This is a genomic window from Tatumella sp. JGM118, assembly GCF_018257515.1.
Classification (GTDB): domain Bacteria; phylum Pseudomonadota; class Gammaproteobacteria; order Enterobacterales; family Enterobacteriaceae; genus Tatumella; species Tatumella terrea.
Map to the genome: position 1 here is coordinate 57672 of NZ_JAERJR010000002.1, position 57671 is coordinate 115342.

49 protein-coding genes, 2 tRNA genes and 4 pseudogenes (2 of these 55 cut by a window edge) are annotated in these 57671 nt (G+C 51.8%); 30 read left to right on the top strand and 25 right to left on the bottom strand.

From position 1 onward, the window contains the following. From JK223_RS02735 to JK223_RS02745, 3 genes are all read right to left on the bottom strand, one after another. On the bottom strand, nt 1-1123 hold the 5' portion of the coding sequence (locus tag JK223_RS02735; RefSeq protein ID WP_212712691.1) for an APC family permease. 203 nt of this gene lie to the left of the window's left edge; only the first 1123 of its 1326 coding nucleotides appear in the window; the start codon lies at nt 1121-1123; the stop codon falls past the left edge of the window. A gap of 103 nt (nt 1124-1226) precedes the next feature. After that, the gene (locus JK223_RS02740; protein WP_212712692.1) at nt 1227-2687 is read right to left on the bottom strand and encodes an APC family permease; all 1461 of its coding nucleotides are present in this window, start codon (nt 2685-2687) and stop codon (nt 1227-1229) included. A gap of 390 nt (nt 2688-3077) precedes the next feature. Next, nucleotides 3078-3554: a LysE family translocator gene (locus tag JK223_RS02745; protein ID WP_212712693.1), complete on the bottom strand. Its 477-nt coding sequence runs from the start codon at nt 3552-3554 to the stop codon at nt 3078-3080. A 569-nt stretch (nt 3555-4123) separates the two neighbouring features. Between JK223_RS02745 and JK223_RS02750 the strand changes: the two genes are divergently transcribed. After that, nucleotides 4124-4411, top strand: coding sequence for a YciI family protein (locus JK223_RS02750; RefSeq protein WP_212712694.1), 288 nt, complete (start codon nt 4124-4126; stop codon nt 4409-4411). Nucleotides 4412-4606: 195 nt separating this feature from the next. On the opposite strand, the gene JK223_RS02755 is transcribed toward JK223_RS02750, so the two are convergent. Next, the gene (locus JK223_RS02755) at nt 4607-5851 is read right to left on the bottom strand and encodes an MFS transporter (RefSeq protein WP_212712695.1); all 1245 of its coding nucleotides are present in this window, start codon (nt 5849-5851) and stop codon (nt 4607-4609) included. A 167-nt stretch (nt 5852-6018) separates the two neighbouring features. Further along, the gene (locus JK223_RS02760; RefSeq protein ID WP_212712696.1) at nt 6019-6549 is read right to left on the bottom strand and encodes a DMT family transporter; all 531 of its coding nucleotides are present in this window, start codon (nt 6547-6549) and stop codon (nt 6019-6021) included. 244 nt (nt 6550-6793) lie between these two features. Between JK223_RS02760 and JK223_RS02765 the strand changes: the two genes are divergently transcribed. Continuing rightward, complete coding sequence (locus JK223_RS02765) at nt 6794-7684, top strand: LysR family transcriptional regulator (RefSeq protein WP_212712956.1); 891 nt, start codon at nt 6794-6796, stop codon at nt 7682-7684. Between the two features lie 462 nt (nt 7685-8146). On the opposite strand, the pseudogene JK223_RS16855 reads toward JK223_RS02765, so the two are convergent. The 3 genes and pseudogenes from JK223_RS16855 to JK223_RS02775 form a co-directional block, all read right to left on the bottom strand. Continuing rightward, nucleotides 8147-8329, bottom strand: a pseudogene (locus tag JK223_RS16855) (Arm DNA-binding domain-containing protein); the annotation flags it as partial. A 194-nt stretch (nt 8330-8523) separates the two neighbouring features. Further along, nucleotides 8524-8599: transfer RNA gene (locus JK223_RS02770), tRNA-Asn, on the bottom strand. A gap of 429 nt (nt 8600-9028) precedes the next feature. Beyond that, nucleotides 9029-9568 (bottom strand): DUF2058 domain-containing protein, encoded by a 540-nt coding sequence (locus JK223_RS02775; protein WP_212712697.1) that lies wholly within the window; start codon nt 9566-9568, stop codon nt 9029-9031. Nucleotides 9569-10521: 953 nt separating this feature from the next. Here JK223_RS02775 and nac point away from each other — a divergent pair. The 4 genes from nac (at nt 10522) to JK223_RS02795 (ending at nt 17160) form a co-directional block, all read left to right on the top strand. After that, complete coding sequence (nac, locus tag JK223_RS02780) at nt 10522-11439, top strand: nitrogen assimilation transcriptional regulator NAC (protein ID WP_212712698.1); 918 nt, start codon at nt 10522-10524, stop codon at nt 11437-11439. A gap of 339 nt (nt 11440-11778) precedes the next feature. Beyond that, complete coding sequence (locus JK223_RS02785) at nt 11779-13074, top strand: NCS2 family permease (RefSeq protein ID WP_212712699.1); 1296 nt, start codon at nt 11779-11781, stop codon at nt 13072-13074. 380 nt (nt 13075-13454) lie between these two features. Then, entirely contained in the window at nt 13455-14882 is a 1428-nt protein-coding gene (locus JK223_RS02790; protein WP_371813039.1) for an EmmdR/YeeO family multidrug/toxin efflux MATE transporter, read from the top strand. 178 nt (nt 14883-15060) lie between these two features. After that, nucleotides 15061-17160 carry a bifunctional diguanylate cyclase/phosphodiesterase gene (locus JK223_RS02795; protein ID WP_212712701.1) on the top strand — a complete coding sequence of 700 codons (2100 nt, stop codon included), beginning with the start codon at nt 15061-15063 and terminating at the stop codon, nt 17158-17160. Between the two features lie 148 nt (nt 17161-17308). On the opposite strand, the gene yghU is transcribed toward JK223_RS02795, so the two are convergent. Beyond that, nucleotides 17309-18097: a glutathione-dependent disulfide-bond oxidoreductase gene (gene yghU, locus JK223_RS02800; RefSeq protein WP_212712702.1), complete on the bottom strand. Its 789-nt coding sequence runs from the start codon at nt 18095-18097 to the stop codon at nt 17309-17311. A gap of 352 nt (nt 18098-18449) precedes the next feature. Here yghU and JK223_RS02805 point away from each other — a divergent pair, with 352 nt between their 5' ends. Continuing rightward, nucleotides 18450-19238 carry a formate/nitrite transporter family protein gene (locus tag JK223_RS02805; RefSeq protein ID WP_212712703.1) on the top strand — a complete coding sequence of 263 codons (789 nt, stop codon included), beginning with the start codon at nt 18450-18452 and terminating at the stop codon, nt 19236-19238. 56 nt (nt 19239-19294) lie between these two features. Here JK223_RS02805 and JK223_RS02810 read toward each other — a convergent pair whose 3' ends face one another. Next, the gene (locus tag JK223_RS02810) at nt 19295-20197 is read right to left on the bottom strand and encodes a LysR family transcriptional regulator (protein WP_212712704.1); all 903 of its coding nucleotides are present in this window, start codon (nt 20195-20197) and stop codon (nt 19295-19297) included. Between the two features lie 160 nt (nt 20198-20357). On the opposite strand from JK223_RS02810, the gene JK223_RS02815 reads away from it, so the two are divergent. Both JK223_RS02815 and JK223_RS02820 read left to right on the top strand, forming a co-directional pair. Then, nucleotides 20358-21215, top strand: coding sequence for an MBL fold metallo-hydrolase (locus JK223_RS02815; protein ID WP_212712705.1), 858 nt, complete (start codon nt 20358-20360; stop codon nt 21213-21215). 623 nt (nt 21216-21838) lie between these two features. Further along, a complete protein-coding gene (locus tag JK223_RS02820) occupies nt 21839-22993 on the top strand; it encodes a hypothetical protein (RefSeq protein ID WP_212712706.1) in 1155 nt (384 codons plus the stop codon). Nucleotides 22994-23163: 170 nt separating this feature from the next. Here JK223_RS02820 and rcnR read toward each other — a convergent pair whose 3' ends face one another. Then, nucleotides 23164-23436: a Ni(II)/Co(II)-binding transcriptional repressor RcnR gene (rcnR, locus tag JK223_RS02825; RefSeq protein ID WP_212712707.1), complete on the bottom strand. Its 273-nt coding sequence runs from the start codon at nt 23434-23436 to the stop codon at nt 23164-23166. A gap of 120 nt (nt 23437-23556) precedes the next feature. Here rcnR and JK223_RS02830 point away from each other — a divergent pair, with 120 nt between their 5' ends. Further along, nucleotides 23557-24681: a nickel/cobalt efflux protein RcnA gene (locus JK223_RS02830; protein WP_212712708.1), complete on the top strand. Its 1125-nt coding sequence runs from the start codon at nt 23557-23559 to the stop codon at nt 24679-24681. 51 nt (nt 24682-24732) lie between these two features. Beyond that, a complete protein-coding gene (locus tag JK223_RS17015) occupies nt 24733-24864 on the top strand; it encodes a hypothetical protein (RefSeq protein WP_256437050.1) in 132 nt (43 codons plus the stop codon). A gap of 288 nt (nt 24865-25152) precedes the next feature. On the opposite strand, the gene JK223_RS02835 is transcribed toward JK223_RS17015, so the two are convergent. From JK223_RS02835 to JK223_RS02845, 3 genes are read right to left on the bottom strand one after another with little or no spacing between them, the layout of a single operon-like run. Then, complete coding sequence (locus JK223_RS02835; protein ID WP_212712709.1) at nt 25153-25923, bottom strand: amino acid ABC transporter substrate-binding protein; 771 nt, start codon at nt 25921-25923, stop codon at nt 25153-25155. Between the two features lie 19 nt (nt 25924-25942). Then, complete coding sequence (locus JK223_RS02840; protein WP_212712710.1) at nt 25943-26707, bottom strand: amino acid ABC transporter ATP-binding protein; 765 nt, start codon at nt 26705-26707, stop codon at nt 25943-25945. Nucleotides 26708-26711: 4 nt separating this feature from the next. Further along, entirely contained in the window at nt 26712-27383 is a 672-nt protein-coding gene (locus JK223_RS02845) for an amino acid ABC transporter permease (RefSeq protein ID WP_025903521.1), read from the bottom strand. A 269-nt stretch (nt 27384-27652) separates the two neighbouring features. Between JK223_RS02845 and JK223_RS02850 the strand changes: the two genes are divergently transcribed. From JK223_RS02850 to JK223_RS02860, 3 genes are all read left to right on the top strand, one after another. Next, on the top strand, nt 27653-28036 hold the full coding sequence (locus JK223_RS02850; RefSeq protein WP_212712711.1) for a DUF488 domain-containing protein: 384 nt from the start codon (nt 27653-27655) through the stop codon (nt 28034-28036). Between the two features lie 474 nt (nt 28037-28510). Further along, a complete protein-coding gene (gene katG / locus JK223_RS02855) occupies nt 28511-30682 on the top strand; it encodes a catalase/peroxidase HPI (protein ID WP_371813042.1) in 2172 nt (723 codons plus the stop codon). Between the two features lie 253 nt (nt 30683-30935). Next, the gene (locus JK223_RS02860) at nt 30936-31553 is read left to right on the top strand and encodes a TetR/AcrR family transcriptional regulator (protein WP_212712713.1); all 618 of its coding nucleotides are present in this window, start codon (nt 30936-30938) and stop codon (nt 31551-31553) included. 489 nt (nt 31554-32042) lie between these two features. Here the strand turns inward: JK223_RS02860 and JK223_RS02865 are convergent, their stop codons facing one another. The 5 genes from JK223_RS02865 to JK223_RS02885 form a co-directional block, all read right to left on the bottom strand. Continuing rightward, complete coding sequence (locus JK223_RS02865) at nt 32043-32690, bottom strand: membrane integrity-associated transporter subunit PqiC (protein WP_212712714.1); 648 nt, start codon at nt 32688-32690, stop codon at nt 32043-32045. After that, entirely contained in the window at nt 32687-34336 is a 1650-nt protein-coding gene (locus tag JK223_RS02870) for an intermembrane transport protein PqiB (protein WP_212712715.1), read from the bottom strand. Before JK223_RS02870 ends, JK223_RS02865 begins: the two co-directional genes overlap by 4 nt. Beyond that, complete coding sequence (locus JK223_RS02875; protein ID WP_212712716.1) at nt 34333-34950, bottom strand: paraquat-inducible protein A; 618 nt, start codon at nt 34948-34950, stop codon at nt 34333-34335. The genes JK223_RS02870 and JK223_RS02875 overlap by 4 nt, the downstream gene beginning before the upstream one ends. Beyond that, complete coding sequence (locus tag JK223_RS02880) at nt 34943-35575, bottom strand: paraquat-inducible protein A (RefSeq protein ID WP_212712717.1); 633 nt, start codon at nt 35573-35575, stop codon at nt 34943-34945. Before JK223_RS02880 ends, JK223_RS02875 begins: the two co-directional genes overlap by 8 nt. Before the next feature lie 127 nt (nt 35576-35702). Then, nucleotides 35703-36365, bottom strand: coding sequence for a DUF3313 domain-containing protein (locus JK223_RS02885; RefSeq protein WP_212712718.1), 663 nt, complete (start codon nt 36363-36365; stop codon nt 35703-35705). A 431-nt stretch (nt 36366-36796) separates the two neighbouring features. Here JK223_RS02885 and JK223_RS16860 point away from each other — a divergent pair. Both JK223_RS16860 and JK223_RS02890 read left to right on the top strand, forming a co-directional pair. After that, a pseudogene (locus JK223_RS16860) lies at nt 36797-37038 on the top strand (hypothetical protein); the annotation flags it as partial. A gap of 790 nt (nt 37039-37828) precedes the next feature. Next, on the top strand, nt 37829-39517 hold the full coding sequence (locus JK223_RS02890; protein WP_212712719.1) for a thiamine pyrophosphate-binding protein: 1689 nt from the start codon (nt 37829-37831) through the stop codon (nt 39515-39517). 804 nt (nt 39518-40321) lie between these two features. Here JK223_RS02890 and JK223_RS02895 read toward each other — a convergent pair. The 4 genes and pseudogenes from JK223_RS02895 to JK223_RS02910 all read right to left on the bottom strand — a co-directional run bounded on the left by JK223_RS02895 (nt 40322) and on the right by JK223_RS02910 (nt 43589). Then, the gene (locus JK223_RS02895) at nt 40322-40708 is read right to left on the bottom strand and encodes a DUF943 family protein (protein WP_212712720.1); all 387 of its coding nucleotides are present in this window, start codon (nt 40706-40708) and stop codon (nt 40322-40324) included. Beyond that, the gene (locus JK223_RS02900; RefSeq protein WP_212712721.1) at nt 40708-41553 is read right to left on the bottom strand and encodes a DUF3289 family protein; all 846 of its coding nucleotides are present in this window, start codon (nt 41551-41553) and stop codon (nt 40708-40710) included. Before JK223_RS02900 ends, JK223_RS02895 begins: the two co-directional genes overlap by 1 nt. A gap of 1259 nt (nt 41554-42812) precedes the next feature. Continuing rightward, nucleotides 42813-43352 (bottom strand): annotated as a pseudogene (locus tag JK223_RS02905) (alpha-galactosidase); the annotation flags it as partial. A 30-nt stretch (nt 43353-43382) separates the two neighbouring features. Further along, entirely contained in the window at nt 43383-43589 is a 207-nt protein-coding gene (locus JK223_RS02910) for a hypothetical protein (RefSeq protein ID WP_212712722.1), read from the bottom strand. 93 nt (nt 43590-43682) lie between these two features. Here JK223_RS02910 and JK223_RS02915 point away from each other — a divergent pair, with 93 nt between their 5' ends. Both JK223_RS02915 and JK223_RS02920 read left to right on the top strand, forming a co-directional pair. After that, nucleotides 43683-43940, top strand: coding sequence for an AbrB/MazE/SpoVT family DNA-binding domain-containing protein (locus tag JK223_RS02915; RefSeq protein WP_000288812.1), 258 nt, complete (start codon nt 43683-43685; stop codon nt 43938-43940). Then, a complete protein-coding gene (locus tag JK223_RS02920; protein WP_212712723.1) occupies nt 43941-44273 on the top strand; it encodes a type II toxin-antitoxin system PemK/MazF family toxin in 333 nt (110 codons plus the stop codon). It abuts the gene before it with no gap. A 259-nt stretch (nt 44274-44532) separates the two neighbouring features. Here JK223_RS02920 and JK223_RS02925 read toward each other — a convergent pair. Together JK223_RS02925 and JK223_RS02930 are read right to left on the bottom strand one after the other, a co-directional pair. After that, nucleotides 44533-44799 (bottom strand): annotated as a pseudogene (locus tag JK223_RS02925) (Arm DNA-binding domain-containing protein); the annotation flags it as partial. Between the two features lie 195 nt (nt 44800-44994). Next, nucleotides 44995-45070, bottom strand: a tRNA-Asn gene (locus tag JK223_RS02930). Between the two features lie 378 nt (nt 45071-45448). Here JK223_RS02930 and JK223_RS02935 point away from each other — a divergent pair. The 12 genes from JK223_RS02935 to JK223_RS02990 all read left to right on the top strand — a co-directional run. Next, nucleotides 45449-45889 (top strand): DUF2231 domain-containing protein, encoded by a 441-nt coding sequence (locus JK223_RS02935; RefSeq protein WP_212712724.1) that lies wholly within the window; start codon nt 45449-45451, stop codon nt 45887-45889. Next, nucleotides 45886-47190, top strand: coding sequence for a sorbosone dehydrogenase family protein (locus JK223_RS02940; RefSeq protein WP_212712725.1), 1305 nt, complete (start codon nt 45886-45888; stop codon nt 47188-47190). Before JK223_RS02935 ends, JK223_RS02940 begins: the two co-directional genes overlap by 4 nt. Nucleotides 47191-47841: 651 nt before the next feature. Continuing rightward, nucleotides 47842-48699 carry an N-acetylmuramoyl-L-alanine amidase gene (locus JK223_RS02945; protein ID WP_212712726.1) on the top strand — a complete coding sequence of 286 codons (858 nt, stop codon included), beginning with the start codon at nt 47842-47844 and terminating at the stop codon, nt 48697-48699. A gap of 172 nt (nt 48700-48871) precedes the next feature. After that, entirely contained in the window at nt 48872-49957 is a 1086-nt protein-coding gene (locus JK223_RS02950; RefSeq protein WP_212712727.1) for an LLM class flavin-dependent oxidoreductase, read from the top strand. After that, entirely contained in the window at nt 49957-50946 is a 990-nt protein-coding gene (locus tag JK223_RS02955; RefSeq protein WP_212712728.1) for an ABC transporter substrate-binding protein, read from the top strand. Before JK223_RS02950 ends, JK223_RS02955 begins: the two co-directional genes overlap by 1 nt. Continuing rightward, nucleotides 50943-51908 carry an ABC transporter substrate-binding protein gene (locus JK223_RS02960; protein WP_212712729.1) on the top strand — a complete coding sequence of 322 codons (966 nt, stop codon included), beginning with the start codon at nt 50943-50945 and terminating at the stop codon, nt 51906-51908. The genes JK223_RS02955 and JK223_RS02960 overlap by 4 nt, the downstream gene beginning before the upstream one ends. A 14-nt stretch (nt 51909-51922) precedes the next feature. Then, nucleotides 51923-52762 (top strand): aliphatic sulfonate ABC transporter permease SsuC, encoded by an 840-nt coding sequence (ssuC, locus tag JK223_RS02965; protein WP_212712730.1) that lies wholly within the window; start codon nt 51923-51925, stop codon nt 52760-52762. 2 nt (nt 52763-52764) lie between these two features. Beyond that, the gene (gene ssuB, locus JK223_RS02970) at nt 52765-53541 is read left to right on the top strand and encodes an aliphatic sulfonates ABC transporter ATP-binding protein (protein ID WP_212712731.1); all 777 of its coding nucleotides are present in this window, start codon (nt 52765-52767) and stop codon (nt 53539-53541) included. Beyond that, entirely contained in the window at nt 53538-54125 is a 588-nt protein-coding gene (locus tag JK223_RS02975; RefSeq protein WP_212712732.1) for a cysteine dioxygenase, read from the top strand. The genes ssuB and JK223_RS02975 overlap by 4 nt, the downstream gene beginning before the upstream one ends. A 2-nt stretch (nt 54126-54127) precedes the next feature. Next, nucleotides 54128-55726, top strand: coding sequence for a rhodanese homology domain-containing protein (locus JK223_RS02980; protein WP_212712733.1), 1599 nt, complete (start codon nt 54128-54130; stop codon nt 55724-55726). Nucleotides 55727-55958: 232 nt separating this feature from the next. Further along, nucleotides 55959-56441, top strand: a complete 483-nt coding sequence (locus JK223_RS02985) for an Lrp/AsnC family transcriptional regulator (RefSeq protein WP_025903504.1) — start codon at nt 55959-55961, stop codon at nt 56439-56441. Between the two features lie 460 nt (nt 56442-56901). Further along, nucleotides 56902-57671 carry the 5' portion of a 1-aminocyclopropane-1-carboxylate deaminase gene (locus JK223_RS02990; protein WP_025903503.1) on the top strand. Its footprint extends 247 nt past the window's final position, so only the first 770 of its 1017 coding nucleotides appear in the window; the start codon lies at nt 56902-56904; its stop codon lies beyond the right edge, outside the window.

Below are 57671 nucleotides of genomic sequence, written 5' to 3' on the forward strand. Positions count from 1 at the left end.
CAAACCTGGCAATGACACAGATATTGACGGCACTGAAGGCAACCAGTGCACCGAAACTGATTAAGGAGACGGCGGTATCCAGGTTGAAGAAAATGGCGGTCAGAGAAAGCAGGCCGGTAAAAAGCACACAATAAAGCGGTGTGTTTGTCACAGGGTCAAGATAACCAAAGACCGGTGCGGTGAAACGGTTATCCTTACTCATAATATGCAACAGCCTTGCGGCACTGGCATGAGAGGCGAGCGCAGAGGCAAAAGTATTAAATAAAATAGCCACCAGAAACAGAGTCTGGAATATCCGGCCACCGACATACAGCACAATTTCTGGCATGGCTTCGGTCGGGTTTTTAAAGGCAGAATTATCAGGGTAATAGAGTTGTATAAACCAGGCGGCGATAAAGAAAATAATCCCGCCACTTAATGCCGTATAAAAAATGGCTTTAGGGATGAGCGTGTGCGGGCGTTGCGTCTCTCCGGACAGCGTAGTGACGGCGTCAAAACCCAGATATGAGAAGCAAAGGATCGCTGCGCCGCTGATTAAAGGCATTAAGGAATGCTGACCATTAAACAGCGGAGCCGTGGTCATGACCCGGTGGATCCCGGCGGTGGTCGTCAGGTCATGTACGACCATATAGATAAAGGCCATCATCAGTAATACCGGCAAGCCGACGAACAAGACATTGGCATTCGCCAGCAGTTTGATTCTGCAGCAATTGAGGTAAGTGACCAGCGCCGTAAATATCAGGATCGATATCCAGCCCGGTACCTCAGGGAACAGAGAACGCAGATAGATCCCGGCCAGTAGCGAATTGATCATCGGCAATAACAGGTAATCCAGCAGTGAAGACCACCCGACCATAAAACCACTGTGTTTCCCGAAGATATGTCGGGTGTAACTGTAAGCCGAACCTGCTGACGGGAAAATTTTCACCAGCCGGCCATAACTTTGGGCCGTAAATAATACGGCGACCAGCGCAATCAGATACGCCAGAGGCACCCGGCCCACCGTGACACCAGAGACGATACCGAACGTATCAAAGACAGTCATCGGGGTCATATACGCGATACCGATGATCACGACCTGCAATAATGAAAGTTGTTTTCGCGAGTGGTTATTTTTATCCATCGTCAGTCCTTATAAATAGCATCCGGTGCCGGTTTCTTCCGTGATAACAGCAGCACCGGTGTGCAATGAAAGTGATTAACAGCAGGCGGAGGCCTCTGCCCTGTTACTGACCGTTACTATGGTTCTGGTAATGCTGGCCATCGGTTTCTTTCCGGTACGGACGTGCAGTCAATAAATAGATCAGTCCGCAGCCTGCCACCACCGCCAGCCCGGTTAAAACAATCCAGCGGTCAAGAAAACTATCCCCGGAGGCCGGCACGCAGAGCAGATAAATACCGAACAGACCATACCCCAGTGCCAGCAGGTTATTCAGAAAGCCCCAACGCCCGAGCGACCACGGTCCGGCCGGTTTCCAGCCCTGAACCCTTTTACGGAGCGCTGCCAGGACGACCATCTGGAAAGAGATATAAATACCGGCCACCGCGAAGGCGGTAATTCTGGCCAGGTTATCCGGCTGGTAATACACCCAAAGGCAAATCAGCAGCGGTAAGGCACAACTGACGATCATGGCATTATCCGGGACCTCGTTTTTTGAGATACGGGCCATCCATCGGCTGCCGGGCAGCATATTGTCGCGGGAGAATGAGAAAATGAGCCGGCTTAACGCGGCCTGTAATGAAAGAATGCAGGACAGCATGGCAATAATCGCAATCACCACAAAGATCTTTTCACCCTCAGTCCCGAGCGCATTATTCAGAATTTCCGGAATCGGGTCCTGGATTTTACCGGAGACAATATCTTTCAGGTTCGGATAGGAGAGCAGATAACCCAGTACCGAAATAATGGCCGATATAGCGCCAAAGAAAATACTGAGTATCATCGCCACCGGAATTTTCCTGCCGGCATCTTTGACTTCTTCTGCCACATTGCCGCAGGCTTCAAACCCGAAGAACATAAATAATCCCAGCAATGAGGCCGTCATAAAGGCATGAGAGAAACCGGCAGATCCGGTGGCTGCACCCATGCTATTAAACAGGATCCCCACAGGCTGGGTACGGTGGAAAATTAACAGGTAAATACCCAGTGCGATCACACTGATAATTTCGCACCAGAATCCGATACGTGCCACACGGGCAAGGTTCCTGGTGCCAGAGAGATTAACCGCCATCATCAGTAATAACAGTAATACCGAGGTCAGCAATAAATGGCTGGCTGTCTGGGTATAACTGAACAGGGAAGCGACGAAGGTTGCACTGTATTCTGCAATAGAGGTGATGGTGACCACCAGTGCCCACAGATAGATCCAGGCGGCAATCCATGCATATTTCTTACCCCATAACAACCGCGCCCAGGGATAAAGTCCGCCGGTGATCGGATACTGAGAGGCGACCTCACCAAACACCATAGCTACCAGCATCTGGCCTGCGGCAGCAATCAGGATCCACCAGATGGCGGGCGGGCCGGCCAGGGTCATTGACAGAGCAAACAGTGAATAAACGGCGGTCAGTGGCGAAAGATAGGTGAAACCAAGAGAGAAGTTAGACATCAGGCCGATTGAACGGTTGAATTGCTGTACAACCGGGGCTGATGACGGTGTGACCATGTCGGGGGGAGAACTACGCATTAACACCTCGATAAAAAATTTCACAGATCCAAGAGATGTCTGAATGTATAAATCATAAGATTTTATATGTATATATAGTCTAAAAGAGAATTATCGTAATTAATTGATATAAATGACTAAATCACCCCATACTACTTTCTTATGAAAAAAAACGGTGATTTTATATGCAATGCGGAGGCGGGGAGGTTCCGGTGTGTTGAGAGTTATGCGGACAGGGATCGGGTGGCTGGTGGGGAATATATGCTGCAGGGGGCAGGGGACCTGGTTTTCTGATGCCGGCGGCGGTGTGGAAAAACGAAATCAGACCGGCGGAGAAAGGTAAGACCCGGGACTACCGCAGCAGACCCGGAGTGATCGCGATTTTCCCGGAATCGCCAGGAAATTACGGATTCAGCTGCGGCTAAGAACCAGTTTCAGACCGGCAATCGCAAAACAGACGGCTAACAGAGCATCCAGACCGCGACGGATCCGGCGATAAAAAGCCGCCATCATTGTGGTAGAAAATAAAAGGGCATATCCACAGAAAACCAGCACGCAGATTGCGGCACAGCCGCCGATCACCATCGGTAAGGTGGAGGCTGCCACACCGGGTTTCAGTGCCACAGACATAATGGCCACCCAGGTCAGAATAGCTTTCGGGTTACCAATATGCATCAATATTCCCTGGCGGAACAGGCTGGTGTAGGCGGTTTTTTTTGTCTCCTGCAAACAGGTTTCCGTGACCCGACGGCGTAATGCCGATTTCCCGGCTTTGAAGGCCAGCCACAGCAGATATAAACCGCCGCCGACTTTTAACACGATCAGCAGTTGAGCAAAGGTAGCCAGTACCGTCAGTATGCCGCAGGCGGCGAGCAGGGCCCACAGCATGGAACCGCTAATTTATTCCTGGTACACAGTTATACTCATGTTAGTTTTAAGCAATCTATTTTAGTTCTGGAACTTTTGCTATGAAAGTACGGCAACCGTGGGCGGACCTAACAGTGCTTAATGAGTAAATTCTTACTTTTACCCGGAGGTAGGTATTCTGTGAGCAAGATATTAAATATTACAGCACAGATGAACGAGGTGATATTGGCCGGCAGTACAAGTGTAACAATATAGCCGTAACTTATGTCTTTCATGGAAAGAATATCTGTACTCTAAATAATTTTTCCATTTCAGCCTATTGGTATATATGTGGCGTGGTCACCATAGACATTTACTGCTCATTTCAGTAACTCATGTTAGGGAAATGAAACTAATTCGGTTGTTGACTGTAACGCCCGGAAATTCAGATTCATAGAAAACATATAATTATAGCTTAGATAACACGCAAGAACTCGTTTAATGAAATTTATTGGAGGTTTGTAACTTAAACAATAATATTACCATGCTACTAAATAACCTTGAACTCTGATACGATATGCACCTTCAGTTTTTAAAATCAGGAGGTTCACATGTTTGTAATAAAAGTAACATACAAATGTTCACTAGATGAAATAAATAAACAGCTGGAATTACATAGACTTTTTCTTGACAGACAGTATGATGAAGGAATATTTATTGCCTCAGGCCCACAAACGCCGAGGGTAGGTGGAGTAATACTAGCCACAGGAAAAATAAGTCTTCCTGAGATAAAAGAAATTCTAATGGAGGATCCTTTTCATAAAAATAACCTAGCAGAATACGAAATCACTGAGTTTTCACCTTTAAAATATCATAAGAGTATGGTTGGTGTTATATAGTAAATTAAAAACCTCTGGCATAGCCAGAGGTTTTCTTATATAAGACGTGACTGTCAATTTAAATGCGATATGTGTTTATTATCATTTTACTGCCAGTAATCTGGGTGATAACTCTCATAGATGGATGTGAATATTGCTCATTAAATTATTCTTGAAACTAATAGAGAATAGATGTTAACCTTGTAGTTCGTAATTTTATTGTAAAATTTTAAAGTTACGATATTTTATCATAATAACGAGAATTAAAAAGGTAACTGAGCTGATAAGGAATAATAAATTAACGGCGAGTTGCAGACTAGCGTGATCTATAATAATCCCTAATAAGACAGGGACCCAATTGGCAACATAGGCTATGACATAGAATAATGATAATAGTTTGGCGTGACTCTCTTTAGGAGATATTATATTTATAAGTGTTGCACTTCCGACAAAGATAGCACCATATGCGTACCCTGCAATAGCCATTCCAATGCATGCAATAACTATAGAATTTAGTTCAATAGATATATAAAATATAAATAATGAAATGATCTGAAAAATACAACCTGAAATCAAGGAGTGTTTTGCTTCTACACGGCGACTCAGGATCTGACTAATACCTGCGATAATAAGATAAATAGCAATTACATATCCAAAAACTCCTCTGCTATGTACGTTCAATAATAACTCAGATACAGTAGGGCCAATAGCGAAAAGGCTTGCAGCAACAGCCCAGCATGTAAATAAAGAAGCTGCACATAAAAAGAAACTAATTCCAGTAAGGCGTAATCCTTCCTTCAGGCTATTGCTTTTTGAATGAGGGGTAATGTGTTTTTCAGACACCCTCTTTTGTACTGAATTATCACTCGAATGCCACGTCAATAAAGTCCCACCCAGAGAAATAAAAGTAAAGATCATAATGACATAAAATGGGAATGATGTAGGATGAAAGTTTGTTTGCATAGCTACACCGCTCAGAATCGGTCCTAACGCTAATCCGGTTGTGAATGATAAAGTAGCTATCAGAGCTGCAGCTTTACCCTGGTCTCCAGGCCCAAATTTTACTAGCGATATATTAGCCGCTCCGGTTAATGCACCAGTTCCAATGCCAGCTAATAAACGGGCAAAAAGCAGCATCATGAATGAATTTGCTATTGTAAATAGTATGGCGCCAGTCAAAACAATAAATAATGCGGGAATAATCATGTAACGTAAATCACTAACCCTGTGAGTCAAATTACCAACACATAGTAGTGATATAAGTACACCTGCTGCATATGCACCATATATAATACTCAGACTAACAGACGTTAATCTCAGTTCATTTTGATAAAAGGGGTAGAGAGGGGTCGGGGCTGTACTATTCAGTAATGCTGACATTAGTGCCATAGCAAGAAATAGTAAAATTAAAAAATTACTTGTATGGCTGTGCTGACTTTTTATCGCGAAACTCTCTGGCATTGAATTCTCCAAAAATTCTGATATTTAATTGTTGATAACTAACAGTCACGTTTGATATGTAATATGAAACGTGTGTTAAATAATAACGTAAGTATTTAATGGCGGGAACATACAAAAATGCATCAGGCCAATTCGATTTTGCATGCCACTTGGATTGTTTTATTACTTCATCCGGCGGCAGTTACTATTTTTTTCCTGTTTGAAGGTCGTTTAAAAATAACAATAGCCCCAGATAAAATAATTAAGATCATTCCAGTAAACGAAGTTAATGTTAATTGCTCATTGAAAATGAAATAACCAATCAAAGTTGAGAATATAATTGTGCTATATGAAATAATACTTACAATAATAGTATTGCCATGTCCATAAGCAAAGGTCATTGTAATTTGACCTATACTTCCAAATAAACCAATAGCACAGATAATTATAGCAGATATGGAATCCAATTTTGTAAATCCAATGAGGGTAAGTATCCCACCACTGAAAAGTGTACCAATTAATGAAAAGTAAAATACTACACGAAGTTCTGGTTCTCCTGTTTGAACAAGTTTACCTACATTGAAGTAAGCTAAAGCAGTAAATAGCCCAGCTAGCAAACCAGTTAGAGATGCAAGGGATTTTCTATCAGGTATGTTTGGGTGTTGTAATATAATAATCCCAGCAAATCCGATGATAACTGATGCTATAGAGGGAGACATTCTTAACAAAGGATACCAATTAAAAATCTGTGATCAAAGACACGTTTAAATTTAACCATAAAAAATCATCTCTGAAATAGCTGCAAAAACGCTTCATAACGCTGCATTTTTGCAGCAATACTGATTGATGGGATGAGGGTTACGTGCTATCATTATGATTGTAATGTTTTTTTCTTTTTATGGAATTAAAGATACATCTCATATGTCTGATAACCTACAGAAATTGCAAAAAAAATGTCTCTTAATGAATTGGGATGATACACGTTTTTTTCTTGCATTAGCCCGTAGTGGTACTTTGCGTAAAGCTGCGATGGAACTACATGTAGATCAAGCAACGGTCGGCAGACGAATACAATCACTTGAAGAATCACTTAATTCCAAACTCTTTATTCGTACACCAAAATATTTTTCTCTTAGCATATTAGGTGAGGAGTTACTTCCTGATGCTATTGATATTGAAAATGCAATTCATGCAATTAATCGCAAGGTATCGAAAGGTGATGACAGTCTTTCCGGGAATGTCAGTATTGCAACGACCGATACGATGGCTGAAGCATTCATTATACCTGCATTGAAGATGCTACGAACACAACATCCTGACATCACCATTAAGCTGTTAACAGCTGTAAACATATCTGATATTTCTTACCGTAGTGCTGATATGGCAATTCGTGGTGCTCGCCCTGAAGAAGAGACATTGATAATCAAACGATTGGCAACTATTGAGATGGGACTCTACGCTGCACAGGAATATGTTGATAGGAAAGGTTTACCGGTACAGGGTTCTCAATTGAAAGACCATGATCTTCTGATGTTTCCGCGTGATTTAGTGCCGCGTCATTGGGATAACTTCTGCGGTGAAAAGATTACTAACCCCAATGTTGTACTACAATCCAATTCGCAAATGCTTATACGCTCTGCTGCCCGAAACGGTTTAGGAATAGGTTTGCTTTCATCATTTATGGCCGAGAAAGATCCTGAGCTTGTTCGTATATTCCCTGAAAATAAAGATTGGATAGATATTTGGTTAGTTTTACATCCTGACCTGAAGAAATCAGCAAAAATAAGAGCTGTTATTAAAGTTATTGAACAGTCCTTTGCCGCGTATGGAACATCGAAAGATCATGTTCGCTAAAAAATATACTTTTCTGGATATAAATCACATTCAGCAGTCCGATGAGTCTTACCCCGTTTTATACTCGCGGGGCGTTCACGCTGTGTAGTATGAGCTAAAACTAATCTTCTCCTTTTGTAAATCATCAACGAAATAAACAGTATTTTTTTTATCCAGGTGACTGAAGAAAACATCATTTTTAATTGCCATGATAATTACAGTATCGAAATCAATTCCTATGTTTTAGTGAATTCTCAGAATCCGGAAAGCTTGATCATCCATAAACCGACCCGGTATTTGGAGTACATTTTATCTAATTATCAATAACATTCCAATTTGTGCCCGGATATCAATAATAACTTCTGGCAAACGTTTACGGGATTCATAATCAGAAGATAAGCGAGGAGTGTTTCGGAGCCATTATGCTTTAATAAATGCTTCATTAACTTCTCCTCGTCAGAGATAGAGGAGTGAATTTGTTCAGATAGATATTTTCTGATAGGCACCTAAGCAGGGGTGGGATTCTTTTCCATTGATACGATATTTGAGATACCAGAGGTGTGAGCCGCCCGGAATGACTAAAAGATACAGACTATGTAAATCGAAAACTTTAAAGGGGTTACCGGGAGGTTTGAGAGTACGGATTCTCGCGTCGGTAAGGGGCATATGGAGGTAACTCCGTCATCGAACTACCATGATCCCGAATTTGACCACCAATTTTTCCCGATGCGTAGGCAAAAATGAAAATGCATAGGGAATAATTTTCACGCTGACCTGATGAATCGGCCACTAGAAGTGGGTTTGCGATGGGGCATAAACAAAAAACCCGCTTAAGTTTCCTTAATCGGGTTTCTTAAATTTGGCTCCTCTGACTGGACTCGAACCAGTGACATACGGATTAACAGTCCGCCGTTCTACCGACTGAACTACAGAGGAATTGTCGTGAAGACGGGGCGCATAGTAACGGGCCAGGGCGATGTTGTCAAAGCTGTTTTCGCGAGAAATAAACTGTTTGCTGATAAAAGAAACATAATGGTGTCGAAGTGGTCAATGATGTCCGGTATTACCTGCCGGCGAAGGAGAGTTCACAGGGCGCGGCTGACAGGTAATCCGTCGATAAAGGCAGGTTTCCGCCCCGGATCATCGGAAACACCGGTTTCTGAAGGACGCAGAGGTTGATTCGGCAAACCGGAGGCTTAGGGCGGAGCGGGTTGGGCGGGGAGTCCCTGACCGTCCGCAGGAAAGTATCGCAGGCGGTGAAAAAGAAACGATGTATAAAATGCTCTGAGCCTGCCGGACCTGCCATCGCTGGCAGAACCGGCAGAACCGGACAGTCTCGTCAGTGTCGTGCGGGTGTGCTTTTCCTTACCACATCAGGTCATCGGGCACTTTGAAATCGGCGTAAGGATCATCCTCGTCCTGTGCTTCCTGGCTCAGCGCACTGTTCAGGACAATACTGTCGGCATCCCGCTGTGCAATTTTATCCGCAACGCTTGCCGGAATGATCGCATAATCGGCGATATCACTCTTCTCTTTCAGCAAACGGGCAATGGCAAGACGGCCGTTCATCAACTGGTTACGGGTGGTTTTATCCACGGTGAGCTGTTTGATCAGGTTATTGTCGGTAAAATTGAAACTGATATCACCTTTGATACCGGTGATCCGGTTCATCTCAATCAATTGTTTTACCTGGGCTTTATATTCCCGGGAAAGTGCCGCTTGTTTTTGTTGCTCATTCAGTTCTTTGGCGCGTTCAGCCTGTGCCTTTTTATTTTCCTCGACAGCTTCGCGGGCTTCCCGAGCCTGAACCCGGGATTTTTTTGCTGTTCTCTGAACCTTAGCCATCTTCTTATCGCTGACTAATCCGGCTTTGAGCATCTGTTCCTGTAAGGTGAGTTTGGCCATATCGGTGTCTGTATCTTAATTCGTGGAATAATGTGCGGATTATACCTGTAATCGCCGGGTTTGTGCAGGCATCGCGTGACGGTCGGGCAATGTAGCCTGACGGCCTGCAGAGGCGTGCATTCCGCCCGTGCAAAGGACTATTGCCGACGGACTCACTGAAAAAGTGAACAGGACAACAGACGGGCCGGGGCCGCCCGGCCCGATGATAAGCCATGTTGGTTCAGCCGGATCCACTGAATGGCCCGCAGCAGGGCATATCTTCTGATATTCCGTTATGTGATGAAAATATGCTGTCCCCTCACTGTGGGCGCCATTAACGGCGACCCCGCAGAATTCCGTATAGGCTCCCGGCGAGCCACATCTTCTGGTGTGCCGCGGCAGGTATCCGCTGACAGGCTTTTCTGTGCTTTCAGCGATAACTTTTTATAATACCGGGGCCGTCAGCCCTCCCGTGATAGTGTGACAGTTTATGACGTTTCATCCGCTGAAATGTGACAGCGGGAAAGGGGAGCGGCCACGGGATGCGGCGCTGCGGACCCGTGACGATGCAGGCTGTATCATGCAGGGAGACCTCCCGGTGTTCCGCCCCCAACTGCCGGCAACACGCGGCGGGCGGGCAGGGGACCGATCGCGTCCTCGTTGTTCAGAGGAGAGTCATGCCTGGTAGTTCATGGTCAGCAGAGAAAAGGAGACTCATAGAGTCCCCGGGTTCACGCACTGTACGGAAACATTCTGCACTATCCTTGTGCAGGCGGCAGCGGGTAGCCGCCTCTGACGGCGTGGTCATTGCGGACAGAAAATCGTCAAAAAGGCTTCTTTTCATAGTGTTTTTGTTATGACATCAGGGTGAGCGAAACGGTTTAGTCATTTCTGGCCTGTTAATTGCAACTACCGGTATATCCAGCCACAGGCACAGCCTGCTTTGAGTATCCGGATTAGTGACGGGAGAGAAAATGAACTTAAGACGACTGAAATACTTTGTGAAAATTGTCGATATCGGCAGCCTCACTCAGGCCGCAGAGGTATTGCACATCGCTCAACCGGCACTCAGCCAACAGGTCGCCACCCTTGAAGGTGAGATGGATCAGCAGCTACTGATCCGCACCAAACGTGGAGTGACCCCGACCGATGCCGGTAAGGTGCTTTACACCCATGCCCGCAACATCCTGCGGCAGTGTGAACAGGCACAGATGGCGGTGCATAACGCCGGAAATGTCCTGTCAGGTCAGGTTTCTATCGGGCTTGCCCCGGGCACGTCGGCGTCTTCCCTGGTCATGCCATTGTTGCGTGAAATCCGTGAAACCTGGCCGGATATTCTGGTCTATCTGCACGAAAACAGTGGTCATGCCCTGAATGAGAAAGTTATCAACGGTCAGCTGGATATGGCCCTGCTCTACGATCGCACGCCTGAGAAAGGCCTGAACTGTCAGCCACTGATGCAGGAAGAATTGTATCTGGTCGGCACAGGCGTTTCTCCGGGGGCGCAGATTGATCTCTCGGAAGTGGCCGGCATGAATCTGTATCTGCCGCGTGATTACAGTGCGGTCAGACAACGTGTGGACGAAGCCTTCTCCCTGCGTCGCCTCAGTGCGCATATCATTGGTGAAATTGAATCATTGTCGACATTGTCTGCAGCAATTTCCAGTGGTATGGGGGTTTCGGTATTGCCGGAATCGGCGGCAAAATCGCTCACTGCACCGATTAATGGCTGGATGTCGAAAATTATTTCTCCGTCCCTGCACCTGCCATTAACATTGAATACCTCATCAGCCTTACCTATGTCAGCCTCTGCGCGCGCGGTTCAGCAGTGTCTGCTGGCACTGACTCAGCGCTCGGTCATTACCGAACGTGAGCTGATGCTGGTGAGTTAATCGCCACTTTTCCCGCCGGAAGCCGGTTTAGCGGCTTCTGTCTCTGTTTTCCGCCCCCGAGGGACAAAAAATTATTGCCCCCGGAGGTCTGGATCATTAGGATTGGCGCCGGTAAGAAAACGTTTGCGCAGAGTATCGTGCAGGCCGGGGTTTCTCCTCTCGCAGGAACTTATTCCGAATACTGAACCCGTGCCGCGTCATGGCACGGGTTTTGCTTATGTCATTTTGGGGTGGAATGAAGGTTTGCATTTCCGGTCAGTGGCCGGACGATGACAACCCTTTCTTAGAGACTGTTAAAAATAAAAATCGTGATAAGCGAGATCTATAAAGGACCGACTCATGCTTGAAAGACTCTTTAAGTTGAAAGCAAATAAGACTACTGTTCGTACAGAAATCATTGCAGGATTAACCACGTTCCTGGCAATGGCCTATATCCTGTTTGTTAACCCGAGTATCCTCGGCGCCACAGGTATGGATAAAGGTGCGGTCTTCGTGGCTACCTGTCTGGCAGCGGCCATTGGCTCTGTACTGATGGGGATGATTGCGAACATGCCTATCGCTCTGGCACCTGGTATGGGCTTAAACGCCTTCTTTACCTATACCGTCGTGCTGCATATGGGGTATCACTGGCAGGTCGCTCTCGGGGCGGTCTTTATTTCTGCATTAATCTTCTTCGCATTATCTCTGTTTAAGATCCGTGAATGGATTATCAACAGCATTCCGTTACCGCTGCGCTCTGCAATCGCTGCCGGTATTGGTCTTTTCCTGGCGCTGATTGCGCTGGAAGGTGCGGGGATTGTTGTGGGTAACCAGGCAACGCTGGTGGGCTTAGGGGACCTCACTAAAGCCGGTCCGTTACTGGCTATCCTGGGCTTTTTCCTGATCGTGATCCTGGAAGCCCGCCGTATTACGGGGGCTGTACTGATCGGTATTCTGGTCATCACCGCCATTTCGATGCTGTCGGGTCTGACACCGTTTGCCGGGATCTTCTCTGCACCACCGTCTATCGCACCGACTTTCCTGAAACTGGATATCGCCGGGGCCTTCAATATCGGTCTGGTCAGTGTGATTTTTGCCTTCCTGTTTGTCGATGTCTTCGATAACTCCGGGACATTGATCGGTGTCAGCCGCCGTGCCGGGCTGACCGATGATAAAGGGAATATCCCTGCGATGGGCAAGGCCCTGGTTGCAGACAGCACCGCGGCGCTGTTCGGTTCGCTGCTGGGGACGTCAACCACGACCAGTTTTGTCGAATCCACGGCGGGCGTCAGTGCCGGCGGCCGTACCGGTCTGACCTCTGTTGTGGTCGCTATCCTGTTCCTGCTGTCACTCTTTTTCTCGCCGCTGGCTGGCAGTGTCCCTGAGTATGCAACCGCACCGGCATTGCTGTTTGTTGCGGTACTGATGACCTCCGGACTGGCTGAGATTGACTGGAAAGATATCACTACGGCAGCACCGGTAACGGTGACCGCGCTGGCGATGCCGTTAACTTATTCTATCGCAAATGGTATCGCCTTCGGGTTTATTACCTGGACGGTGGTTAAGTTACTGACCGGTAAAGTCCGCGAAGTTAACCCGGCACTGATTATTCTTTCTGTTTTATTTGTTATCAAGCTGGGCTGGCTCAGCGCCTGATACCGGTTTTAGCGAAAGATTAAAAAAGGAGCTTCGGCTCCTTTTTTGTATTAACGGCATCGTATTTTCAGGGTTACCCGACAGGATCGCGCATTTTACCGTAAGTTTCCGGTCTTACCGTGGCCTGCTCTGGCCGCGCTGACGGATATATGCTCAGGGCGTATGAGGTGCTATCTTCCGCTCAGGGACAGAGTTTGTACAATCCATCGGTAGTCTTTTTAGCCCACCGGGTATAAAATTACATCACCGCGCTTTTCTCCCGGGCGGTATCCTTTACGGTATGAATAGTGGCCCACAGGTTTCCCTGCGCCGGGAACCACTGATTATTCCTCTCTTTCCTGTTCAGATGATTTGGTATCGCTGTGCGAAATCCTGGCTTAGTGTTAACTGATGCAATAAAAAGAACCCCCTGGTACCCCAGGCGCAGACGTTATACGACCTTGCTGAAAAGGGAGATAGCTCCGCTGGCATTGCCCATCCTGATAGAAAACCTCTGTGTCATGTTAATGGGGGTTCTCAGCACTTTTCTGGTCAGCTGGCTGGGAAAAGCGGCCATGGCCGGGGTAGGGCTGGCGGATAGTTTTAATATGGTGATCGTTTCATTTTTCGCGGCGGTAGACCTGGGGACCACCGTGGTGGTCGCCTTCAGTCTGGCGAAAAGGGACAGTGAGCGAGCCAAAGCCGCAGCCCGTCAGTCGCTGGGACTGATGACGCTTCTTTCCCTGATGCTGGTGGTGATCATCGAATTTCGTGGACACGTGATCATCGATATGATAGCCGGCAGCGCAGAACCACAGGTAAAAGCTTTTGCACTCAATTACCTGCAGATTTCAGCCTGCAGTTATCCGGCGGCGGCCATTGCCCTTATCGGCAGTGGCGCACTGCGCGGCGCAGGAAATACCAAAATTCCGATGTTGATTAACGCCGGGATGAATATACTGAATATTGTTATCACCAGTGTGCTCATTTATGGGTGCTTCTCGTGGCATGGCATCGGTTTCTCTGGTGCAGGCTGGGGGCTGACGATTTCCCGCTACCTCGGTGCGCTGGTAGTGATCGTGGTCCTGAGGGGACGTCTGAACGGGGCGCTCACGCTGCCACTGAAAAGTTATTTCCGGCGATGGAATCCGGCGATCCTCAGTGAGGTACTGAGTATCGGTATTCCGGCAAGTATTGAGTCGGTATTGTTTAACGGTGGTAAACTCCTTACTCAGGTGTATGTGGCCGGGATGGGCACCAGTGAAATTGCCGGGAATTTTATCGCATTCTCGATTGCCTCATTAATCAACCTGCCGGGTAATGCCCTCGGTTCGGCGTCCACTATCATTACCGGAACCCGGCTGGGGCGAAATCAGGTTTATCAGGCAACGGTAGAGGTACGTCATGTTTTCTGGCTCGCTACCCTCGGGCTATGCAGTCTGGCGCTGCTTTCTGTGCCACTGGCAGGGGTTCTGGCACGGTTTTATACCCGGGATCCGGAGGTTATCAGAGTCACGGAACACCTGATTTGGCTGAATGCGGCATTTATGCCGATATGGGCCACCTCCTGGGTGTTACCCGCCAGTTTTAAAGGCGCGCGTGATGCCCGCTTTGCGATGTTCGTCTCGATGTTCAGTATGTGGGGGGCCAGGGTCGTACTGGGGTATCTGCTGGGAATTTATCTGGGCATGGGCGTGACCGGCGTCTGGCTGGGCATGTTTATGGACTGGGCGGTGAGAGGAAGCTGTTTCTGGTGGCGACTGGTCAGCGGTCGCTGGCTGAATAACTACCGCCGTCTTCAGGAAAAATCTGCCCTTCAGGGAAAATGATCCGTAAGGAACGGGAAGAGAAGTCATTGTGTGAAGTTGGGTACAAACGTCGGCTAAATCATTAAGAGTAGTGATATCTTATTCAGGGAAAGTGGTAATGATTGGTTAATCTTATTTTGGGTCATAATGTTGGTCAGGCTAAATGAATAATAAAAAACAACCACTAAAAGAAGAATCAGTGATAACTGATCCCACATCCTCTGCATCGGCGGAGGCATTTCAGATCTTTAAAGAAGTATTTTTCGACAGCCTGCCTCTACCTGCCTGGTGTATCTCTGGCTGCGGGCAGGAAGTCGCGGCCAATCAGCATTGGCATCAAACCATGTCGGTGACCCCGTCGACACCTGAATCACTCTGGGTGCATTGGCTGCACCCGGAGGACCAGGCCCGGGTTCATGAAGCCTGGGGGCAATCCTCAGCGCATTATCAGGTCTTCCACCAGCGGGTCAGGCTGGTCGTCGCGGCAGGGCATTATTGCTGGTTTATTGCCTATGGCTATTTTATCCGCGCACGCAACCTCTGGCTGATCAAATTCATCGATATTGATGAACTGCAGGAGTCCCGCGAGAATATCACGCAGCATCTGCGGATGTATAAAAGCATGCTGGATGCGAGTATTGACTGCATCAAACTGATCAATCTGCAGGGTGAGTTAATCGATATGAATCTGTCCGGGTGCAATGCACTCGGGGTCCCGCCGGATTCCGGCTTCGGCATGGACTGGTTAAATCTGCTGCCTCCCGAAATACGTAAACGTGGCCGTCAGGCCCTGAAACTGGCTAATACCGGCAGGAATGTTCGTTTTTCGGGGAAAAGTCAGCTGGAAAAAAACAAGCCCTTTTACTGGGATAATATTCTTACCCCGTTGCAGGACGCTGAGGGTGGGGTGACCAGTATTCTCTGTGTCTCACGGGATATCACCCGCTTACATCAGGCAGAGCAACGTTTTAAATATATCAGTGAGCATGACGAACTGACCGGACTGCCCAACCGGCGCATGTTTAACACCACACTGAAAAAGTACCTGCGTCAGGCCGGGTATCAGAACCGGTCTCTGGCACTGTTACTGATAGACCTGGACTATTTTAAACTGGTGAATGACACCCTGGGACACCCGGCAGGCGATTATCTGCTGAAAGTGGTGGCTAACCGGCTGAAAAAATCACTCAGTGGCGATGCCTTTATTGCCCGTATCGGTGGTGATGAATTTGCCGCCGTGTTACCGGGCATTGAAGATACTCAGGCGTTGCTGGGGGCGGGGTATAAACTGATCGCGGATACGGCGATGCCGCTGACGTATCAGGGGCAGACTATCTATATCAGCCTCAGTATGGGCGGTGTTATTTTCCCGCAACAGGCCGCAGACAGCACCGCCATGATCAAAGCCGCAGATATCGCCCTGAACGAGCTGAAGAAGAACGGTCGCGGCGGGGTCCTCTGTTATGACCCGGTGATGTCAGATGCCGTCGATGCCACGCGGGGACAAATGGAACTGGCAAAGCAGTTGATCTCCGATGAAGCCATTTTACCGTTTTATCAGCCGAAGGTCCGGTTAGAGGACGGGAAGATCATCGGGCTGGAAGCGCTGATGCGCTTTTTTAACAGCCAGGGTGAGCTGTGCTTCCCGGGGGATATCTGGTCAGCGTTTGAAAACTACGCGCTAATGGAACGTATTGGTTATATTATCCGTGACAAAGTGTTTGCTGATATCCGGTGCTGGATAGATAACGCCCTGGAAGTGGTGCCGGTGTCGGTCAACGCTTCTCCGGTGGAGTTTATGCGTGATAACTACGCCGAAAAGGTACTGCAGCAGCTGGAACATTACCGTATCCCGCCGGCACTGCTGGAGATTGAGATCACCGAACATATGTTTGACGGTCGCGGAGCCGGGTATGTGTTCCGTGCACTGAACCTGCTGAAAGCGCAGGGCGTACGGATCTCGCTCGATGACTTTGGTACCGGTTATTCGGCCCTGGCAAATATCCGCGACTACCCTGTGGATGTGATTAAGGTTGACCGGAGTTTTGTCGCCAGCCTGAGTAAAGGTAAAGAGGGACTGGCGGTGATTAAGGCACTCTGGTTGCTGGCGACGGAGCTGGAACTGGATGTGGTCGCGGAAGGTATTGAAGATGCGGGACAACGGGATGCCTTGATCCGCGAGGGTTACCAGCTGGGACAGGGGTTCCTGTTTAGCGTGGCGGTGCCGTCAGAGGTTATCGCGGGCTTCCTGAAAAACCGTCATACCTTTAGCTTGCTGCAGTACCCGGTGAACTCCTGATGTCGTCCCCGCGGGGGAGAGGCACCGACGATGATGAACAGCAACTGGCATGACGGGTGTGAGTGGCCGGTATAGGGAAAGCAGCAGCCTCCCGGGCGCGGGGAGGCTGACCACCGGCCGGGGACAGTCCGGCCTGTACCGAAAGTGATCACATCTTCAGTACGGTTCTTCCTTTTTTAACCGCTTCACGTTGAGCGACTAATTCTGCCCAGCGGTTCAGATGCTTATAAGACGCGGTATCCAGGAACCGGGCTGAGCCTTCATAAATACCTCCCAGAACCAGCACGCCATACCATGGCCAGATGGCCATATCGGCAATCGTATATTCCTCACCGGCGATATAGGTGTGTTTCGCCAGCTGCTTATCCAGCACATCCAGCTGACGCTTGGCTTCCATCGTAAAGCGGTTGATTGGGTATTCCATTTTTTCCGGTGCGTAGGCGAAGAAATGTCCGAAACCACCGCCCAGGATCGGGGCACTACCCATTTGCCAGAATAACCAGCACAGGCAGGATGCACGTCCGACAGGGTCGGACGGGATAAAGCGGTTAAATTTTTCGGCCAGATAAAGCAGCATGGCTCCGGATTCGAAAAGATTGACGGGCTCCGGGCCACTCTGATCGACCAGCGCCGGGATCTTCGAGTTAGGGTTAACTTCTACAAAACCGGATCCGAACTGTTCACCCTGCATGATATTTACCAGGTGGGCATCATAACGGGCACCTTCAATACCGAGTTGCAGTAACTCTTCCAGCATCACACTGACTTTTACACCATTCGGTGTCCCCAGTGAGTAAAGCTGGAAGGGATGCGGACCTGCAGGCAATTCCTGTTGATGACGGGCACCGGATTCAGGGCGATTAATCCCCCCGAATTTACCCCCCAGCGGTTGATCGTTTTTCCAGACTTCAGGCGGGACATAAGAGGACGTACTCATACTATTTTCTGCTCCTTAGGCTGAATGAAGGGCCCTGGTTAACTTGTCATTCTTCTTAAGAATAACACTCCCGGTCGGTGGCAGTTATCTGCATGTGCGGTCATACCGGTGGCTGTTTTTTATGCTAACCGGTTTACTTATCAGCACTATTAACACTCTGCTGTTATGGAGACTTAAATTCAGGACTAATTATTCCCCCGGGTGATAGTTAAAACCTTGTAACCTTTACGTTGGAAAGTGTCGCTAATCGAACTACTATCACTGATGTCAGCACCATTATGACAATCAGGGTCAGGGTTATGACCACCGATTCACTTAAGCCGTTTTGCGGTGTTTACATTACCGGGTCATCATGTCATTCAGCACACCTAATGAAATTGCAGTACAGGCCGTTCAGGCCGGCGTGAAAAAAAGCCATCATTCGATACAGAATCTGTTGATACTGGGTTTTCTGGGCGGTGCCTTTATCGCCATCGGGTTCCTGCTGGACCTGCATGTGACGGCCAGATTACCCGCTGACTGGGGCTCGTTCGGAGGGCTGCTTGGGGCGATGGTTTTCCCGCTTGGATTAATTCTGACCGTGCTTGCCGGCGCAGAATTACTGACCGGGAATATGATGGTGATGACTATCGCGGCATTATCTAAAAAAATTAGTTGGGCTGCTTTGGTACGTAACTGGTTCTGGGTGACGATTGCCAACTTTATCGGCAGCGTGGCGGTCGCCTGGTTTTTCGGGCATCTGCTGGGAATGACTGAAGGGGTGTTTCTGAAAAGTACCCTGGCGATAGCCACTGCGAAAACACAGGCCACCTTCCTGCAGGCATTTGTCTCCGGGATTGGCTGTAACTGGCTGGTGTGTCTGGCGGTCTGGCTGGGAATGGCAGGTAAAGACGCTGCCGGAAAAATCCTGGGTATCTGGTTTCCGGTAATGGCGTTTGTCGCTATTGGTTTTCAGCACGTGGTAGCGAATATGTTTATTATCCCGGCGGCCATTTTTGCAGGGCAGGGGAACTGGGGCGATTATTTCACTAATTTTGTGGCGGTATTTGCCGGTAATGCGGCGGGTGGGGCGATTTTTGTAGCCCTGATTTACTACCGGGCCTATCGTCCGGACCGCCAGACAACGACCGGCGCACTCTGAGGCAGTCCGGTGCCGTTTCCGATAGCGTATAGCGGCAGCCCCCGGCTGCCGCTGTTTCATTGTCCGCCGGAAGTCCTGGCGGACATTTGTAAACTCTGCTGGACCTCATCAAGGAACAGATGCAGTGCGGCAGGCAGTAGCTTTCTCGACAGGTACATGCCATAGATACCCATCGAGGCGGGGGTCAGTTGGGGCAGAACCCGTTCGAGCCGTCCGTTCTCCAGCCAGTTGCTGGCCTCGGTCAGCGGGATCAGCGTTATGCCGCAGCCTGCCAGTGCGGCATCCAGCAGTACCGAAGATATCCCGGCGCTCAGATTACCGTTTACTGCCTGAGACAGGGTTTCTCCTTCAGCCGTGGTGAAAGACCAGCGCTGATCGGCAAAATTGCTGTAGCACAGGCAATTATGTTCTGCCAGTCCGGCCAGGTCTGCCGGCCTGCCGTGGATGGCCAGATATTCCGGTGAAGCGCAGAGCACCGACGCACATTCGCCGATCCGCCTGGCAATTGCGCCAGGTTCAGGGTTATCCGTAATACGGATAGCCACATCAATCCGTTCCCCTACCATACTGACCCTGCGATTATTGATGTCCAGCTCGATGCGCAGCTCAGGGTAACGCAGCAGAAACCGTGGCAGCATCGGGCTGATAATATCGGCTGCCGTGTAGTGTGCACAGGCCACCCGCAATATTCCGGAGGGGATCGCCCGTCGTGAAAGCTCACCGATATCGTCCGACAGACGGCTGAGCTGGCGTGTCTTCTGCAGGATACTCTCGCCTGCCGGGGTCAGCGTCAGGTGGCGGGTCGTACGGTGAATTAAGCGGGTACCGGCCCACTGTTCCATGGCTTCCAGATATCGACTGACCATCGGTCGGGACATCTGTAATCCCCGGGAGGCCGCGCTGAGGCTGCCGTACTCGCAGATGGCGATATACACCCGTGCGGCGATAATTCTGTCCACTGCTACCTCATCTGTCCGGATTATGAAACATAGCATCTCTTGTTACGGTAATTTTAACAGTTTATGAAACGGTTAGAATGAAAACCGACAAACCTAAGAATATTTCGCCGGAGGGCGCGATCAAATCCGGCCTGAAACCTACTTTGATGAGAGCACAACTATGAAAGCATCAGCACTGACCCTGGTGATCGGACTGGCTGGGATCACCACGGCTACCGCTGCACCTTTAGACTTCACCGTATATAACCCCGGCGCAAACGGTATTTTTCCGGTCTCTTCCACACTGGTGACCGGAAAAAAAGACGCGATTCTGTTTGATGCACAATTCAGTGTCAAAGACGGAGAGCAGCTGGTGAAGCTGATCCATAGCAGCGGTAAGAAACTGACGCAAATAGTGATCACTGCCGGTGATCCGGATTACTATTTTGGGCTGGAGCCACTGGTGAAAGCCTTTCCCGGGGTCAGTATTGTCGCGACCTCCCGGGTCGTCAGCCATATTGAGGCGACACAAAAAGCGAAACTGGCCTACTGGGGGCCTAAAATGCAGGACGGAGCTCCGGGGCAGTTGTTTACTCCGCAGGTGATCCCGCAGACCCGTTTTACATTCGAAGGTCAGCCGGTAGAGATTCGTGAGGCAGGCTCACAGCAAGCTTACGTCTGGTTCCCGGAAGAAAAAACCCTGCTGGGAGGAACCGCCGTGGATGCAGGGATCCATGTCTGGACCGCAGACACCCAGACCCCGGAAAGCCGGAAAGAGTGGCGGGATACCCTGAAACAGATGCTGGCATTACACCCGCGACGAGTGATCCCGGGCCATTATCTGGGCGAGGCACTGCCAGGTGATCAGGCGGTGAGTTTTACACTGAGATACCTGGAAGACTTCGAACGTGCGTTACAGCTGCATCATGACGCAGCGACCCTGACCCGGGTGATGGAGAAAGCCTGGCCGAATCTGGGGGATGTGAGTTCACTGGAACTCAGTGCCAAAGTGAATACCGGTGAAATGAAATGGCAGTAGTCCCTGCCGCCAATCGCTGACGACGGGCTGTCTTATCGGGCGTTACAGGCGCCGGCAGGGGGCCGGGGAGACGTCTCTCCCGGCCATCGTCTGATCACAGCCGGCAAATTCACCGAAGAAACCGGCTATCCGGCCGTCTCTTTACAAGCAGAGGCCTGCGCCGGCCCCGGAGGGAGAGTTCTGCCCGGCCGGCAACAGAAGATGGCGCTGTGCAATGGACTGTGCTCCGGCCTGAACCGGCAAGTGATTTACAGCTGACGCTAAGTCACTCCGCTTTCTGCTTTCGCTATATAGCCGGGTCTCAGAGTTTCGCTATATGTACTGATGTACTGATGTACTTCGGTCTTTGAGTCTTTCCTTTTTTTAGCTATCCCGACAGAACCTTAATGATGCAGAGAATCTTCGGCCCGATCGGCCTGACAGACCGGCGTCTGAAACGTTCGGGTCTAAGCTATCTTCCCCGGAAAATCCGTTATTTTTGCCTCTGAAACAGTGGCTGGAATACCAATTGTTGTATCCTTCAGCCGACAACCTCAATCGCGGGCAAGTGATGCGCTATAAGTGCAATATTACGTTTGTCGATAAGACACAACTTAACTTATAACATCACTAAGAAGGTTATTATGAAAACAAAATTACGGATGGTACAGGCTTCACTACTGGCAGCATTAAGTCTTGGTGGATTTGCGTGTTCGGCGGCAGATACCGGCGGATTCTCAAACACAACCGGCGGCGATAGCTATACAGCAGTCACCGTGACTAACCTCAGTCAGCTGGAAAGCGCGGTAAGCAGTGGTCAGCATCATATTATCGTTAGCGGCACCATCTACGGAGGTGCAGGATTAACCACCCTGACATTCTCGTCAGCCAGCAATAACAACACGACCATTGAGGGGGCCGCGGGGGGCAAAGCGGTACTGGAAAATATCCAGCTAAAGTTTGACGGTGAACTGCTGGCCAGCGGCACAAATATCCAGAACATTAAGGTTTCTAACCTGACGTTCTTCGGGAAAATATCAGATTTACAGGCAATGCCTCAGCAGGTTTACGGCTCTTCTGACAGCACTAAAAAAGTCGGGATCAATTACGAAGGCATCTCTTTACGCCGGGTCACCAATGCCCTGATCACCCACTGCGCCATTTATGACACCAGTGATGATCTGATGAGTGTGGCACTGAGTTCAGATAATGTGACCTTGTCGTATAACCACCTTTACTTCAGTGACAGCTGGGTCAATATGAGTCCGGATCCGGTCTGGAACTGGGTGGGATATAATACGGATCTCGCCGGTGAGCGTCTGGCGATGGTCGTGGGGGCTAATACCTCTGACTCCTGGCAGGGGACAGGGAAATTGCACGTGACCTTACACCATAACTGGATTGGTCCGAACGTGCGGGGACGTCCGTTATTCCGTGGCTGGATCCATGCGTACAGTAACTATTTTGATAATAGCGAAACTTACTCAGGCACGGATTACAATACCGCAACAGACGGCAATAAATATCCGAAACAACAATATGAAGCACTGCAGCTGGTGAATGGCAGCGTGGTATATTCCGAATCAAACTACTTCCTGAAGACGAATAATACTAATACGCTGACTAACGACGGCAGCAGCTATACCGATGCGTTCTACGAGAAGAATAATACCTACAGCGGAACTACTGGTACGTCGGCCACCGGCACTACGTTCAGCTCTCCGGTCAGTTATTCTTACTCTGTCACTGCCAGTGCCAGTGTACCGGCCTATGTGATGGCAAACGCCGGTCCGAAATGATCCGACAACCGCCTTAACTGAACGGTTCTCAGACCCGGCCAGCCGGCCGGGTCTTCTTTTTGATGTGGAATACCCTGACAGTTGTGGTCTGTGACCCGAAGAGCCCCCCGGTTTGCAGATAAGAACGCTGATTTATCCGGAACAGGCAGCTTAGCGGCGCTTCGCCCGCATCACTTCATATAGGAGTCGAGTACTTTCAGTACAATATCCATGTCTTTTTCCCGTTGAGTTTCTTCGCTTTCATGAACGATATGCTCATTGATATGTCCTTTAATCACTTCCCGTAATAAACCGTTCACTGCACCGCGTATTGCGGCAATCTGTTGCAATATAGCGGTGCATTCATGGGGTTCATCCAGCATTTTCTTCAGGGCAACCACCTGGCCTTCGATCTTGTTTGTCCGGGCTTTCAGCTTTTTTTTATCACGAATAGTATGCGACACGACAGGGCTCCACGTTCCAGAAAACTGCGCAGATTTTACCACCCGGTTCTACTGGGGGGTAGTATATTGTACTGGGGGGGAGTAGAATTGGCGCAACGTTAAACCTTAGGAATGATTTCTGTGACTGAATTTACGACGCTTCTTCAGCAAGGTAATGCCTGGTTTTTTATTCCCGGCGCTATTTTGCTGGGCATACTGCATGGGCTGGAACCGGGACACTCAAAAACAATGATGGCAGCGTTTATCATTGCGATTAAAGGGACAGTACGCCAGGCGGTAATGCTTGGCCTGGCCGCAACCTTGTCACATACGGTTATCGTCTGGCTCATCGCTTTCGGAGGGATGTTTATCAGCAAAAAGTTTACGGCTGAATCGGCTGAACCCTGGCTGCAACTGGTTTCTGCGGTCATTATCCTCGCAACGGCTGGCTGGATAGTCTGGCAGACCTGGCGGGGAGAAAAGCTGTGGCTGAAAGCGATGCACGGCAACCCACCGCATCACCATCACCATCATGATGAAACCCGGCGGATCGATACCGGCCATGGGGTCATTGAACTGTCAATTTCAGAGGAAGGAGCACGTCCTCACTGGCGACTGCGGACGCTCAGTGGCCAGAAATGGCATGCCGGTGAAGTTTCATTAACCACGATGCGTGAAAACCATGCTTTCTCTCAGATCTTCGAATTTACCGATGGCGGCGATTATCTGGAGTCCATGACCCCGGTCCCGGAACCTCACACTTTTGACGTTCGTCTGTCACTGATGCATCGTTCCCATGTTCATGATTTCAATGTGAAATTCAGCGAGGACGGCCACAGCCATGACCTTTCCGGTGGTGAGGGTTCCGGCGCAGACCTGGCTGAATACCAGGATGCTCACGCCCTGGCACATGCGAAGGATATTGAGCATCGCTTTACCGGTAAAGAAGTGACGAACGGACAGATCCTGCTGTTCGGGCTGACAGGTGGCCTGATACCTTGCCCGGCAGCGATCACCGTGTTGTTAATTTGCCTTCAGCTGAAGGCCATGATGTTGGGAGCTACGCTGGTGTTATGTTTCAGTCTCGGACTGGCGTTAACTCTGGTGACGGTCGGTGTCGGTGCGGCGCTCAGTGTCCGGCAGGTAGCTAAACGCTGGGGCGGGTTCGATGCCCTTGCCCGACGAGCGCCTTATCTTTCCGGAGGCCTGATGGCTGTGGTGGGGCTCTATATGGGAATTCATGGCTGGATTGGGCTGGTTCACTGACCGGGAGATCAGATACTCCGGACTTTTTCCCGGGGTCTGCCAGGGACCTCTATGATTACTGAGCGTCGGCTGACACGGGCATCCGCCGGGCGGCATCACTCCGGCGATGATGCTTACCTCCGGGATGCAGAGACGGCAGCGATCCGGGGATTTTTATCACGGGAATGGTCCGCCACCGCCTGAACGCCAGCCGGTATCCCTCCGCCAGGTGGCTGAGGGACATCAGCAGAAGACCACTCAGCCTGTTCTTCGTTGGCTTCCGGCAATATCGTTACAGGGGCAGTGTGCCTGAGGCAGACGGTGATACGGGGAGAGCTCTTCCCACCCGTTGGCCCGCAGAGCAGAAAACCGCACCGGGAGATATAAGGTTAATACCTGTACTTGCGACAATCATCCGGCCGTAAGCCGTCTGGCTCTGTATAAAAAAATACCCCCGGCCGGGCCGGGGGTCACTGACGAAGCGATTGGCGATTAGTGAGAAACGTCTTCGCCGAAGTATTTTTCAGAGATCTTCTGGTAAGTCCCGTCTTTTTTCATATCGGTCAGAGCATCGTTGATGGCACCCTGCAGAGACGATTCGCCTTTTCTCATCAGAACACCGGATGCACTGGCATTGTCTTCTGAAGCAACGATCTTAACCGGCGCATCAGGACGGTGTTTTTTGAAGTCCAGGAATGACAGCTTATCATTCAGAGTGGCATCTGCACGGCCCTGAACCACCAGATCGATAGACTGGTTAAACCCATCGGTACTGACCAGGTTAGCCCCTGCATTACGGGCCAGCTGCGCATAGTTACTGGTCAGCGACTGGGCAGCATTTTTCCCTTTCAGGTCGGCGAAACTGTGAATGCTGTCGTTGCTGTTTTTCACAATTACCACGGCTTTGGAGGCAATATAAGGCTGTGAGAAATCATATTTTTTCTCACGGGCCGGGGTGATCCCCACTTCATTAATGACCACGTCATAACGTTTTGCATCCAGACCGGCGATCAGGCCGTCCCATTTGCTTTCCACAAAGACCGGTTTAACATGCAGTTTTTGTGCAATCGCACGGCCGATCTCCACGTCAAATCCGGTCAGGTCACCGGAGATCGTATGGAAAGTGAAAGGCGCGTAGGTCCCTTCGGTACCGATGGTCAGCTCACCGGCTGAGCGGACTTTTGCCAGAGAATCATCTGCCAGCGCTGAGTGAGCAACACCCAGAGATAACAGGGCTGAGAGTAACAGTGTTGTTTTTTTCATTAATTGCTCCTAAGTAATATCAGTCCCGGCCAACGGCAGAGAGGCCGCCGGTCAGTGTGGCAATGTATTGGGCAGTCCTGGCTTTCTGCGGGTGCCTGAACAGTTGTGCGGAATCTCCGGTTTCAATGATTTCACCGGCTTCCAGAAAAATAGTGTGGCTCGCCACCGAGGCGGCCAGCCGCAGATCATGGGTTGCCATCAGCATGGTAGTCCCTTCTTCTGCCAGCTGTTTCAGCACGGCCACCACTTCTGCAGACAGCTCCGGGTCCAGTGCGGATGTCGGTTCATCACAAAGCAGCACTTTCGGGGAAGGGGCCAGGGCTCTGGCAATGGCCACCCGTTGCTGTTGCCCGCCGGAGAGTGTCGCCGGCATCACATCACGTTTATGCAGCAGGCCTACTTTTTCCAGCAAGGTTTCGGCGCGGGCGATAGCGTCGCCTTTACTCCATTTGTGCACGACCAGCAGACCTTCGGTGATGTTTTCCAGTACCGTCTTATGCGGAAACAGAGAGAAGTTCTGAAATACCATGCCGGTCTGGCGGCTGATGCGCTGGATGTCCCGGGTACGCAGCGCTTTTCCGTTAAAAGTCAGGGTTTCCTGATCGAGCGTGATACTCCCGGACTGCGGTGTTTCCAGAAGATTCAGGCAACGCAATAAAGTACTTTTCCCGCTGCCGGAAGGGCCGATCAGCGCGGTGACTGAGCCTTTAGGCAGTTGCAGCGAGATATCCTTCAGCACATGGTTGTCCTGAAAATATTTGTTAATCCCGTTTAATGAAATCATCGGCTTACGACTCCGCTTTCTCTTCGCGGGAGAAATGAATCTCCAGTTTGTTCTGCAACGCAGAAAGAATTGTGCTGAAGAACAGATAAATCAGTGCCGCCTCGGTATAGAGGATCAGCGGCTGATACGTCACGGCGGCTATACGTTGTGCGGCCAGGAACATTTCCGGTACCGTGATCACCGACGCCAGTGAGGTATCTTTCACTAAGGAGATAAAGGTGTTTGATAACGGCGGAACCGCAATTCTCGCCGCCTGTGGCAGAATGATGCGGCTGAGTGCCTGTCGCCAGCTCATTCCGATGGAATGTGCGGCTTCCCACTGGCTGACCGGTACCGATTTAATGGTGGCACGAATAATTTCAGACGAGTAGGCGCCGATGTTTAAGGTAAAGCCAATCACCGCCGCAGGGAAGGCAGAAATAGTGATCCCTGCACTCGGCAGCGCATAGAAAATCAGGAATAACTGGACCAGCAGGGGAGTACCCCGTAACAGCCAGACGTAGAAACGGGCGAAGATCTTTAACGGTTTAGGTCCGTACAGACGGATCAGCGCGACAATAAAGCCCAGAGAAAGTCCCAGAACAAATGACAATAACGTCAAAGGGATTGTGAAAGTCAATCCGGCGTGCAACATCGGCCAGAATGATTCAGCGGCAAGAGATAACCATGCTGGCACAGTACACCTTCCAAAGAAAAAGAGAAAAAAAACAGGCCAGCCCGCAAGGCTGACCGCTTTGACTATTTTAGGCAGTAATCGGCGGCAGGGAAATAATAATTGAGTATATCTTTAGAGAGATATTTAACCGTAATGGCTTTTTGACCCCTTGGTGGCAGTGGCTGGCGGAATTCTGAGCGAAAATTCATGCTTAAGGGGGGATACTGACAAGCCGGGTGAAGCTGAAAGTAAAGGCGGACTCAGTTTTCCGCGTAAGTGAGGTCAGACAAATGATGACGTTTAAACGGGTGTACGACCCGGCAACCGGACAGGATGGCTGGCGGGTGCTGGCTGATCGCCTATGGCCCCGTGGGATCAGCAAATCTTCGCTGCAAATGGATGAGTGGTGCCCTGAGATCACCCCCTCCGCAGAACTGCGCAAGGCCTATCATCATCAGCAGATTGACTTTCAGACCTTTGGTAAACGCTACCTGGCAGAACTGACGCATGCAGAGGCTGAGGTTTGCCTGCGACGACTGGCACGGAAAGCCAGCAGCGGCCATCTGACGCTGCTGAGTGCGGTGAAATCACCGCAGACCAGTCATATTTCCTGGCTGGTTCATGCGCTGGAGCAACATATTCGCCTGCTGAACGATGGCCTGACAGAGCCATAGTCCCGTCATATCCGGCACGGATAACGCGGGTGGCTTAACCGGGCATTTTTTCTTTTTTGCCGCCAGTGGTTTGCTGCCGCGTGATTGCCTGGCCGCGCCATCGCGGGTGTCGTGACGGAAAACATGGCTTAACCGGCCATATTCTTTCTTTTTGCCGTCAGTGTTTGTTGCCAGGGAATGCGCTTAGCGCCTGCTCAGAGAGACAGTGGTTCGCTGTCGTTAGCATGCCATTCGGGGTGCGTTATTCCCGCATACACTGAATTTTCGCTAGTCAGCCTGCGGTAACACCCGTCCCTCCGCCACGCAGGGGTTATCTCTTTTTTAGGTTGCCTGCTGACCTTGCCGTGAAGTGAATTTGCGCTAACTTCTTCAAAAACATAAGGAAATAGCTATCAAATACATCGGTCCAGACAGGTTGGTGTCAGGGGCCCCGCCGTATAGAGTGGCGTCAACCATTAAGACCGGAGTATGACCATGAGCGATACTAACCCTCCTGCAGAGAGTGCAGGTAAATGTCCTTTTCATGCCGCTGTCACACCTCAGGTTACAGGCGGCGGTACCCGTCCGCGGGACTGGTGGCCTGACCAGCTACGGGTTGACCTGTTAAACCAGCATTCACGTCGTTCAAATCCGCTGGATGAAGATTTCGATTACCGGCAGGCCTTTGCCAGCCTCGACTATTATGCACTGAAAGCAGATCTGCATAAGTTGCTGACAGAATCGCAAGCCTGGTGGCCGGCAGACTGGGGAAGCTATATCGGGTTATTTATCCGTATGGCCTGGCACAGTGCCGGCACTTATCGCTCTGCGGATGGCCGGGGCGGTTCCGGGCGGGGGCAGCAGCGCTTTGCCCCGCTGAATGCCTGGCCGGATAATGTCAGCCTGGATAAAGCCCGCCGTTTGTTGTGGCCGGTGAAGCAGAAGTACGGGCAGAAAATATCCTGGGCAGATCTCTATATTCTGGCCGGGAATGTGGCGCTGGAAAATGCCGGTTTCCGTACCTTCGGATTTGGCGGCGGCCGTGAGGATGTGTGGGAACCGGACCTGGATGTGAACTGGGGGAGCGAAGACACCTGGCTTGCACATCGTCATCCGGAGGCACTGGCGGGATCGCCGCTGGGGGCGACCGAGATGGGGCTGATTTACGTGAACCCGGAAGGCCCTGAACACAGCGGCGACCCCGCTTCTGCCGCACCGGCTATCCGCGCCGCATTCGGTAATATGGGGATGGACGATGAAGAAACCGTCGCACTTATTGCCGGGGGCCACACTCTGGGCAAAACACACGGAGCCGCCTCAGCCAGCCATGTCGGTGCAGATCCTGAAGCAGCCCCGCTGGAAGCTCAGGGTCTGGGGTGGGCGAGCAGCTACGGCAACGGGGCAGGGGCTGACGCTATCACGTCCGGACTGGAGGTTATCTGGTCACAAACGCCCACCCGCTGGAGCCACTACTTTTTCACTAACCTGTTCGGCTATGAATGGGTTCGTACCCACAGTCCGGCAGGAGCCATCCAGTATGAAGCCGTCGACGCCGGTGAGATTATCCCTGACCCGTTCGACGCTTCGGTGAGCCGGAAACCGACGATGCTGGTGACCGATCTGACATTACGCTATGACCCTGAGTTTGAAAAAATATCCCGGCGCTTCTATCGTGATCCACAGGCATTTAATGAAGCTTTCGCCCGGGCCTGGTACAAACTGACTCACCGTGATATGGGACCCAAAGCCCGCTATCTGGGGCCGGAAGTCGCAAAAGACGATCTCATCTGGCAGGATCCGTTGCCGGCACCGGTTTTCCACCCTTCAGCCGCAGAGATCGCCTTACTGAAACAGGCCATTGCCACCTGTGGACTGAGCAACGGCGAACTGGTCTCAGTGGCCTGGGCATCGGCATCGACTTTCCGGGGGGGCGATAAACGTGGCGGGGCAAACGGGGCACGTCTGGCGCTGCAACCACAGCGTTCCTGGGAGGTCAATGTCACAGCCACCCGGGTATTGCCGGTCCTGGAAGCCCTACGGCAATCCTGTGGTGGCGTCTCCCTGGCCGATACGATTGTGCTTGCCGGCGGGGTGGGGATAGAAAAAGCCGCCGAAGCGGCCGGTATCAAGGCAGAGGTGCCTTTCACCCCCGGCCGTGTCGATGCGCATCAGGATCAGACGGATATTGAATCTTTTGCTCTGCTTGAACCGTTAGCCGATGGTTTCCGTAATTACCGTGGTGCCGGGAAAGGGCCCTCCACGGAAAGCCTGCTGATCGATAAAGCGCAGCAACTGACACTTACCGTGCCGGAACTGACCGTGCTGGTGGGGGGGATGCGTGTCCTGGGAGCCAGCTATGATGGCGGACAACAAGGCGTTTTCACGGAACATACCGGCCAGCTGACCACGGATTTCTTTGTTAATCTGCTGGATATGCGGACCGAATGGAAGGCCACCGACCCGTCAGGCGAACATTTTGCAGGGCGCGACCGTCTGAGCGGGCAGGTGAAATACACGGCCACCCGCGCGGATCTGGTGTTTGGTTCGAATGCCGTATTACGCGCCAGTGCGGAAGTCTATGCCAGCGATGATGCCCGTGAGAAGTTTGTCAGGGACTTTATTGCCGCATGGACCAAAGTCATGGAGCTGGATCGGTTTGACGCCTGATCCTCATTCCGCTAAATAGGTCATCACCGGGTCTGACCGGCTCTGCTTCTGCTGAGTAGTCAGACCCGAAACGGCCGGCCTGGCCGTGTTCAGCAGCACTCTGCTGCTGTTTCCTGCCTGCGATCTCATCTCTGTGCCGGTTCACCGGCAGTTCAGCCTTTGTCATGTTTATTCACAGAAAAAAAAGCATATCTCCGGCCGGCAAGGTACAATACTAAACTGATCCGTTCGGTTATTAATTGCAGGGAGCCAGATGAGAACATTAACAGAAGAACGCAGAGATGCCATTATCGAGGCCGGGCTGGCACTGTTCCAGGAAATGGGCTACGAACGTACTTCCATGAACGAAGTGGCGAAACGGGTCGGTGGTTCGAAGGCCACGCTGTATAACTACTTCTCATCCAAAGAAGAACTGTTTGAGACCGTCGTTCGCCGTTACAGCACACTGTTTCTGACGGAAGCGGCCGCAGAACTTCGGGACAGCGGGCCTGTGCCATTGTCGCTGGAAGAGAAACTGACGCGCTTTGGTGAAAAGATGTTGTCGGTGCTGACCAGCGAAAACCAGGCAATGCAGATTTACCGTTGTGTTATTTCTGAAGCAGGGCGTTCGGATATCGGCCGGCTTTTCTTCGAATCCGGGCCGAAAGAGAGTATGGAAAAACTGGGTGAGCTGTTTGCCGGGGCGATGAATAACGGTGAGCTGGCTCCGGCCAATCCGATGCTGCGGGCCTCTCAGTTCACATCGCTGATTAAGGCCGAAACCGAAGTCATGATGTTCAGCCGTGAATTGCCCCGCTGCACTGACGAGCAGATCCGGCAGATGGTAAAAAACGGCGTCAGCCTGTTTATGAAAGGTGCAGCCGCACACTGATGCCGGTTACTGCGATCCTCATTGCGCTACCCGCAGGCAGTGAGGATCGCCATCCATTGCCGCGACGAACCTAACAGTAAAAGATACATTTACCTGCGCTGTACGGCGATCTATAAGCCTTTGTCTGCCATCGGACGGAAGCTGTTCGCGTTAGCGCGGGTATTCCCCGTCACCGGGCATTGAGGGTAGCCAGGCCTGCAGCGACGGAACGGCAGGGTAAAAGATACATCTACCCGCGCTGTACGGCGACCTGTAAGCCTTTGTCTGGCATTGGCCGGAACCTGTTCGCGTTAGCGCAGGTATTCCCCGTCACCGGGCATTGAGGGTAGCCAGGCCTGCAGCGACGGAACGGCAGGGTAAAAGATAAATTTATCCGTGCACATCTTTTACCGCCAGGTCAGTCACGGCATCGGCCGGAGGCCGTCCGCTGTCCAGTGGTACAGGTAAGCCGGTCGCACCGGGAACCGTACTTTAGCGCGATTAAGCGTACTACCGTTCCGGTAAGGCGGGATACTCTCCGGTGGCTTCAGGGAAAGCACCACCGGGGCTGCCGCCAGGGCAGTGCCTCACGGGAGCAGGGGTATTCGCGGTATCGGCTATCTGGCGGGCCAGTTGCGATATCAGTTGCTGCCATGCCGGGAACAGAGGTTCAATTCCGCCCTGTACAGGCAGGGTTAACGAGCTATGGCAGCTCAGACGTTCACGATCAGCCCCTTCGCGGGTCAGAAGTTGCCAGTCGGCTTCCAGAGAGACATTCTGTCCCGGTCTTGCATCAAACCGCCTCACCTGCAGCCATAATCGTTGGGCTGGTAACGCCGCCTTTGCCGGGTTCACGGAGACCGGCGCCTGTAACCGGGTTTCCAGTGCCTCCCGGATTTCATCACTTAACGGGCTGAGCCACTGATCGTCGTTCAGGATATAGACGCGGTCTGTGCCTTCACGGACGATGATCTGCGACCGGTCCAGCGATACCGGAACCCCGACCGGCAGAATTTCCAGCGAGGCCAGTAACGACGGTACCGCCGGATGATCGGCCGCCCCCGGGCCGGTAAGCGTATGGTATCGGATGGCCGGTGAAGCGCAGCCGCAAAGCAGACAAAAAATTATCAGCCCCGCAATATGCCGGATATAACTCATGGATAATTCTCCTTTCTGCCATGTGATGTCGCGGACGGAATTTCAGGGGGGATCTCTTCCTGACGTCCTTTCAGTAGCGCCGCTGGTGATCGGCTTAACTGGTCGGTAAACAGGCGTACAGCACGCAAGGTGCTATTGGCCTGCTGTAGTGTTTGCAGCAAACTGACCATCACCGGGGAGTCATCGGCGAGTAAATCCCCGACAGCTTTTGTCGTTTTCAGGGCCTGGCCCGTCAATGTATTCACCGACGGTAATGTCTGTGAGTTAACCAGTGTTAAGGTCCGGTCCAGGCCTGCCAGTGTCCCGTCAAGATGTCTGCCGATGGAGACCAGCGGCATCTGATTAACCTTGGTCACAATGCCGGCAATCTGTTCCTGTATTTTATCCAGTCCGCCATTGATCGTCGGCAGTTCTATCGGCCTCGCCTGCAGGTTGAAAGGGACCCGGGGTGCATCGGCGATAAAATCCAGCGAAATATAAAGTTGTCCGGTCAGCAAATTACCCGGGACGGCCCGCGCACGTAAACCGTTCGCCACCAGTTCACGGGTAAAGAGCGCGGCATCGCTTTGTAAATCGTCTGAGGTGCGGCCCGGTAACCGGGATAAGACATGGCCCAGACGTGACGGATACACATCAATATTCACCAGGGTCGGAAAACGGTAACCTGTCGGGTTATAGTCCAGTTCCAGCGAACTGACACGGCCAATTTGTACGCTGGAAAATTCTACCGGTGCACCGACCGTCAGGCCGCGTAACGACTGATTAAAACGTAACCGGAAGCGGATCGCCGGGCCGTCCGGTGAGGCCATTGCCGCATCCTGATCCGCCGCCAGGACATAGTGAGTTGCTGGCGCAGTTTGCGCTCCTTCGGGGGCAGGCGGGGGATTTGCAAAGGCGATCCCTCCTGCCATAATCGCCGCGACGGTCTCTGTTTTCAGCCGGAAGCCGTTCGCGCCAACCGACAGGTCGAGTCCGCTGACATTCCAGAATCGGGTGTCCGGGGTCAGCAGATGATCATAAGGTGCATCCACGAAAGCGGTCAGCGTAATACCACTGCCATCTTCTTTCAGATGATAAGAGGCAATCCGGCCAACCTGAATGCGACGGAAGTACACCGGCGAGCCGATATCCAGCGATCCCAGGTCCTGAGCATCGATGAGTATCTGGCTGCCCGGGGTGTCATGGATCACCGCCGGGGGAGTTTCAAGACCGGTAAAACGGGTCGCTGGCTGCGGGTGGTAGCCTTTATCGGCTTCGATATAGGCCCCGGAAATCAGGGTATCTATCCCGCTGACTCCATTCATACCAATGCGCGGCCGCACCACCCAGAACCGGCTATCGGTACGGAGAATATTTTCGGCATTTTTATCGATACGGACGCTGACCAGCACCGAGGCATCATCTTTGCTCAGGGTGATATTCTGTACCACGCCGATGGTGACATCCTTATATTTTACCGGGGTCTGACCGGCCGCCAGCCCGGCCGCACTGTGAAACGTAATTGTAATTTCCGGACCGGTATCCAGTTGCGTGCGGATAAGCGTAAACAGTCCCCAGACCAGCGCCAGCACCGGCAACAGCCAGACCAGGAGATGCCATCGGTTTTTCGGCAAAACATGCGGTACGGCAGGAGGCACGTATTTCATTGAGTTGTTCTCCACAGCGTACGCGGGTTAAAGCAGAGCGCGGAACAAAGCGTCAGGACCACCACCAGACCGAAAAACAGGATCCCGGCCCGGGGTTCAGCCTCTGCCAGTCCGTTAAAACGCACCAGACCGCAGACGACGGCAACCACCACCACATCCAGCATTGACCAGTAACCAATCCACTCTATCGCCCGGTAAAGACGGGTACGTCTGAGCCTTTGCTGTTCATTCAGTTGCCGGACATTCAGCAGCAGCCGGATCATCACCAAAAATTTCAGGCAGGGGATCAGGACACTGGCAATGAAGATAATGGCGGCAATCGCACAGGAGCCGCTGTGCCAGAAGTCGGCGACGCCCTGCAGGATAGTACTTTCACTGCGCCGGCCAAACAGGGTAGTACTCATCACCGGCAGAAGATTGGCCGGGAGATAGCAGAGCATGGCGGTGATCAGGCAGGCCAGAGAGGGGCTCAGGCGATGATATGGCTGAGCGACCAGGCTGTTACAGCGTACACAGCGCACAACAGCGCCATCTTCCGGCTGCAGCCGAAATGCCAGACCGCATTCGGAGCAGCTGCAGACCGTCAGCTGACGGGAAAAAGGGATATTATTCATGATGAGTATGTACCTTGCGGCGGCGGGCAGGAAGCAGCGACCACAGAGGCTGCAGGTCATAGCCGTTAATAATGATCAGTAAAATCACAGAGGCCACCAGTGCCCAGCTGCCGGGGCCTGGCGAAACGTCGAGAAAAGAAGAGAGCTTCACCGCCGCCACCAGAAACCCTGAAACGATCACTTCCGCCATACTCCAGGGATGCAAACGCGCCAGTATTTTCATCGCGGCCACAAATCCGGGGGCCGGCCGCCGGAAACCGGCAAACAGCAGTACCCAGCCGGTGAGCAGGATCTGTAGTAAAGGCACGCCGATCAGCAGGACTGCGGTCAGGAGTCCGGTGAGTACCGGAAAGCTCCCCGTGATCGCCAGAATGCCTTGTAACAGCGTGACACTGCGGGTCAGCCCGTGAGCCGTTACCGTCATCACCGGCAACAGGTTTGCCATCAGGAAGGTGACCAGCGCTGCAAAGCAGAAAGGCAGCAGATCCTGCAAGGCAAAAGCACTCTTCCGGTAAAGGACGGTTGCGCATCGCCGGCATTGCAGGCTGGCTTGCCGGTCAGAAAGCCGGTAACGGTAAACGCTTTCGCAACAGGGACAGACGATGAGATGCGGGTAAATTTTCATAGCAACTCTGAGAGGCCTGAAACGGGCCGGGGCGGCGATATCCGGTATCCCCGGAATACGTTGCCCTCAGGTCCGTGCTGTCAGTGGGATATCCGGTGCCGAGGTCTGCGCCCGGCACCGGAAAGTCTTATTTCAGTAATTCAAGCAACTGATCGGCACCTTTATCGACGCCGGTTTCTGCGGCACTCATCGAACCGAAGGTGGCACCGATATTCATGGCATTCGGATACTGATGGGTAATATAGGATTCAAGCAGCTGATTTGTGCTGGCATCATAGATCTCAGCGGCGTAATTCACGGACCCGCTGAACATTCCCCGGCCACCACGAATAGACTGAACGATATTGTAGGGGCCGCCGGCCAGATCAAACTTAGTGACGGTACCGACGACCTGCGTGGTTGTCGCAGCCCCGGTCAGCGTCAGTTTCAGACGCAGGGTACCGGGAGAGACCCCGGTGGTTTCGACAAACCTTTCGCGCAGCGTTTCTGCAAATTTATTCTGCATATAGCGGGCGAGTTGCTGGCGATCGGACTGTGGCAGGTCACCGAATTGGTTATCCGCCCCCTGGTAGACGGTGACCGGATCGATAATGATATTGTGGTATTTTTTCCAGTCAGTACGGGTCACAAAACGGTACGGAATTTTGTCTGCTTCTTTACCGGTATTCACGGTCATCTGTGATGCTGAACTCACTCCGGAATAGCGTGGTGGCGGGTCACCGGCACAGCCGGCCAGTACAACCGCCACCAGTAATATCATCGATCGTGAAGCCCGCGGTGATGTCATCATAGTTAAATATCCTGTAATTATTTGCCAGAGGTATGGATGAGTTACTGTGTCTGTAGTGACTTTCTGTCCCTGTGGTTTTAGGGGCGAAACCCGATCCCGTAATAACTGTACAGTCTAGTTTTGCATTGGCGACGGGAAAATGTCAATCGGTGTTTCCGGATGTGTCCTCTTAAAGGAAATCAAAGGCCTTTGATGGGTGATGGTGTTTTAATTGATATTTATCATTTAGTTACTTAATTCTTCTTGTCAGTAAGTCGGGAGGGACGCAGAGATAATGTAATGATTATGTAAGTCAGGACAGCAGGAAAGTGCGGGGGCGTATGTAATTTCAGATAAATAAACCAGGGTGTACAGTTTTGTTTTGGGGGTGTTGTCAGGGAGGCCCATTTTTTACGAACCGGGTATCCCGGTCCGGATGCTGTTCAGGGGATATTCAGCAACAGACTGCCGTAGCCTGTTTATTTATCACCCATGACTGCAGGTAGTCCGGGAAATTGCCGATGAAGTTGCGGTGCTGTTTCAGGGCGAAGTCATCCGTCAGGGACCGGTGAGGGAGGCGTTACAGGAACCTTTGGATAACTCTGCCCGGCGGTTATTGCATTCAGTCCCGGAAATGCGCAGAGGCTGGCTGGAGGAACAACACCCACTGATCGGAAGTGATCCACCCGCGTAGCCAGCCGGTGAAGCAGAACACGCCTGCCGGAACCGGCAGGCAGCGCCTTGCGGATAAATTCCGGATAAAAAAACTCCGCCTGAATGACCTGCACTGAAGGCTGTTCCGGGACTGAAAGCCACGAAAGTTACATAAGGTTACTGACTCTGCTCTTCACAGCCTTTTCATAATGCTTTATTTTCTTTTAACTGTCTGATGACGGGATATCCGCTCAGTTTCCCGTTGTCTGTATAAAAATGCACCCGGCATTCCGGGAATATCATAAAAAAGGGCTTACTGCCTGTAGCGAAGAAGCGTTCGCCTTCACCGGTTTCCGGCAACTGATTTGCGCCGGTACTGCGACGGATTCAGATGACCCGAGACAGCCAGTTTACCGGCCATCCCGGTGCCTGGTATTTTATACGTTATGCCTGCCCGTCTCAGGGGACGGGAAAGCAGAGACCGGTATCGGGATGATACCGGCGGCCTGTTGCAGACAATATCTGACTGCAACAGAGGATAACGGAGCCCGCAGTCGTTTGCCGTGTTACCGGTGATCACAGACAAACCGGCAAAGTCGCCTGCCCGATCCCATAAATTCTGTTTATGTACTTTCACAGACAATTGCACTGATGGCGGAAGTAAGTTGTCACGATAACTTCCGGGCCTCAGTCCCGGATAACCGGCTATCAGCCAACACTGGCGGCGTCTGAGTTTCGTCTCAGCCGGATGTCGTAGTCAGAGTCAATGAGGCGTGGTCTGCCGTGCTACCCGCACGGAGAAAGAACAACCGTCAATGGAGTCTATCGCTATGAGTATTAACACGACAGCTGTACTGCAACGTCGACGCGGAGCCGATGTTCTGCTGGAGACACTGGCCAGCGAAGGAGTGGAGTATATTTTTGGCAATCCGGGCACGACTGAATTACCGCTGATTGATGCACTGCTACGTAATCCGGCACTTAAATATATCCTTGCGCTGCAGGAGTCGAGTGCGGTCGCCATGGCCGATGGTTATGCGCAAGCCTCGGGGAAGCCGGGTTTTCTTAATCTCCATACCGCCGGCGGGCTTGGTCACGGAATGGGGAATCTGCTGAATGCAAAGGTCTCACGCACCCCGCTGGTCGTGACGGCCGGGCAGCAGGATACACGCCATTCCTTCAGTGATCCTCTGTTATATGACGACCTGGTAAGTATCGCCGCGCCTGCCGTAAAATGGGCCGAGAACGTGGTCAGTGCGGCTCAGATACCGGTACTCGTCCGGCGGGCATTTCACGATGCCAATGCGGCCCCCGGCGGGCCGGTATTTCTTGCGCTGCCGATGGATATTATGGATGAAATCAGCGATGTCTCCATCGGGGAGTCTTCGCGGATTGACCGGCGGGCGACGGCCGGTTCACTGCCGCATCTGGCGAATTTACTTGCTGATTATCCGCCCGGAAAAGTCGCGCTGATTGCCGGCGACGAGATCTACAGCAGCCATGCCTCGGCTGAAACGCAGCAGGTCGCGGAGCTGTTAGGGGCGCATGTGTATGGTTCCTCCTGGCCGTCCCGCATTCCGTTCCCGACCTCTCACCCTCTGTGGCGGGGCAATATGCCGACCACAGCACAGGGCATTGCGGATATCTTAAAAAATTATCAGGCCATTTTCGCATTAGGCGGTAAGTCGTTAATTACCATTCTCTACAGCGAAGGGCCAGCGGTGCCTGAAGGCTGTGCGGTTTATCAGCTTTCGGCCGACGTGAAGGATCTCGGGCGTTCTTATGCCACCCGCCTGTCGGTGGCTGGAGACATTAAAGTCTCACTCAGTGCGATGTTACCGATACTGGAGAACGCGACCAAAGCGCAACGTGAACTCTATGAGGCACAGATAGCCCGGGCCAGAGATGAAAAGCAGCAGGCCCGCGAAGTGCTGGAAAAAGAGGTCGAAGCAAAATTCGGTCTCCCGGTGATCAACCCGCTGGTCGCGGCCCATGAAGCAGTACGCGCCATCGGACCGGATGTGCCCATCGTGGACGAAGCCTTATGTGTTTCTTCGCTGGTGCGTAAGTTTCTCTCCAGTGATCAGGCCGGACAGTACGGGTTTATGCGGGGCGGGGCGCTGGGCTGGGGGATGCCTGCGGCTGTGGGCTACTGTCTGGGTCGCGATCGGCACCCGGTGGTCTGCCTGGTCGGGGACGGCGCTGCCATGTATTCACCCCAGGCAATGTGGACCGCGGCACATGAAAACCTGCCGGTTACTTTTGTGGTGATGAATAATCAGGAATACAACATCCTGAAGAACTTTATGCGCGGCCAGCAGCATTATACTTCCGCACAAACCGACACTTATATTGCGATGGATATTACCCAGCCAAAAATAGATTATCAGGCGCTGGCGATCTCGATGGGATTACCCACCCGCTGCATCCGGACGGCGGCCGATATCGCCCCGGCTATCGAAGCGGCCATCGCCAGTGGCAAACCCGGGCTTATCGAAATCATGGTCAGTGCCGGATAATCCGAACGCCCTGTGACCCGCTATCCGTGAGTTACAGGGGGGCTATGTTAACGCTGATGGCGGTCTGCCAGAGGCGTTATGAGCGACGCTTTCTCTGAATGTCAGGGGGACACTATAAAGGCAGGGTCCTTAACTTATCAGCAAATTCAGTACCAATGGATGCCGGGCTCAGCAGGTTATTGGCCACCCGTCGCTGATCTCTGATCAGGATAAGTCACCCGCCATAGCGAATAGCAGCCATTCCCGAAAGAAGTTAACTGAAAGAATATTCCTCCCGGCGGATTAACGATACAGGCAGAAATTATACCGCCGGAGTTAATGTGAACGCGGAGCCGATGCTAAACACAGAAGGGCCGTTAGCCGTAGGTTACCCTGGGATATAAAGCGATATTATCGGTGAACTCAGACGGGGAAATATCGTGCAGTAGTCTCTGTTTTATATCATCGTGCTCAAAGACCACATGCTGATTTTTACCTCAGAGACTAAAACATATGATTGAGAAAATTTATCCCTTCGATAGATCCTTCATTCTTACTCTGAGTAATAGCCGGTGACTTTTATAACAACGAATACTGAAGAATCGCCTTGCCGGGTTACCAGGTTATCATAATAATCAATGATTTTTTGATGTGGGGGCAGGCGAGAAAAGTAAAGCGTCTTTCCTGCTTATCCTGAATCGTCAGTCGCCGGACCGGTTAACGGTTGCAGAATACCGCCAGGATTAAAAAACGGACGTCGAAGAAAAATTTTATTGTGTCTCACAGGCAGTTTCATGTGAAGACGAAAACCAGTGATTAATCTTCTTAGTGAAAGCTATATCTGCTTTCTCCGCTCCGTGTCTTTCTTATGGTCATGAGGATATCTTTATCAATACAATTTTCAGGCGGTCTGACATCCGGAAAACAGCGTCTGTCTTCTGTTCCTTCCTCTTTATATCCATCACCAAAAGCATAAATAGTCATCTGAAACGGCGTGTCCTGACCCGACGGAATATGATACTTTTGCAATATAGCTTCTTTGTTTTTTTCCCACCAGATTATTTTATCAGCCCCGAAGAAAGGTAATCTATCGACGATTACCTGGGCAGTATGACCATCATAATGCGCATCGATCACTGAAACAGTGTTCCGGTTTATGATCAGATAGCCGACGAAAATTAAAAGCAATAGCAGAATAAAAAAACTACGCATTACCGTTTTCCTTCTATGTTGATCACTGCTTCCATATTCGTCATAAATGGACGAAATCCAAATTTATCAAGTCGTTGAAGAATGAACCATATTTTGAAGAAGCGGAACTGGTTGAATTTTTTCTTCTTTATGTCAGTGATATCTAATCCGAAATGGTCTTGCCCTGTAAATCTGACGCTCGCTTTCCAGCCATAATTATTAATATCAAGGCGGAGGATGTCAATTTTTGTAGCATAAATATCATGGACAGTAACCCCCATGCCATTTATCTTATCAGTTAGTAAAGAATTGAATTTCGGGAGAACTGAGTCCAACAGAGAGCTTCTAAGATCTTCTAATTTATTATCCGGAAAGACTTTATTATCATAATCAATATATAAACTTAAGTTGTTATGCAGAACGCTCCTGGTCTGATTTGTAGCGTAGTTTGAAAGTATCTTATCCCGATAAGCACTATTCAGTGTATGATCAGTAAAATCACTCCCCCGGGAAAATTGGAAGTGTTTTAACATCTTATTGATCAGGTGTCGGTATGGACCAATGAATGAATAAGGGAGGGATATGACCTGCATTTCTTCAAAAAGTAGTTGTGCACATTGATGGATGCTGATTTTTTCGCCCCGGCGAATGCTCGCATAGTTTCCGGCGAACATTGATTGAGGATTATCAAATGTAGTTAGCCGTGTTAATGAGTAAGGATCAACCCTATTAGATATATTTACCAGTCCAAATTCATTTTTAAGCCTGCTCTCTGAAATGTCGCCAAAATGCATATCGTCGGAGTTAAAGTCATTGAAACGTCGCCGGGTGGTAAATAAATTTATCGGGAGTAGGAAGTTTTCCATAAAGTTACTCCTTATTAGTGATTATCCGGATTGAAAGATGTAATGGCTGACAAAACTCATATACTCATCATTTAAATAAAACTATCGCATGGTTTTTTTGTAACATTCGGGAGGTTAATTCCCTAAATTCTCAATCCTGAGGCAGGTGAATTTCTGTATTATGGCTTTTATTTTTCGTACTAAAAAGCAGGGTAAACGCTGGAGATGGTTGAAGTTGAAGTGCGAGGATGTTTTTAAAATAAAAAAAACACCGATGGCGCGGGTGCAGGTTATATTTGATTCAGCCTCCGGGACGAGAGCGCACAGAGGGGCGGAGTTGATACCGTCTGAAATATTCTTATTAACCGGCTGTTTTGATGGGTTTCCTGATATACTTTTCATCTGGTCACATTCCCTTGATTATAATGCCGTGAGAAATAATTTATCACAAATTAAATATCGTGGGACCTTTTTTTTGTGTAAATCCTGCAGGCATCACAGTATTCATGTGGATACGCTTAAGTCACGATGATTTATATTATTTTAATCTCTTAGAATAAATATTCGCTACTTATGTAGTCTCGGCGGTGAATGATACTCATGTTAATGAGTGTAATCATCTGACTGCGAAAGGCAAAAGAATTGTGGTCGTTTTACATAGCTATCGGGCTATGACACTTTATTCCTTAAAAATAATAACAGGGGGCTGTACCTCACCTGATATCTCCCGATATAGGCAGTCTGTCTGAATATGACTTACGGTATGATGGCAGAGCAGGGGAATATTGCTTAGTAAGCTGACCTGGTTATCGAACAGTAGGACTTGGCTGGGGGATAAGTTGGGTCAGAGTGAAAAACATTAGATCCCTGTTGTTATGCCAGGTCTGTCAGGGAGAGAGTTAAAGGATGTGAACCCATGCTAAGCACCGAGGGTTCACTAACATCCTCATTATTCCGGTCAGGGCAGGGTGATAATATAACGATGATTACCTGTGGAAATGACTGAACACTGTGACAACGGCGGAATATCAGGAATAATGTTATTTATCCGGGATCTCAAAAATTAACTATTTAAACGGACCTTATCACTTTTTCCCTGATGCCCATTTTCTGTTGTTGCATAAGTGTGATGATGAAGTTTTACAGAGGGCGCTTGTCATCAATGAGGGTGACAAGCGCCTTCGCGACCCGGTGAACCAACCTGTCGCGCTAATAGTCTTCAGAGAGCGACAGAATACGCTTTACCCTAAGCTGGCCTGAGAGCAACGACTGGCCAGACCTTATTTAACGGCGGTGAGTTTTACAAGCATAGCGGTTTCCGGGTTAAGTACCGGCAGTGCAAGTCCTGCTTTACTAAGCCAGTCACCGCTTAGCACCAGTGGCTTCCTGAGCCATACCGGGTAACGCTTCATAGTATTGCTCCGGGTGTTATGCAGGTTTTCCGGCATATCGAGGACATCGACACGGTAAAGCGTGGCGGGATCCAGCCCGGGGATCATCATGTTGCCGTTGAGGGCATATTCCGGTAAGGCCAGCTGGCTTATCAGGATGACAGCCTGATGCTGATGTTCATCGATAACAGCGTTGATCAGTGTCGATTTATCAGGGTGATCGAGGCGTACGGCCATCCCGGTATGTAACAACGGGCGCAGTTGCTTGTGCAGGCTAATATAATGAGCAAAAGCCCGTTTCACCGGCTCCGGTTCCTTAACCGGGTCGAGTTCCACTCCCATGTGTCCGAAAAGAGCCGTCAGGCCGCGAAATTCAATGCTGTGGTTTCTGTAGGTGGTATGGCACGGTGTACCGCCAATATGCGCACCCTCATATACGGAAGCTGTGCCGCATTTTGTTTATCCGATCTGCCATAATCCTTTGAACTGCAAAAACAGTTTTCTATTATCGGCTTTCTTACCACGAACTAAGCTCCCGCCTGTGCGAAATGCTTCATGACCAGAAAGGAGCACCTGATGTATCCGGAGGGTCGCCTTTTTACCGGCAATGCCGCCTTTGAAAACTGCCGGATCCGTCCTTCGATGGATTAAGGCTTTTTCACGCATTATTACGCCAGGGATATCGCAATGAATCTGATGAATAATTGTGCATCGCCAGTCGCAGATGTTATATTAAAATATAATATCCGGAGGTGCTCTATGTATACAACTCGCCTGAAAAAGGTCGGCGGATCCATCATGCTGGCGGTTCCTCCCGCCGTGCTGAAAACGCTGGAGCTGTCGACGGACAGCGAAGTGGGCATGACCATTGATAATGGCTGCCTTATTATTGAACCTCAAAAACGTCCCCGCTATTCGCTCGAAGAACTGCTGGCGCAGTGCGATCCGCACGCAGAAATGAGCGAAGAGGATCGTGAATGGATTGATGCGCCTGCGGTGGGCAAGGAGATCCTGTAAATGGACAGAGGGGAAATCTGGCTCGTTTCACTGGATCCGATCGCCGGTCACGAGCAAAGCGGGAAACGTCCGGTACTCATCGTATCGAAGGCATCGTTTAACAAGCTGACCCGGCTACCCGTTGTTGTCCCTGTCACCAGCGGTGGAAACTTCGCCCGTTTAGCCGGTTTTACCGTCTCACTGGACGGCGCGGGAACAAAAACAACGGGCGTTATTCGCTGCGACCAGCCCAGAACCATTGATATGGGAGCCCGGAGCGGTAAACGACTGGAACGTATACCCGATGCTGTCGTGAATGAAGTGCTGGCCCGACTGGAAGCCATTCTGAGCTGATGCTCTTTTTGTAACCTGAACGCGGGCGCTGTCACAAACAGCACCCTCATTTTTTATAACGACAAGTGATAAAAAAATCCTTTCACAGGTAAAAACAGTTTCTCCTTTCTGTGTCAGCGATAATGACATAATCTCCCCTTGGCGGACGGTTCCCACTCTTCACAACCTGAATGAAGCGCCTTTACTGGACGGTGCCCCCTTTACCAAAGGCGGCCGCCCGAATGAAACCAGTATTCCTGATGTTATAGCTGTCAGAAAAGCGCTGGATAAAGCGCTGTTGTATAGGATTGATATTCTGCGCCATTAGTTTACGGATACCGTCGCGCAGTTGGCGGGCCTCGGAAAGTGAGACCTGCGGATAGGCATCTAATGCGATATGGGGCTCTTTTCGGTTGAAGCGATATTTGAGATACCAGAGACGTGAATCGCCCGGATTGACAAGCAAATACAGACCATGAGAATCGGAAACTTAGAAGAGTTTAGCGGATGGTTTTAAGTTGCGGATTTTTGAGTCGTTAAGAGACATTTGGGGGTCACTCCGTCATCGAACCAACCTGATCCCGGATTTGACCACCGATTTTCCCGATGCGGAGGTAAAACTGAAAATGCATCAGGAAACTATTTTCAAGGTAACTTATTGAATATTAATGACATGAAAACTCGAAATGCAGCAGAAAAGCAAAAAACCCGCTTAAGTTTCCTTAAGCGGGTTTCTTAAATATGGCTCCTCTGACTGGACTCGAACCAGTGACATACGGATTAACAGTCCGCCGTTCTACCGACTGAACTACAGAGGAATTGTCGTGAAGACGGGGCGAATATTAATGACACGGGGGCAGGTTGTCAACCCGAATAAAAACATTATTATTCAACTGGCTATCTTTAAAACACTCTGCAGAATAATCAGCCAATCAGCCAATCAGCCAATCAGCTAATCAGCTAATCAGCTAATCAGCTAATCAGTCGTAGAAACCGGGCATGTTGAAGTTCAGGGCGGATATAGTCTCTGATTTGTGATCTTAGTTAACATTTCGGTTAAAAAATTAACATCCTGCCGGCTTCCGCTATGCTTAAAGAGCAGGGAAGGCGGGTCGCCGGCAATGCAGGACAGCATCTCCCCGGGAACGGGCAGGCAAGGTGATTAAAATTATTATTTATCCTGAAAGGATGTGCCGATGAACCGATCTGCAGAACGGCCCGGATCCGTCCTGGCAAAAAGTGTTTATGAGTTGCTTAACCCGATACCTTACGGATTTTTTGTGGGTGCACTTATTTTTGATATCACTACCTTGTTCAGCAGTCAGGTATTGTGGCAAAAAAGTGCCAGCTGGCTGATTACCCTCGGACTGTTATTTGCCATTATTCCGCGTCTGATTAACCTGGTTCAGGTCTGGACCGGTCCGCACCGTCCGGCCTTCGGGTCAATAAGGCTAAACTTCTGGCTGAATCTGCTGGCGATTATCGCCGCTATCTTTAATGCTTTTGTCCATAGCCGCGATGCCTACGGTATTGTGCCGCAAAATGTGGTGCTATCGGTGATCACGGTAGTATGTCTGGCGTTAGCTTCTCTGGTCATTAGTGTACGTACCCATCGCCAGACCGGAGGTGTGCTGTGAATAAGATACTGCGACTGACTCCCCTGAGTTTACTGCTAACCCTGGCACTGAGTGGCTGTGATCAGCAGGCTAAGCTGACACCGGAACAGCAATCGGGTGCAGATCCTCATTTACCGGCGGCGCAGCATTTTCTGCTGCCACCGATGCAGGTCCCGAAAGCGGCGGGATGGGGCACAGATGCGGCCCCCCGTGTCGCTGACGGGCTGAAGATAGAAAAGATCGCCGACGGCCTGCAACATCCGCGACAGATTTACGTATTGCCGGATAACGATATTCTGGTGGTGGAAAGCAACAGTCCGGGTACAGAAGCCGTTACGACGCCGAAACAGCTGATAGCCAGTCTGGTCAAAAATCAGTCCGGGAAAGGGGCGAAGGGCGGTAACCGGATCACGCTGTTACGACAGACTGCACATGGCTGGGAAAAGCACCTGTTCCTGCAGCATCTCAACTCCCCGTTCGGGGTACAGCTGATCGGTAATACACTGTATGTCGCCAATGCAGGTAATATCATGCGTTATCCCTATCAGACCGGGGCCACCGAAATTACCGACCCTGGCACGGAACTGGCAGATTTACCGGACAGGATCAATCATCACTGGACTAAGTCTCTGCTGGCCAGTCCGGACGGCAAACGTCTGTATGTGGGGGTAGGCTCGGACAGCAATATTACCGAAAACGGTATGGAAGCCGAATACCGGCGTGCGGATATTCTGGAGGTCTTTACCGATACCGGGGCCAGCCGTATCTTTGCCAGCGGTATACGTAATCCGACCGGCCTGCAATGGCAGCCTGAAAGTGGCGAACTGTGGGCGATAGCTAACGAACGGGATGAAATCGGCGCTGATCTGGTGCCGGACTACCTGACCCGGGTACAGCAGGGTGGCTTTTATGGCTGGCCTTATAGTTATTACGGTCAGCATATTGACCCGCGTGTTAAACCACAACGTCCGGATTGGGTGGCAAAGGCGATTAAGCCGGACTACGCTCTCGGTTCACACGTGGCGCCGCTGGGTCTGTGGTTTTATACCGGTCAGTCGCTGCCGCAAAAATATCATGGCGGGGCATTTATCAGTGAACATGGTAGCTGGGACCGCTCACCGCTTAGCGGATATCAGGTTTCGTATGTGGCTTTCCGTCAGGGACAACCCGTCGGCAAACCGGAACCGGTAGTGACCGGCTTTTATTCGGATGACCAGAAAAAGCTGTACGGTGCCCCGGTGGGATTAATGCAGGACAAAGAAGGGGCATTAATTATTGCCGATGATGTAGGGAATGCCGTCTGGCGAGTGACGGCCCGCTGACCGGCCATGCTCAGCAACCTTAAGGCCGGTACTCTCCGTCCTCCGGATAGCCGGCCAGCCCTGAATCACAGATACAGATAAGCCCTGGTATTTTGCCGTGCCGGTTTATGAAGAAGCGTCCCCGCTTACCGTCAGCGGGCAAACGGCCTATCAGACAAAGACCTGGCGCGGCTCTCACCTTAGTTTATGTCTGACTTTTCCTGCCTGTCTCCGGGCCTCTGTTGGCCCGGGCAACACTACCGGGCGGCTGGCACGGATCTATGCAGGCCGGTTAGCGCCTGATTTAGCTTTGTCAGTGAATCCCGAAAGATATAACAAGATATTGCCACCCGGACCCGCCGGACGATGAACTGGCCTGGCTTGCCGTGGCAGGCCTGGTACTCTGCCGGCTGCCGTTGATGGCTGAGCAGCGGGCAGTGATTTCCCCCGGCAAGGTCGCGGGGCAGGAGCAGGGAGTCTTTCAGCGCAGCCGCCGGTGAACGGACGGGGCGGGGGCCGGGTTTCTGGCCCGGTCCGGGCCACGTCCCGTGTTATCAGCGATCTTTCTGACGTATTTTGCAAAACAAACAGCGAAAAATTCATCTGAATCATCGATATACTGCGCGCTTACCCTTGTTTACCCGCTCCCGTTTCAGGATCCTGATAAACACAATGAAGAAGTGTACTCTGGCACGACGCCATTTTTTACTCACCGGCCTGGCGTTTTGTCTGCCGGCGCTGGCGAAAGAAGAATTTGCCAATCTAACGTTTATTCCCTTGCAAGCGCGCAGCACCGAACAGGTATCGACGCCGGAGGTGGCGACCCCGGCAATCACACCGGCCGTCTCACGTACCCGTAAGCTGGTGATGATCGACCCCGGCCACGGTGGTAAAGATCCCGGCGCGATTGGAGAGCGGGGTGAAGAAGAGAAGCATGTCGTGCTGGAGATAGCCCATAACCTGCAGGCGCTGTTTGAACATCATCAGCATATTGAAGTGCGCCTGACCCGGGAAGACGATCATTTCATCCCGCTCTATCAGCGGGTGAAGATTGCACATGCCCATAATGCCGATATGTTTTTATCCATCCACGCCGATGGCTTTACCAGCCCGCAAGCCCATGGTGCCTCGGTCTATGCGTTATCGACCCGGGGGGCCAGCAGCACTATGGCCCGCTATCTCTCGCAGCGTGAAAATGCGGCAGATGATTATGCGGATATCAATGTTCAGACCAAAGATGCCCAGTTACAGCGGGTGTTTTTTGACCTGGTTCAGAATCAGACCATTAAAAGCAGTCTGGATCTGTGCCGGCATATGATAGGCCATATCCGTACCGTTCATAATATGCACAGCTATCATCCGGAGCAGGCCGCGTTTGTGGTACTGAAGTCACCTTCCATCCCGTCGGCCCTGATTGAAACCTCATTCATTACCAACCCGCAGGAAGAGCATCTGCTGGGGACACCACAATTCAGAATGAAGATTGCTAAAGCTATCGCCGGAGGCATACAGAGCTATTTCGCGGTGTAAGCCGGACCGCCACTATTCCCCCGGCATCCGGCAGGCCGGTTCTGCATACCGGCCTTATTATGCGCATTTTGTATATTAGCTTAGCTGAAAAATTAATTTCACTCATGATTACGCAATGAATACCATGCCCTCTCAGACCGGTGAAATACCGGCATCATGAAGAGGGGGACTCATGAGTATTCAGTTTTCAGGTATGATCGGTCACCGGCTGGCCTCGGAAATCATTCCGGCGCAGGGCCCGGTTTTTGATAACGACTATATTACCCGGTTTGCACAAACCCATGAACAGGCGGGATTTGACCGGATCCTGGTGGGTTACTGGTCCGATCAACCGGACGGCTTTCTGGTCGCTGCCCTGGCGGGTGTTGCGACATCACGTATTCATCTTCTGCTGGCCCACCGGCCGGGGTTTGTTTCCCCGACGCTGGCCGCACGTAAACTGGCGACTCTGGATCATCTGCTGAAGGGCCGGCTAGCCGTGCATATCATCAGTGGCGGCAGCGATGCTGAACAACGCCGTGACGGCGATTATCTGACTAAAGCCGAACGTTATGCCCGAACCGATGAATTCCTCGGGGTGGTTAAACGTAGCCTCACCTCTGAACAGCCTTATGATCATCAGGGCCGCTTTTATCAGGCCGAATCTGCCGTTTCCGCAATCAAGCCTGTTCACGGACATTTGCCGGTCTGGTTCGGGGGCTCTTCAGCGGAGGCCATTGAGGTGGCGGGGAAACATGCGGATGTGTTCGCATTATGGGGCGAGCCTCTGGCCGGTGCGGCACAGACCGTTGCCGCCGTCCGGGCCAGTGCCGCACGCCATCAGCGTGATATTGGCTTCAGTATTTCATTCCGTCCGATTATTGGCGCCACCGAAGCCGAAGCGCGCGAAAAAGCCGCGCATATCTACCATACCGCGAAACAGCAGCTGGCTGAATCCGGGCACCATTTCGGATTACCTAAGCCACAAAGTGTTGGTGCGCAGCGACTGATGGATGCCGCAAAACAGGGGGAATGGCTGGATAACCATCTGTGGACGGGGATCGCCGGTCTGGTCAGTGGCGGGTATAACTCTACCGCGCTGGTGGGAACCGCAGACCAGGTCTCCGATGCTCTACTGGACTATTACCGGCTCGGGATTAAAAACGTGCTGATCCGCGGCTTTGATCCGCTGAATGATGCCCGTGAGTATGGCGAGTCGCTAATCCCGCTGACCCGTGAAAAAGTGGCTGCAGAAAAGACACTGGCAAGGAGTGCCTGATGATCCGTCGTACGTCGCTGGCAGTAGTGATGCTGGCACTGATCTCACCCCTGCTGCATGCCGCTGAACCGGTCACTTTACGGGTCGGCGATGTCAAAGGCGATCGGCTGGTGGCCCTGAAAGCCTCGGGTGAGCTTGATAATCTGCCTTACCAGCTGAAATTCAGTACCTTTGATTCCGGGGCGCCGGTGCAGGAAGCGCTTAACGCCGGGGCGCTGGATGTCGGCTTCACCGGCGACCTGCCGTTCCTTTATGTCTTTGCCGCAGGAGCACCGGTGAAAGCCGTCGGTGCCTGGCAAAATAATCCGGACAGCATCGCGTTACTGACACGGCCCGGGGCAGGCATCCATTCGCTGGCCGGGTTAAAAGGTAAACGTATTGCCGTTAACCGTGGCGGCTGGGGGCAATATCTGGTGCTCGGGTTGCTGAAACGCGCAGGCCTGACGCCTTCGGACGTCTCCCTGCGCTTTCTCAGTCCGACGGATGGCCGGGCAGCACTGGCCTCCGGGGCGGTCGATGCCTGGGCCCCCTGGGAACCTTATCTGTCGTCTGCCATCCTCCTTGACCATGCACAGCGGGTGCCCGGCGGTGGCGGTCAGGGGATCATGAGCGGGTATTCGTTTGTGCTGGCACGGGATGACGCGATCAACAGCAACAAACGCAGCGCGATTGCTGATTTACTCACCCGGCTGGCGCTGGCACAGCGATGGGCGCAACAGCATCCTCAACAGTTTGCCACGGCCCTGGCCGATAGCCTGCAGATGCCGGTCAATGTTACCCGGGCCTGGGTAGCCAGTGCACGGATCTCGCCGGTGGTCTTTAACCCGGCTATCCGGCAGGCGTTACAGCATTCCGCGGACGTCTTCCATCAGCAGCATGTGCTGCCGGACGCGGTAAATGTCACGAATGCCTTTGATTACAGCCTGGCGGGAGGCGCAAACCGTGTGGCAGCCACCCCGCTGACGACGCCGCTCAGGGAGCAGCCATGAAACGGATCACTTCTGTATTACTGCTGTTGAGCCTGAGCAGTGGCCTGGTTCAGGCTTCCGGACTGACATTACAGATAGCCGACCAGAAAGGCGGAATGCGGGCCGTTCTGGACGCTGCCGGAGAGTTAACCCATTTGTCCTACCGTATTCAGTGGTCAGAATTCCCGGCGGCAGCCCCGCTGGCAGAGGCTCTGAATGCCGGCGCTGTGGATGCAGGGATCATCGGGGACGCACCTCTGCTGTTTGCCGAAGCAGGGGGAGCCCGGGTCAAAGCCATTGCGGTAGCGAAATCGGATGCGTATGGCACGGCTTTGCTGGTCAATGCCGGCAGCCCGCTCCATAGCGCGGCGGATCTGAAAGGAAAAACCATCGCTACCAACCGGGGATCTATTGGCCATTTCGTGGCGCTGAAAGCGCTGGCCAGCGCCGGGCTGAAACCGTCGGACGTGACGTTCCGTTTCCTGACCCCTTCGGATGCCAAACTGGCCCTGAGTCAGGGGGATGTGGATGTCTGGGCGACCTGGGAGCCTTACACGGCGTTTGCCGAAACGCAGGATCATATGCGGGTACTGGTGAACGGCAGGGGACTCTGGTCGGGAAATACCTTTGTAGCGGCCACGGATACCGCGCTGGCTGACCCGAAAAAACGGCAGGCCTTACAGGATTTTCTGTTACGGCTGGCCAGGGCGCAACAGTGGGCGAATCAGCATCCGGACAGTTACAGCCAGACATTGTCAAAAATTATCGGTTTTCCGCAGGAGGCAGTGAAACTCTCCTTCAGCCGCCGGCATATGGTCTGGCAGCCCATTGATGCAAAAACCGTACAGCAGCAACAGCAGACGGCCGATTTTTATCATCAGAGCGGATTACTGCCACAAAGGTTGCAGGTGGCGTCCACGTTTGACCACCGTTTTATTCTGACTGAGCCGGCAACTAACGTTCCCGCCGGGCAGACCCGCTGAAAGGAAGGATCATCATGGCTATTTTTTCGATCGATACAACCGGAACTTCCGTACATAGCACCAGACAGCGACGATTTTCGGTGCGCCATTTCCTTAACGCACTGGTCCCCTGGTCTCTGCCGATAGGGATTATTATCGTCTGGCAACTGGCGGCCCAGGCTGGCTGGTTGTCGGTCCGTATTTTGCCGGCCCCGGTGACCATTGCCAGGACCTTCTGGCGAATGACGCTGGACGGAGAACTGGGCAGTAATCTGGCCATCAGTACCCTCCGGGCACTGATCGGCTTTGCCATAGGGGGTTCCATTGGGTTGCTGCTGGGATTCATTACCGGCCTTTCCCGCATTGGTGAGCGTCTTCTGGATACTTCGGTGCAGATGCTGCGCAATATCCCGCACCTGGCTCTGATCCCGTTGGTGATCCTGTGGTTCGGGATCGGGGAAACCGCAAAAATATTCCTGGTCGCCCTCGGTACGCTGTTCCCGATTTACCTCAACACGTATCACGGGATCCGTAATATTGATCGTGGCCTGGTGGAAATGGCACGCAGTTACGGTGTCAGTGGCTTCAGCCTGTTCCGGCAGGTCATTCTGCCAGGCGCCTTACCCTCGATTATGGTTGGTGTGCGCTACGGTCTCGGCGTCATGTGGCTGACGCTGATTGTCGCCGAAACCATCTCTGCCGACTCCGGGATTGGCTATCTGGCGATGAATGCCCGTGAATTTCTGCAAACGGATGTGGTGGTGGTGGCCATTATCCTCTATGCCCTGCTTGGCAAAATCGCCGATGTTCTGACGGTATTACTTGAACGTGTCTGGCTGCGCTGGCATCCGGCTTATCAGTCTAAGGAGAAATGAACATGACACAACCTGATACCTCCGCCGGAACCCCATTGGATATCCGGAAAATCAGTAAACATTATTCGGGCCGGACCGTTCTGAGCCAGATAGATCTCCAGGCCGCAGGCGGGCAGTTTATTGCGGTTGTCGGCCGGAGTGGTTGCGGTAAAAGTACGTTTCTGCGGCTGCTGGCCGGGCTGGAAACCGCCGACGGTGGCCAGCTGCTGAGCGGGACACAGCCACTGCAGGAGAGGCAACAGGATACCCGGCTGATGTTTCAGGAAGCACGTCTGCTTCCCTGGAAAAGCGTGCTGCAAAACGTGGGGCTGGGGCTGAAAGGAGAGTGGCAGCAGGCCGCCAGTGAAGCACTGGATGCCGTGGGTCTGGCGCACCGGGCCCATGAGTGGCCTTCGGCACTGTCCGGGGGACAAAAACAACGTGTCGCACTGGCGCGGGCATTGATCCACCGCCCGCGGCTTCTGCTGCTGGATGAGCCATTGGGCGCGCTGGATGCCCTGACCCGGATAGAGATGCAGGCACTGATCGAATCGCTCTGGCAGACTCATGGTTTTACGGTGGTTCTGGTGACCCACGATGTCAGCGAAGCTGTCAGTCTGGCAGACAGGGTGATCCTGATTGATAACGGCAGGATCACTCTGGATCAGGAAATTGATGTCCCGCGTCCGCGCCGTCGTGGCCACCCGCGCCTGGCCGAACTGGAGGCCAGTGTACTGAACCATATTCTGACTCCTTCGGCATCACAGCAAGAGAATCAGTCTCTGAGGAGGACGGCATGAGCCCGTTACCGCATCCGCGTCTCACCACCTTTATTCGCGAACTCTCCGCGTTGATTACCGCGCACGGTACTGCGGACGAAGCCGGTCTGCTGGCACGCAGTGCACCGCTGCTGGCCACACTGGTCAGTCAGGATGACTGGCTGGCACCCTCTTACAGTCAGCCGCACCCGCAGCATTATCAGCAATACCTGCTCTATCTGGATCCGCAGCAACGCTTTTCGGTCGTCAGTTTTGTCTGGGGGCCGGGTCAGCAGACCCCGGTTCATGATCACCGGGTCTGGGGGTTAATCGGCATGTTACGCGGGGCAGAGCACTCGCAATCTTTTGTCCGTGGCCCGGACGGGATGCGCCCGGACGGAGAGGCTGTCCTGCTGCAGCCGGGGGAAGTGGAAACGCTGTCTCCGGCAGAAGGGGATATTCATCAGGTCAGTAATGCCTTCCGGGACCGTGTTTCCGTCAGCATTCATGTTTACGGTGCCGATATCGGTAAGGTCGAGCGGGCCATTTATCTGCCGGATGGCAGCGAAAAACTATTTATTTCCGGCTATGCCAGTCAGCCGCAACCGACAGTGACGGAGTCATAGTTATGGGACAGGAATTTCGTTTTGTATTACGTACAGCTGCTGATATTCGTCGTGCATTACTGGCGGGAGAAGAACTGGCGCTGGTGGATGTCCGGGAAGAAGCGTTGTACGCCACCGGCCATCCGCTGTTTGCGGTGAATATTCCGCTTTCGACGCTTGAAACCGGGGTTTATAGCCGTATCCCGCGGCGTACCACGCCGGTTACCGTTTATGACAATAATGACGGGCTGGCCGCTACCGCGGTGCAACGTCTGCAACATCTGGGCTACCGGGATGTCGCGTTACTTCAGGACGGCCTGAACGGATGGCGTGAGGCCGGAGAAGAACTCTTTATTGATGTTAACTCACCGTCCAAGGCCTTCGGGGAACTGGTGGAACATCAGCAGCAGACCCCGTCGTTATCTGCAGACGAAGTGGCAGATCTGCTGGAAAGCGGGGCGGATGTGAAGGTTTTTGATGTCCGCCGTTTTGATGAGTACCAGACCATGAATATCCCCGGCAGCACCAGTCTGCCCGGGGGAGAACTGTTACTTCGGGTGCGTGATCTGCTGCCTTCTGCGCAGACACAGGTGATTATCAACTGTGCCGGGCGTACGCGCAGCATTATCGGCACCCAGACGCTGGTCAATGCCGGACTGGTAAACCCGGTCTTTGCGTTGCGCAACGGCACCATCGGCTGGACCCTCGCCGGACTGTCGCTGACGCATGGGCAGTCGCAACAATACGGAGAACTGACGGCAGAGAACCGGCAGCGCGCGGCAGACGAGGCCCGCCGGATCGCAGAACGCGCGGGGGTGAAAAGGATTTCTGCGCAGCAGCTCCGTACCTGGCAGCAACAGACCGACCGGACAACTTATCTGTTTGATGTCCGCAGTGCCGGAGAATATGAAGCGGGGCACCTGCCCGGGGCACGGCATGTGCCCGGAGGCCAGCTGGTTCAGGAAACGGATCACTATGCCAGTGTGCGCGGTGCGCGCATCGTACTGACCGATGATTTGCTGACCCGGGCGGAGATCACCGCCTCCTGGCTGGCACAGATGAACTGGGAAGTGGCGGTGCTTGACCCGGCAGAGGCTGCCGCATTCCGTGAGACAGGTCCCTGGCTTGCCCCGGTCCCGGACGCCGGGCTGCATCCTCAAGCCGATCCGCAAACCGTGTCGCAATGGCTGGCCGCGGGAACGACCCGTGTGCTGGATTTCACGACCAGTGCTAACTATGTGAAAGGTCATATTCCCGGGGCTTACTGGTTGCTTCGGGCGGATATCCCGGCACTGATCGCTGCCGGCGCACTCCCGGAGGGAGAACGTTACGTTGTCACCTGTGGCAGCAGCCTGCTGGCCAGGTTCGCGGTAGACCAGTTACAGCAACTGACCGGCAAACCGGTCGTGGTGCTGGAAGGTGGTAACACGGCCTGGAGAGCCGCCGGCCTGGCACAGGAGAGCGGAGAAACCGCATTATTATCCGTGCGGAAAGACCGTTATCAGCGCCCCTATGAAGGTACCGATATTCCCGCCGACACGATGCGCGCCTATCTTGAATGGGAATATGGTCTGGTGGATCAACTGGCGAATGACGGGACCCACGGTTTCCGTACCCTGTAATCCTCCCTCTAAGACATGCCTGTCCTCCGGGAGCCACCGGTGGACAGGTCTCCGTCGTTGCTACCGGATCATCCCTCACGGTATCACGCTGAGCCGCCCGGGCCGTGGCTTTGTTACAGCAGCCTCAGAATTACCATGACAGCCGGCGGTACTGTGATTTATCTTATTGATGAATAAGATAACCCGGCCCTGTCCTCCTGATGACCGGAGCCGATAAACGGAGCCGATAAACGTGAGTGAACTTCCTGATAATGACAAATCGCTGGACAGGTTTGACATTGCCATCCTGAAAATTCTGCAGCAGGACAGCTCAGTGTCTAATGTCGTGCTGGCCGGAAAAATTAACCTCAGCCCGCCCGCCTGCCTGAGACGGGTAGAACGGCTAAAGCAGAACGGCTTTATCACCCGCCATGTGGCTATCCTTAATCCACAAGCGCTGAAAGCCGGGCTGGTGGTGATGATAGGCGTGGTCCTCGACCGCTCAACCCCGGAAACCTTTAACGATTTCGAAGACGCCGTGCGTAATATTCGCGGCTGTATGGAATGCCATATGGTCAGTGGCGAATTTGATTACATTATGCTGATCCGTACCGCGGATAATCAGAGTTTTAATAAATTACATGCCGAACAGCTGCTGTTTCTGCCCGGGGTCAGGCAAATTCGCTCTTTTATCGGTTTACGGGAAGTTTTTTCGACCACGCAAATACCGCTCTGATCTGTCGTCTTTTCTAATCCCCCGTTTTATTCTGCTGTCCCCCGGCAACGGCTGCCGGCCGTGCCCGGGAGACTCCCATGCTTTTTTCTTATCGCCGGGCTTTCCGTCATCACATTTTACTCTGGTAAAAACAGTCATCCGAACGGGCCGGGTCAGACGTCGTCATCAGGGGGGCAGGGTCGGTGCAGAGGTTTTATATATCTCATTGATTTATAGTGAATTTATGGTGTTTCCCGGCGCGGGATGGATAGTTTATTTGTGCGGGGTGATTAATAAAATTGTGCATTATAATGAATATCTATGATTTAAATGCGTAAATTAATTTTATGTATTAATTTAATTTCATTTTTTACCATTAAAACGAAATTTACAAAATCTCCGGTTATTGTAAGGTGTTGGACAGGAAATCAGCGACCCTGATCACACTTTTAATGCTTAGGCCAACACCAGGAGATTAATAATGAATCTTGAAAAATTCGCCCGCTACCCGTTAACTTTCGGACCTTCCCCGATCACTCCGATGAAACGCCTGAGTGCTGAGCTGGGTGGCAAAGTAGAGATTTATGCCAAGCGTGAAGACTGTAACAGTGGTCTGGCATTCGGCGGCAATAAGACACGCAAACTGGAATATTTAATCCCGGAAGCTCTGGAGCAGGGGTGTGATACCCTGGTGTCTATCGGTGGTATCCAGTCTAACCAGACCCGTCAGGTCGCTGCCGTGGCTGCGCACCTGGGTATGAAATGCGTGCTGGTTCAGGAAAACTGGGTTAATTATTCTGACGCTGTGTATGATCGTGTCGGTAATATTGAGTTATCGCGGATTATGGGGGCCGATGTACGTCTGGATTCGGCAGGATTCGATATCGGCATCCGTGAAAGCTGGAAACAGGCGATGGATGAAACCGAAAAGAATGGCGGTAAACCTTTCCCGATCCCGGCCGGTTGCTCTGAGCACCCTTACGGTGGGTTAGGCTTTGTGGCCTTTGCAGAAGAAGTCCGTCAGCAGGAGAAAGCGCTGGGCTTTACCTTTGATTATATCGTGGTCTGTGCGGTGACCGGCAGTACCCATGCCGGTATGGTGGTCGGGTTTGCTGAAGATGGGCCGTCCCGAAAAGTGATCGGCATCGATGCATCTGCAAAGCCGGAGAAAACCCGCGCCCAGGTACTGCGTATTGCCCAAAATACGGCAAAACTGGTGGAGCTGGATCGCGAAATTACCGAAGAAGATAT

Bases quoted from the DNA above. Each gene is read 5' to 3' on its own strand.
- JK223_RS02740 (WP_212712692.1), bottom strand. From the start codon at position 2,687: ATGCGTAGTTCTCCCCCCGACATGGTCACACCGTCATCAGCCCCGGTT.
- JK223_RS02745 (WP_212712693.1), bottom strand. From the start codon at position 3,554: ATGCTGTGGGCCCTGCTCGCCGCCTGCGGCATACTGACGGTACTGGCT.
- JK223_RS02750 (WP_212712694.1), top strand. From the start codon at position 4,124: ATGTTTGTAATAAAAGTAACATACAAATGTTCACTAGATGAAATAAAT.
- JK223_RS02755 (WP_212712695.1), bottom strand. From the start codon at position 5,851: ATGCCAGAGAGTTTCGCGATAAAAAGTCAGCACAGCCATACAAGTAAT.
- JK223_RS02760 (WP_212712696.1), bottom strand. From the start codon at position 6,549: ATGTCTCCCTCTATAGCATCAGTTATCATCGGATTTGCTGGGATTATT.
- JK223_RS02765 (WP_212712956.1), top strand. From the start codon at position 6,794: ATGAATTGGGATGATACACGTTTTTTTCTTGCATTAGCCCGTAGTGGT.
- JK223_RS02775 (WP_212712697.1), bottom strand. From the start codon at position 9,568: ATGGCCAAACTCACCTTACAGGAACAGATGCTCAAAGCCGGATTAGTC.
- nac (WP_212712698.1), top strand. From the start codon at position 10,522: ATGAACTTAAGACGACTGAAATACTTTGTGAAAATTGTCGATATCGGC.
- JK223_RS02785 (WP_212712699.1), top strand. From the start codon at position 11,779: ATGCTTGAAAGACTCTTTAAGTTGAAAGCAAATAAGACTACTGTTCGT.
- yghU (WP_212712702.1), bottom strand. From the start codon at position 18,097: ATGAGTACGTCCTCTTATGTCCCGCCTGAAGTCTGGAAAAACGATCAA.
- JK223_RS02805 (WP_212712703.1), top strand. From the start codon at position 18,450: ATGTCATTCAGCACACCTAATGAAATTGCAGTACAGGCCGTTCAGGCC.
- JK223_RS02815 (WP_212712705.1), top strand. From the start codon at position 20,358: ATGAAAGCATCAGCACTGACCCTGGTGATCGGACTGGCTGGGATCACC.
- JK223_RS02820 (WP_212712706.1), top strand. From the start codon at position 21,839: ATGAAAACAAAATTACGGATGGTACAGGCTTCACTACTGGCAGCATTA.
- JK223_RS17015 (WP_256437050.1), top strand. From the start codon at position 24,733: ATGATTACTGAGCGTCGGCTGACACGGGCATCCGCCGGGCGGCATCAC.
- JK223_RS02835 (WP_212712709.1), bottom strand. From the start codon at position 25,923: ATGAAAAAAACAACACTGTTACTCTCAGCCCTGTTATCTCTGGGTGTT.
- JK223_RS02840 (WP_212712710.1), bottom strand. From the start codon at position 26,707: ATGATTTCATTAAACGGGATTAACAAATATTTTCAGGACAACCATGTG.
- JK223_RS02850 (WP_212712711.1), top strand. From the start codon at position 27,653: ATGATGACGTTTAAACGGGTGTACGACCCGGCAACCGGACAGGATGGC.
- katG (WP_371813042.1), top strand. From the start codon at position 28,511: ATGAGCGATACTAACCCTCCTGCAGAGAGTGCAGGTAAATGTCCTTTT.
- JK223_RS02860 (WP_212712713.1), top strand. From the start codon at position 30,936: ATGAGAACATTAACAGAAGAACGCAGAGATGCCATTATCGAGGCCGGG.
- JK223_RS02865 (WP_212712714.1), bottom strand. From the start codon at position 32,690: ATGAGTTATATCCGGCATATTGCGGGGCTGATAATTTTTTGTCTGCTT.
- JK223_RS02870 (WP_212712715.1), bottom strand. From the start codon at position 34,336: ATGAAATACGTGCCTCCTGCCGTACCGCATGTTTTGCCGAAAAACCGA.
- JK223_RS02875 (WP_212712716.1), bottom strand. From the start codon at position 34,950: ATGAATAATATCCCTTTTTCCCGTCAGCTGACGGTCTGCAGCTGCTCC.
- JK223_RS02880 (WP_212712717.1), bottom strand. From the start codon at position 35,575: ATGAAAATTTACCCGCATCTCATCGTCTGTCCCTGTTGCGAAAGCGTT.
- JK223_RS02885 (WP_212712718.1), bottom strand. From the start codon at position 36,365: ATGATGACATCACCGCGGGCTTCACGATCGATGATATTACTGGTGGCG.
- JK223_RS02890 (WP_212712719.1), top strand. From the start codon at position 37,829: ATGAGTATTAACACGACAGCTGTACTGCAACGTCGACGCGGAGCCGAT.
- JK223_RS02895 (WP_212712720.1), bottom strand. From the start codon at position 40,708: ATGCGTAGTTTTTTTATTCTGCTATTGCTTTTAATTTTCGTCGGCTAT.
- JK223_RS02900 (WP_212712721.1), bottom strand. From the start codon at position 41,553: ATGGAAAACTTCCTACTCCCGATAAATTTATTTACCACCCGGCGACGT.
- JK223_RS02910 (WP_212712722.1), bottom strand. From the start codon at position 43,589: ATGCGTGAAAAAGCCTTAATCCATCGAAGGACGGATCCGGCAGTTTTC.
- JK223_RS02915 (WP_000288812.1), top strand. From the start codon at position 43,683: ATGTATACAACTCGCCTGAAAAAGGTCGGCGGATCCATCATGCTGGCG.
- JK223_RS02920 (WP_212712723.1), top strand. From the start codon at position 43,941: ATGGACAGAGGGGAAATCTGGCTCGTTTCACTGGATCCGATCGCCGGT.
- JK223_RS02935 (WP_212712724.1), top strand. From the start codon at position 45,449: ATGAACCGATCTGCAGAACGGCCCGGATCCGTCCTGGCAAAAAGTGTT.
- JK223_RS02945 (WP_212712726.1), top strand. From the start codon at position 47,842: ATGAAGAAGTGTACTCTGGCACGACGCCATTTTTTACTCACCGGCCTG.
- JK223_RS02950 (WP_212712727.1), top strand. From the start codon at position 48,872: ATGAGTATTCAGTTTTCAGGTATGATCGGTCACCGGCTGGCCTCGGAA.
- JK223_RS02955 (WP_212712728.1), top strand. From the start codon at position 49,957: ATGATCCGTCGTACGTCGCTGGCAGTAGTGATGCTGGCACTGATCTCA.
- JK223_RS02960 (WP_212712729.1), top strand. From the start codon at position 50,943: ATGAAACGGATCACTTCTGTATTACTGCTGTTGAGCCTGAGCAGTGGC.
- ssuC (WP_212712730.1), top strand. From the start codon at position 51,923: ATGGCTATTTTTTCGATCGATACAACCGGAACTTCCGTACATAGCACC.
- ssuB (WP_212712731.1), top strand. From the start codon at position 52,765: ATGACACAACCTGATACCTCCGCCGGAACCCCATTGGATATCCGGAAA.
- JK223_RS02975 (WP_212712732.1), top strand. From the start codon at position 53,538: ATGAGCCCGTTACCGCATCCGCGTCTCACCACCTTTATTCGCGAACTC.
- JK223_RS02980 (WP_212712733.1), top strand. From the start codon at position 54,128: ATGGGACAGGAATTTCGTTTTGTATTACGTACAGCTGCTGATATTCGT.